This is a genomic window from Ruminococcus sp. RTP21204st1_B2_RTP21204_210225 (assembly GCF_040914135.1).
Classification (GTDB): Bacteria; Bacillota; Clostridia; order Oscillospirales; family Ruminococcaceae; genus Hominimerdicola; species Hominimerdicola aceti.
In genome coordinates this window covers 1-45,696 of the sequence record NZ_JBCPGA010000019.1, presented here as the reverse complement: position 1 = coordinate 45,696, position 45,696 = coordinate 1, and the positions used below count along the sequence as shown (strand labels likewise).

The 45,696-nt window shown below is 42.0% G+C and carries 43 protein-coding genes and 1 other RNA gene; 28 read left to right on the top strand and 16 right to left on the bottom strand.

Features of this window, described 5'->3' with window-relative positions:
• Positions 1-62: 62 nt before the first annotated feature.
• Positions 63-224 carry a helix-turn-helix domain-containing protein gene (locus AB5123_RS08420; protein ID WP_337812351.1) on the bottom strand — a complete coding sequence of 54 codons (162 nt, stop codon included), beginning with the start codon at positions 222-224 and terminating at the stop codon, positions 63-65.
• Positions 225-511: 287 nt separating this feature from the next.
• Here AB5123_RS08420 and AB5123_RS08415 point away from each other — a divergent pair, with 287 nt between their 5' ends.
• The 3 genes from AB5123_RS08415 to AB5123_RS08405 are packed head-to-tail and all read left to right on the top strand — an operon-like array spanning position 512 to position 2,896.
• On the top strand, positions 512-1,624 hold the full coding sequence (locus AB5123_RS08415) for an amidoligase family protein (RefSeq protein WP_368364695.1): 1,113 nt from the start codon (positions 512-514) through the stop codon (positions 1,622-1,624).
• A gap of 2 nt (positions 1,625-1,626) precedes the next feature.
• Positions 1,627-2,568, top strand: coding sequence for a glucosamine--fructose-6-phosphate aminotransferase (locus AB5123_RS08410; protein ID WP_368364694.1), 942 nt, complete (start codon positions 1,627-1,629; stop codon positions 2,566-2,568).
• A 10-nt stretch (positions 2,569-2,578) separates the two neighbouring features.
• Entirely contained in the window at positions 2,579-2,896 is a 318-nt protein-coding gene (locus tag AB5123_RS08405; RefSeq protein ID WP_117957112.1) for a DUF960 domain-containing protein, read from the top strand.
• A 144-nt stretch (positions 2,897-3,040) separates the two neighbouring features.
• Here AB5123_RS08405 and AB5123_RS08400 read toward each other — a convergent pair whose 3' ends face one another.
• On the bottom strand, positions 3,041-3,361 hold the full coding sequence (locus AB5123_RS08400; protein ID WP_186489976.1) for a helix-turn-helix domain-containing protein: 321 nt from the start codon (positions 3,359-3,361) through the stop codon (positions 3,041-3,043).
• 335 nt (positions 3,362-3,696) lie between these two features.
• Between AB5123_RS08400 and AB5123_RS08395 the strand changes: the two genes are divergently transcribed.
• The 10 genes from AB5123_RS08395 (at position 3,697) to AB5123_RS08350 (ending at position 14,065) form a co-directional block, all read left to right on the top strand.
• On the top strand, positions 3,697-4,950 hold the full coding sequence (locus AB5123_RS08395; RefSeq protein ID WP_038672135.1) for a GTPase: 1,254 nt from the start codon (positions 3,697-3,699) through the stop codon (positions 4,948-4,950).
• A complete protein-coding gene (locus tag AB5123_RS08390; protein ID WP_051706637.1) occupies positions 4,950-6,116 on the top strand; it encodes a GTPase in 1,167 nt (388 codons plus the stop codon). The genes AB5123_RS08395 and AB5123_RS08390 overlap by 1 nt, the downstream gene beginning before the upstream one ends.
• 13 nt (positions 6,117-6,129) lie before the next feature.
• Entirely contained in the window at positions 6,130-7,245 is a 1,116-nt protein-coding gene (locus AB5123_RS08385; protein ID WP_337812354.1) for a hypothetical protein, read from the top strand.
• A gap of 232 nt (positions 7,246-7,477) precedes the next feature.
• Positions 7,478-8,911 (top strand): ATP-binding protein, encoded by a 1,434-nt coding sequence (locus AB5123_RS08380; RefSeq protein ID WP_337812355.1) that lies wholly within the window; start codon positions 7,478-7,480, stop codon positions 8,909-8,911.
• Between the two features lie 66 nt (positions 8,912-8,977).
• A complete protein-coding gene (locus AB5123_RS08375; RefSeq protein WP_368364693.1) occupies positions 8,978-9,577 on the top strand; it encodes a cyclase family protein in 600 nt (199 codons plus the stop codon).
• A 219-nt stretch (positions 9,578-9,796) separates the two neighbouring features.
• On the top strand, positions 9,797-10,258 hold the full coding sequence (locus AB5123_RS08370; RefSeq protein WP_022287080.1) for a DUF4869 domain-containing protein: 462 nt from the start codon (positions 9,797-9,799) through the stop codon (positions 10,256-10,258).
• Positions 10,248-11,201 (top strand): hypothetical protein, encoded by a 954-nt coding sequence (locus AB5123_RS08365; RefSeq protein WP_337812357.1) that lies wholly within the window; start codon positions 10,248-10,250, stop codon positions 11,199-11,201. Before AB5123_RS08370 ends, AB5123_RS08365 begins: the two co-directional genes overlap by 11 nt.
• A gap of 304 nt (positions 11,202-11,505) precedes the next feature.
• On the top strand, positions 11,506-12,657 hold the full coding sequence (locus tag AB5123_RS08360; RefSeq protein WP_337812358.1) for an ATP-binding protein: 1,152 nt from the start codon (positions 11,506-11,508) through the stop codon (positions 12,655-12,657).
• Between the two features lie 8 nt (positions 12,658-12,665).
• A complete protein-coding gene (locus AB5123_RS08355) occupies positions 12,666-13,073 on the top strand; it encodes a hypothetical protein (protein ID WP_337812359.1) in 408 nt (135 codons plus the stop codon).
• Between the two features lie 386 nt (positions 13,074-13,459).
• Positions 13,460-14,065, top strand: a complete 606-nt coding sequence (locus AB5123_RS08350; protein WP_038672150.1) for a hypothetical protein — start codon at positions 13,460-13,462, stop codon at positions 14,063-14,065.
• Between the two features lie 165 nt (positions 14,066-14,230).
• On the opposite strand, the gene AB5123_RS08345 is transcribed toward AB5123_RS08350, so the two are convergent.
• Both AB5123_RS08345 and AB5123_RS08340 read right to left on the bottom strand, forming a co-directional pair.
• Complete coding sequence (locus AB5123_RS08345) at positions 14,231-15,022, bottom strand: alpha/beta hydrolase (protein WP_368364692.1); 792 nt, start codon at positions 15,020-15,022, stop codon at positions 14,231-14,233.
• A gap of 339 nt (positions 15,023-15,361) precedes the next feature.
• Positions 15,362-16,057 (bottom strand): YoaK family protein, encoded by a 696-nt coding sequence (locus tag AB5123_RS08340; protein ID WP_022288241.1) that lies wholly within the window; start codon positions 16,055-16,057, stop codon positions 15,362-15,364.
• Positions 16,058-16,210: 153 nt separating this feature from the next.
• On the opposite strand from AB5123_RS08340, the gene AB5123_RS08335 reads away from it, so the two are divergent.
• The 4 genes from AB5123_RS08335 to AB5123_RS08320 are packed head-to-tail and all read left to right on the top strand — an operon-like array spanning position 16,211 to position 19,525.
• The gene (locus tag AB5123_RS08335; protein ID WP_117891935.1) at positions 16,211-17,113 is read left to right on the top strand and encodes a LysR family transcriptional regulator; all 903 of its coding nucleotides are present in this window, start codon (positions 16,211-16,213) and stop codon (positions 17,111-17,113) included.
• A gap of 23 nt (positions 17,114-17,136) precedes the next feature.
• Positions 17,137-17,934 carry a DUF4866 domain-containing protein gene (locus AB5123_RS08330; protein ID WP_022288239.1) on the top strand — a complete coding sequence of 266 codons (798 nt, stop codon included), beginning with the start codon at positions 17,137-17,139 and terminating at the stop codon, positions 17,932-17,934.
• Positions 17,935-17,952: 18 nt separating this feature from the next.
• A complete protein-coding gene (locus tag AB5123_RS08325; protein WP_117859224.1) occupies positions 17,953-19,281 on the top strand; it encodes a threonine/serine exporter ThrE family protein in 1,329 nt (442 codons plus the stop codon).
• A gap of 49 nt (positions 19,282-19,330) precedes the next feature.
• A complete protein-coding gene (locus AB5123_RS08320) occupies positions 19,331-19,525 on the top strand; it encodes an AraC family transcriptional regulator (RefSeq protein WP_302682421.1) in 195 nt (64 codons plus the stop codon).
• Between the two features lie 162 nt (positions 19,526-19,687).
• Here the strand turns inward: AB5123_RS08320 and AB5123_RS08315 are convergent, their stop codons facing one another.
• Positions 19,688-20,173, bottom strand: a complete 486-nt coding sequence (locus tag AB5123_RS08315) for a hypothetical protein (protein WP_118054349.1) — start codon at positions 20,171-20,173, stop codon at positions 19,688-19,690.
• A gap of 253 nt (positions 20,174-20,426) precedes the next feature.
• Here AB5123_RS08315 and AB5123_RS08310 point away from each other — a divergent pair, with 253 nt between their 5' ends.
• The 4 genes from AB5123_RS08310 (at position 20,427) to AB5123_RS08295 (ending at position 23,969) form a co-directional block, all read left to right on the top strand.
• The gene (locus AB5123_RS08310) at positions 20,427-21,554 is read left to right on the top strand and encodes a helix-turn-helix transcriptional regulator (RefSeq protein WP_330043280.1); all 1,128 of its coding nucleotides are present in this window, start codon (positions 20,427-20,429) and stop codon (positions 21,552-21,554) included.
• A 350-nt stretch (positions 21,555-21,904) separates the two neighbouring features.
• Positions 21,905-22,633, top strand: coding sequence for a metallophosphoesterase (locus AB5123_RS08305; protein ID WP_117859218.1), 729 nt, complete (start codon positions 21,905-21,907; stop codon positions 22,631-22,633).
• A gap of 70 nt (positions 22,634-22,703) precedes the next feature.
• Positions 22,704-23,003, top strand: a complete 300-nt coding sequence (locus AB5123_RS08300; RefSeq protein WP_289148143.1) for a hypothetical protein — start codon at positions 22,704-22,706, stop codon at positions 23,001-23,003.
• Between the two features lie 174 nt (positions 23,004-23,177).
• Positions 23,178-23,969, top strand: coding sequence for a class I SAM-dependent methyltransferase (locus AB5123_RS08295; RefSeq protein WP_353889033.1), 792 nt, complete (start codon positions 23,178-23,180; stop codon positions 23,967-23,969).
• A 260-nt stretch (positions 23,970-24,229) separates the two neighbouring features.
• Here the strand turns inward: AB5123_RS08295 and AB5123_RS08290 are convergent, their stop codons facing one another.
• A complete protein-coding gene (locus tag AB5123_RS08290) occupies positions 24,230-24,535 on the bottom strand; it encodes a hypothetical protein (protein ID WP_117894007.1) in 306 nt (101 codons plus the stop codon).
• The gene (locus AB5123_RS08285; protein ID WP_117894004.1) at positions 24,514-25,140 is read right to left on the bottom strand and encodes an esterase; all 627 of its coding nucleotides are present in this window, start codon (positions 25,138-25,140) and stop codon (positions 24,514-24,516) included. The genes AB5123_RS08290 and AB5123_RS08285 overlap by 22 nt, the downstream gene beginning before the upstream one ends.
• A gap of 335 nt (positions 25,141-25,475) precedes the next feature.
• On the opposite strand from AB5123_RS08285, the gene AB5123_RS08280 reads away from it, so the two are divergent.
• From AB5123_RS08280 to AB5123_RS08270, 3 genes are all read left to right on the top strand, one after another.
• Complete coding sequence (locus AB5123_RS08280) at positions 25,476-26,501, top strand: NERD domain-containing protein (protein WP_117894000.1); 1,026 nt, start codon at positions 25,476-25,478, stop codon at positions 26,499-26,501.
• Positions 26,502-26,818: 317 nt separating this feature from the next.
• A complete protein-coding gene (locus AB5123_RS08275; protein ID WP_337811929.1) occupies positions 26,819-27,718 on the top strand; it encodes a hypothetical protein in 900 nt (299 codons plus the stop codon).
• 187 nt (positions 27,719-27,905) lie between these two features.
• Positions 27,906-28,532 carry a formate/nitrite transporter family protein gene (locus AB5123_RS08270; RefSeq protein ID WP_337811930.1) on the top strand — a complete coding sequence of 209 codons (627 nt, stop codon included), beginning with the start codon at positions 27,906-27,908 and terminating at the stop codon, positions 28,530-28,532.
• Between the two features lie 398 nt (positions 28,533-28,930).
• Here AB5123_RS08270 and AB5123_RS08265 read toward each other — a convergent pair whose 3' ends face one another.
• Entirely contained in the window at positions 28,931-30,298 is a 1,368-nt protein-coding gene (locus tag AB5123_RS08265) for an MATE family efflux transporter (RefSeq protein ID WP_337811931.1), read from the bottom strand.
• A gap of 216 nt (positions 30,299-30,514) precedes the next feature.
• Between AB5123_RS08265 and smpB the strand changes: the two genes are divergently transcribed.
• Positions 30,515-30,982 (top strand): SsrA-binding protein SmpB, encoded by a 468-nt coding sequence (gene smpB, locus AB5123_RS08260; protein WP_337811932.1) that lies wholly within the window; start codon positions 30,515-30,517, stop codon positions 30,980-30,982.
• Positions 30,983-30,985: 3 nt separating this feature from the next.
• Positions 30,986-31,345, top strand: a transfer-messenger RNA (tmRNA) gene (gene ssrA, locus AB5123_RS08255).
• A gap of 353 nt (positions 31,346-31,698) precedes the next feature.
• On the opposite strand, the gene AB5123_RS08250 is transcribed toward ssrA, so the two are convergent.
• From AB5123_RS08250 to AB5123_RS08240, 3 genes are all read right to left on the bottom strand, one after another.
• Positions 31,699-33,243 carry a sensor histidine kinase gene (locus AB5123_RS08250; RefSeq protein WP_368364691.1) on the bottom strand — a complete coding sequence of 515 codons (1,545 nt, stop codon included), beginning with the start codon at positions 33,241-33,243 and terminating at the stop codon, positions 31,699-31,701.
• Positions 33,227-33,901 (bottom strand): response regulator transcription factor, encoded by a 675-nt coding sequence (locus AB5123_RS08245; RefSeq protein WP_022286586.1) that lies wholly within the window; start codon positions 33,899-33,901, stop codon positions 33,227-33,229. Before AB5123_RS08245 ends, AB5123_RS08250 begins: the two co-directional genes overlap by 17 nt.
• A gap of 385 nt (positions 33,902-34,286) precedes the next feature.
• Positions 34,287-37,214 carry an ATP-binding cassette domain-containing protein gene (locus AB5123_RS08240; RefSeq protein ID WP_368364690.1) on the bottom strand — a complete coding sequence of 976 codons (2,928 nt, stop codon included), beginning with the start codon at positions 37,212-37,214 and terminating at the stop codon, positions 34,287-34,289.
• Positions 37,215-38,379: 1,165 nt separating this feature from the next.
• Between AB5123_RS08240 and AB5123_RS08235 the strand changes: the two genes are divergently transcribed.
• Both AB5123_RS08235 and AB5123_RS08230 read left to right on the top strand, forming a co-directional pair.
• A complete protein-coding gene (locus AB5123_RS08235; RefSeq protein ID WP_117859183.1) occupies positions 38,380-39,057 on the top strand; it encodes a response regulator transcription factor in 678 nt (225 codons plus the stop codon).
• A 4-nt stretch (positions 39,058-39,061) separates the two neighbouring features.
• A complete protein-coding gene (locus AB5123_RS08230; protein ID WP_329966662.1) occupies positions 39,062-40,132 on the top strand; it encodes a HAMP domain-containing sensor histidine kinase in 1,071 nt (356 codons plus the stop codon).
• A gap of 50 nt (positions 40,133-40,182) precedes the next feature.
• Here the strand turns inward: AB5123_RS08230 and fic are convergent, their stop codons facing one another.
• From fic to purB, 5 genes are all read right to left on the bottom strand, one after another.
• Positions 40,183-40,791, bottom strand: coding sequence for a protein adenylyltransferase Fic (fic, locus tag AB5123_RS08225; RefSeq protein WP_337812483.1), 609 nt, complete (start codon positions 40,789-40,791; stop codon positions 40,183-40,185).
• Positions 40,792-40,815: 24 nt separating this feature from the next.
• Positions 40,816-42,081 carry an O-acetylhomoserine aminocarboxypropyltransferase/cysteine synthase family protein gene (locus AB5123_RS08220; protein WP_038672257.1) on the bottom strand — a complete coding sequence of 422 codons (1,266 nt, stop codon included), beginning with the start codon at positions 42,079-42,081 and terminating at the stop codon, positions 40,816-40,818.
• A gap of 117 nt (positions 42,082-42,198) precedes the next feature.
• Positions 42,199-43,299 carry a hypothetical protein gene (locus AB5123_RS08215; protein WP_368364689.1) on the bottom strand — a complete coding sequence of 367 codons (1,101 nt, stop codon included), beginning with the start codon at positions 43,297-43,299 and terminating at the stop codon, positions 42,199-42,201.
• A gap of 35 nt (positions 43,300-43,334) precedes the next feature.
• The gene (locus tag AB5123_RS08210; RefSeq protein WP_022288726.1) at positions 43,335-43,952 is read right to left on the bottom strand and encodes a hypothetical protein; all 618 of its coding nucleotides are present in this window, start codon (positions 43,950-43,952) and stop codon (positions 43,335-43,337) included.
• A 128-nt stretch (positions 43,953-44,080) separates the two neighbouring features.
• A complete protein-coding gene (purB, locus tag AB5123_RS08205) occupies positions 44,081-45,517 on the bottom strand; it encodes an adenylosuccinate lyase (RefSeq protein ID WP_046441833.1) in 1,437 nt (478 codons plus the stop codon).
• Between the last annotated feature and the right edge of the window lie 179 nt (positions 45,518-45,696).

Here is a 45,696-nt window from a genome sequence, read left to right as displayed (position 1 = left end):
AATTAGACTTTTTTCTTACTTCTAGTTTAGTCTATTTGGTGTTCGTTGGGTAGGGTGGGAGATTATTTGGCGGGGACACTAAACTTGTATATCCTCCACCTGCTGCCGATCTTGAAACCCTCTATCTCCCCTGTTTTAAGATAACGAAGCATAGAGTTTTTGCCAATCTTTAAAAGCTGCTGACATTCTTTAGCGGTAAGGATGTCGGGTATATCGTCAAACATAATTTATCATTCCTTTCAAAAAATATCGGTTTATCTTAATGTTCGGCGGTTTAAATAGGCTTTTTACGGAAACTTGATCTTTACAAATATACATCATCTTTATGAAGTAACGCAAATGCAGAAAGGAGGGCGTTACGATGAACAAAGCTAAAGTCATACTCGTGCTTGTGGGCAGCGTGCTGGTGGAGATAGCGCAGGAGATCATCACCTACATCGCAGATAAGGACGAGTGAACACCATAGGCAGGCTTTCGGGTCTGCCTTTAATTTTTGTAAAGGAGTTTTAAAATGAGCGAACTTACCCATTGCAGCATTTGCGGCTGCGCTTTAGAGGACGAGGCGGAATGCTATGAAGTCGAAAACGAGATACTTTGTCAGGAGTGCTACGATAACGAAACAGTTATCTGCGACCATTGCGGCGACCGCTGTATCGAACAGAATACCGTGAGCGATGAGAATACTATCCTCTGTACAGATTGCTACGATAATCATTACTACCGCTGTTCAAACTGCGAAACTATCGTGCATTCAGACGATACTTACTGGCGCGGCGATAATGCCTATTGCCGTGAATGTTATGACGATTGCTGTGACAGCGGCGACTACATCAACGATTATTACTACAAGCCAAAGCCCGTGTTCTACAAACTGCCGAAAGAAGACAACGTACGTTTTTACGGCGTTGAACTGGAGATAGACGGTGCAGGAAGATATGATGATAATGCGGAGAAGATATATGATACAGCTAATGTTCAGAACGAAGTGCTTTACATAAAGTCAGACGGCTCGCTGGACGAGGGAATGGAACTTGTCAGCCACCCTTGTTCAATAGATTTTCATCGAAAGAAATTCCCGTGGGACGAGATAGTAAAAAAAGCCATTGCCCTTGGCTACCGTTCGCATAATACGTCTACCTGCGGACTTCACGTCCATATAGGCCGAAAGCAGCTTGGATATTCCTACGAGGAACAGGAAGAAGTCATAAGCAGAATAATGTTCTTTTTCGAGAGCCATTGGAACGAGCTTTTCAAGTTCTCACGGCGTACTGCATACAGCGTTGACCGCTGGGCAGCAAGACACGGTTACAATGACAAGCCGAAAGAGATACTTGAAAAGGCAAAGAAAAGCACTAAGGGCAGATATGCCTGTGTGAACATAACAAATGCTGATACTGTGGAGATAAGGCTGTTCAGGGGCACTCTAAAATTCAACAGCTTTATGGCGACGCTTGAACTTGTAGACAGCATATGCCAAAACGCAGTATGCCTTAATGATGATGATATGAACAAGCAATCCTGGGCGGATTTTGTTCTTAGCATAAAGCCTGAATATACAGAGCTTATCAGGTATCTGAAAGAGAAAAGGCTCTATGTTAACGAGCCTGTCAGCGAGGATGATTAACTATGTGTGCGATATTTGGATTTGTAAATTACAGACGTTCGCTCAGCAGGAGCGAGATGAAAGAACTTATCAACAGATTATCCGTCGAGTCAGAGGTGAGGGGTAAGGACGCAACGGGCATAGCGTATGTGAAACACGGCGAACTCAAAGTTTTCAAGAGAGCAAAGCCTGCTCACAAGGTAAAGCTTTATGTACCGGAGGACACGGTTATCCTCACAGGTCACACGAGAATGACTACGCAAGGCGACGCTAGGTACATTTACAATAACCACCCGTTCACAGGCAAAACTGCGGACGGGTCTTTTGCTTTATGTCACAACGGCGTGCTTTACAATGACAGTCAGCTTGCAAAGTCTGAACATCTGCCGAAAAGCAAGATAGAAACTGACAGCTACGTTGCCGCACAGCTTATTGAGAAATACGGCAGACTTGACTTCAAGACCATAGCAAAGATGTCAGAGGCGGTAGAAGGCTCTTTTGTATTCACGATACTTAGCGACAAGAACAAGCTTTTCATAGCAAAGGGCGACAATCCGCTTTGCCTTATCCATTACAAGCAATTAGGGCTGTATGTTTATACGTCCACCGAGGACATTATGAAGAACGTGCTGAAAGGCAGTTTCCTTGAAAAGCTGCCTTTTGAAGTGATAAAAGTCACAGAGGGGGAGATCATAAGCATTGACAAGCGTGGGCGTTTTGAGAAAAGCAGCTTTGTACCGAACGAATTTTGCTATGGTTGGAACTATTACGGATACAGAAAGCCCGCTTATGACGATGATGAACTTTTTGATATATGCGGAATGTTCGGGGTATCGCAGGAAGATCTTATGCTGCTTTACGATATGGGCTACACGGACGAGGAGATAGAGGGTATGCTTTGCGACAGGAGTATGTTGAGGGAGTGTATCGAGGAGGCTAGGGTGTTGGTGGGAGAATATTATTAGGAGGTATCTTATGGCATACACATTCAGCGGAAGCAGATATGTCACAAGCGGCGTGGCAGAAAACTTCCCTATTGAATTGCAAGTGGCGTTATTTTCAGCCGTAGAGCAAATGCGAGAAAAGGTCAGCGGACAGCTTGATTATCTGCAAGTTTTCGAGATAGTGACAGAGGTCAAAGGGCAGAAAAAATTCCTGCACATTTATCATATGCAGGAATGCCCCGAGGCTAAGCTTAAATATTTCATACCGACCGACGTGGAGGTAAACGGCAGGGCGTATATGATCGACGATGTGGATCATATTACGCTGCTGTTGGCGGAGGAGTATTGAGTTGAAAAGGAATCACAGCTTTCGAGGGGGCTGTGATTTTTTTTGCCCTGAACTCACCTCTCCTGTACCTATTTACCTTATAATCATGCTTCAAAGTGTCGGTCTTGTCTATGCGGCAGACGTACAAATTTACCTTTTCCCCTCTCACCGCCTATTCCCATTAGCAAGATCATTAACAATATCTGCAATGTTCTCCAGCTGCCTTTTGTTGAGCTTTTTCAGGTCAGAGATCAGCTTACTCAGCTCTTTTGGCTGCTCGGCGTCGGCGTCGAAAAACTCCTGCGGCGTAATGTCCAGATACTCGCAGATATAAAAGAAAGAGGTCATAGAGGGCAGGGCTTTTCCTGTTTCGATATTGTTTATATACCCTGCGTTCTGTCCAATAGATAAGCTCATATCCCTTGCGGAAACACCTTTCTGTGTGCGAAGTTTTGAGATCCTCAAAGCAAAATTATTGTCATACATGAATTTGTTCTCGTACATTATTTGCACCCCCATATATAATATTTTATCCTATATCATTATGCATTATGTCGGAATTTTTCCTATAAAGGGGTTGAAATATGTGAAATAATATGATATAATGATGTAAAGTATTTGAAATAATGCGATATTTGTATAAGAAGCGGATTGTGTCATGTTTTTTGTTAAAATAAAAAAATATCTTACGAAAACGTTATACTAAGCAGCCAGCTTAACAAAAGTGAAAAAGAATGTGTTATAATTAACATACAAAAACGTATTATTATGTCAGTTATAGTTGATAATTGACAAATTAATAAGGAAAAGGAGTTTTTGACATGAACGAAAACATCAACAAGAAATTTGACGTAAAAAACTTTGACTATGATAAGTGCTATGAAGAAGTAAAGGAAAATGCTTCAAAAAATATCAATATCATAGTGTGCGGAGCTACCGGCGTTGGCAAAAGCAGCCTTATAAACGACTTCTTCGAGTTTGATAAGGATAGTGCCGCTCCTGTCGGAAGCAGCGGAAAGCCGCAGACAAGGGGCATACACGAGTATCATTCAAAGAGCATTACCCTGTTCGACACTGAAGGCTACGAGGTAGAAAGCTCGTCTACGCCGGAAAACAGCGCTTTTTACAAAAATATAATAGATCTTATCGACGAACGCAAAAATACATATTCTGCGGATTTGGGTATGCACATCCACGAGGTTTGGTACTGCATAAATAACCGCTTCATGGATCTCGATGAAAGGCTGATAAAAGACATACAGGCGAGAAATATCCCCGTGTGCGTTATTATTACAAAGGTGGATAATCTTGACGAGAACGAAGTCGCTCAGATAAAGGACGCTGTCGGCGATGCCGGAAAACGCAATAGGATAAACGGCGTTGAGGTGTTTACCTATTCTACTAACAGCGATCTTGGCGACGAGTATGTGCAGAAATCTGAGATAAACAGCTGGGCACATCATAATCTTGACGATTACCTCAGAGAAAGCTTTATCCCGTCGCTCAAAAAAGCGCAGGGTCAAATGGCAGAAATGATGATAAAGCACAAGATACCGAAATACGCGGCTTTAGCCGCAGGTATTGTTACGGCTACATCATTTGTACCCGTGCCACTTTCCGATTCGGTACCGCTTATGGGCATACAGGTAAAAATGGCGATGGATATTTTAAGCTGCTACGGAATAGATAATGATATGAAGGGCGCTGTGAAAAATTTAGCCGGAGCGGGCTTCGTTTCTTATATAGGAAAAACGCTGGCTTCTCAGCTGCTTTCGGTGATCCCATTTGTCGGCGGCGCGGCGAAAGCCACGGTAAATGTTTCAGTGGCAACTACTGTTACGGCTACCCTCGGCGTTGCGATAACGAAGATCTGCGAGGAATACACTAAAGCCTGCATAGAGAACGGCGGCTCGAAAGACCTTATGATCACCAAAATTTCCGACTACTTTACTGTTGAAAATCTGAAAAAGGTAATGAAAGAGATCAGCAAGGGCAAGGATCAGAGAATTGTAGAGAGAATAGTAAAAGCTGTAGTTGATATGTTCAAGGATACGAAAAAAGGAGCAAGAAAATAATGGAAGGCGACAAGATAAAAACTAATATACTGATAGCCGGCAAATCGGGCGTTGGCAAAAGCAGTCTGCTGAATTACATATTTGGCGAAGAGGTCGCGGAGACGGGTGCGGGAAAGCCCGTAACGGCGGAGGGCCTGCACGAATATTCTTTCGAGCTGAAAGATAACGACCGAATATCTTTTTCGATATGCGACAGCTGGGGTCTTGAACCCGATAAAGCGGACGAATGGCACAAGCAGATAATCGACAAAGTAGCGGAGTACGACAAGCACTCTATCAACGAATGGTTCAGCACCATAATCTACTGCCTTAGCGCCGACTCTGACAGAGTGGAAGATTTTGAGATAAGCATAATAAACGACCTTATAGCTGAGAAAAACAACGTAAACGTTGTGATAACTCACTGCAAGTCTGAGAACGACGACAGAGCGGAGCGTATGAAAAAGCGCATAGTTGAAGACGGCGGCGTTTCGGCTGACTCGGTGATATTTGTAAACAACTATGAGAAAAAACTTATTTCTGGCGAGGTAAAAAAGTTTGGACGCGAAAAGGTAGTAAACTGCATTATCCGCAACTTGTGGAACAATTACAAGGTAAAAGTGCCGTATAAAATAAAAGAGCACGCCAACGAAATGTTTCGCAGCGAGCACGATAAGTTTCATGATATGGTGGCAAGTACAAGCTTTGTTCTGCGAAAGCATCATAAGCTCGATAAGTTTGAAGAGGAAATAAACAAAGAATTCACCGTGTTCGTTTATAATTCTGTAAGAAAACTAAATAGCGAGTTTAACGATGCGTATAATTATTATCAGCAGTTGTCAAAAGAGTATTACACGATCGTTTTTGGTATGGACGCGTTAAAGCTGCTGAACGACCCAATAATGTTTTTTGACGCAACAAAGGCTTTCAAAGAAGAAGTAAGTCAGCAGGTGGAAAGGATCGCCGAATCGACGGGAAAAATACTGAAATTCATGAATCAGGACGTTACCAAAGAGCTTATGAAAAAGCTTTTTGCAGAGATAAAGATAAACGTAAAGACGGCAAAAGCTATCAAAAACGACCTTCATGAAACGGTGGACAGGTACATTGTAAGAACGAAAGGCGTAGTTTTTGAAGAGATCGAGAAAACTGAGGAAAAGCTGCTTGCTATCGAGATCAAGATATAGGGGGTGCAACCAAATGACCATAAAAAAGCTAACAGCAATAGTCCTCACGGGTGCGCTGTTGCTGCTCACCGCTTGTTCTGACAGCGATTCAGGCAGCGACAAAAAAAGCAAGAAGAAAGACTACTACACCATTGGCGAAACTTGGACAGTTGATGGACAGTGGTCGCTTACCATCACGGGAGTCACGGAAACGGCTGAGCGCAATGAGTATGCGGACGAAAATCCTGCGGCGGTCTATATCGTGGACTACGAATATACAAACATCGGTTACGAGGACGAGGACGGCATAGCAAAGGGCATTTTCTTCGACATGGAGGACACCATAATAGACAGCAATGGCGTTATGGGTTACAGTTACCCGGGCGACGTTGCGAGAAACCCAAATGAAGCGCCTATCGGAAGCACCTGCAAGGCTCAGGCTTGCATTGGTGTGGACAATGCGGGCGATTTCAGGATCACTGAGAGCCATTATGATTCAGACGGTGACGAACATTCGGCGACTTTTCTTATCGAAGTCGGCGGAAGTTCGGCAGATGAAAAATCTGACAGCGCCGCTCAGCCGACGGAAACTACCACCACTACGACCGCCGAGGCGACTACAACTAAGCCCGTGACCACGCTTGCGCCGTATGACATTTACGACGACACGGTGTATGCGAACGACCTTATCTACGAAACGGCGGACGATATTTTTGCCGAGCTGGGTGACGATTTCAGCATGGATTTTATATCAGTGGGGCAGGAAAACATCATCGCCGTGGAGAACGACGACGTGTACCCGAACACGAAGATCGGCTTTTATACCACGGACATACAGAACATCGGCACGCTTGATTTTCCGTACGCGATACACGTCACGCCGGGCGGATACATCACCGAGGGCGTGCAGGTTGGAATGACGTACAACGAGCTGAAAGCCATTTGCCCGAGCCTGGAGGGCGCAACGCTTGACGGCGGAACGTTCGGCCCGACGGCGTGGATAAACATAGACGGCAACGCGTGGGGCATAGAGTTCGACGTATCGCAGGCAGACCGCGAGCGGCTAGGCATGGCGGTAGGCGTAGCTGTTGATCTTTCGGAGCTTAATCCTAAGAGTACACTAGGGTATTATATTAGTTCGCTGAGCTGAGGTAGGCTAAGCGGGCTTTTCGATCAAATGACTATGGGTAAAGAAAAATCACCGATACAAGCCTTTGTGCCTGTATCGGTGATTTTTTTGCACTTCCATATCAATTTATAAGCCATTGCCTCATTTTATACGGCTTTTATTAGACTTTTATAAGACCTATTACAATTTTATAAGAATTTAATCTTGACAAATTCTAATAAAATCAGTATAATTATATTATGGAGGCGATAAAATGCTTGATAATGAACTTGTAGATATGGTGAAACAAATACAGCTTGTTCGCAGCGAGAGCAACAAGATAGAGATAAAAGCGGCAACTAAGGGCTGCCCTAAGGTGCGTGATTCGCTGTCCTCTTTTTCAAATCAGTCGGGCGGAGGCGTTATTATTTTCGGCGTAGATGAAAATGACGGGTACGAGGTCTGCGGAGTTTATGATGCCGCTGACCTTATGAAAAAGGTCGAGGCGCAGTGTCAGGAAATGACGCCTGTGATAAGACCGCTGTTTTCCGTTGCATCTATCGACGGCAAAACTGTCGTATCTGCCGAGATACAGGAGATAGATAATGCTGACAAGCCCTGCTTTTACAGCGGTGTGGGCAGGCTGAAAGGCTCATATGTCAGGTCGGGCGACGCTGACAGACTTATGACGGAATATGAGGTTTACAGCTATGAGGCTTTCAAAAAAAGCATTCACGACGAGCTGAGAACTTGTGAAAGAGCCTTTACAAAGGACATTCAGACCAACGCATTCAAGCTTTATTTTGACCTGCTGAAAAGCAAAAAGCCTAATCTTGCCGAGCTTTCAAATGAGGAAATATGCCGCTTGCAAGGTTTTACGGACGAGGGCAAACCGACTTTGGCAGGGATAATGCTTTTCTCAAACTACCCGCAGGCGTTTTTTCCGCAGCTTTGCATAACGGCTGTGTCTGTGCCCGGAACTGAGATAAGCAGTACGGCAAGCGTCGGCGAACGTTTTATAGACAATCAGCGAATAGACGGAACACTTGTGCAGATGCTGAATGATGCTTTGGTGTTCGTGCGCAAAAATATGAAAACTGCGACTATCATAGACCCGAACACGGGCAAGCGAACGGACAAGACGGAATATCCTGTAATTGCTATAAGAGAGCTTATCCTGAACGCTCTTATCCACAGAGATTACAGTATCCACACGGACACGACGCCTATAACCATAAAGATGTTCAGCAACCGTTTTGAGATAGAAAATCCCGGCGGACTTTACGGCAGAATGACGCTTGACAGATTGGGAAAAGTGTCTGCCGACACAAGAAACCCTAAGATAGCAGGTGCTATGGAGATACTCGGTGAAACGGAGAACAGATACAGCGGCATACCTACGATAATAAATGCTATGGAACAAAGCGGTCTGCCTGCGCCGAAATTCGAGAGTGACAGAGGCGTATTCAAGGTGACGTTGTACAACAGCGCCGCCGAAAGCGTGCCGATAGATGACATTGAAACTGAGATACTTGAATTCTGTAAAACGCCGAGAAGCAGGAATGAGATAGCGGAGTTTTTCAATGGCAGAATGACGATCGCTTACGTTATGGAAAGGTACGTCAAGCCAATGATAGCAAGCGGCAGGCTTATTATGACGATACCTGAGAAGCCGAAGAGTAAGTATCAAAAGTTTTTGGCGAGGTGAGGATAAAGGTAGAGTGGACAATTACGAATGAAAATGCAAATCGGAATTTGTGGAGGAGAATATGAAATGAAAATCTATGATATTTCTCAAGAGGTTTTCGGCTGTCAGGTATATCCAGGCGACCCGACACTGAAAAAAAGGGTGATTTCTTCAATGGAAAAAGGCGATTTGTATAACCTGACGGCTTTTAGTATGTGCGCTCACAACGGCACGCATATAGATGCGCCATTTCATTTTATCAAAGACGGAAAAACTGTAGATTCCGTAAGTTTAAATACATTTATAGGAATGGCTTATGTTGAAGAATATAATGGAATCGTTTCTGCCGATGATGCCACGGAAATACTTGAAAAAGCGAAAAAACAGAATTCAGAAGCGGCAAAGAGAATTCTTATCAAAGGAGATGCAGAGGTCTCTGCGGAAGCAGCTAAAGTGTTTGCTGAATCAATCATTTTACTGCTTGGTAATGAATCTCAAACTGTCGGTCCTGAAAATGCTCCGATGGAAGTACACCTTATCCTATTAGGAGCTGGCGCTGTATTGCTTGAAGGGATACGTTTAGCAGAAGTTTCAGAGGGCGTTTATTTCTTAAACGCAGCACCATTAAATCTATCAGGTGCGGACGGTTCGCCTTGCAGAGCTATACTGATCGCTGCTGAAAGATAAATTCCAACTTATAGATGTACAACAAAATTATCATCAACATAACAGCCACACCTAGTGCCAATTTGACAGCACGGGTGTGGCTTGTTTTTTATGCGATCCTGCTTGCTTTCCCCGCAGAAAAATGGTATAATGAGAATAACAAAATTTTTCAAGAAGGCAGACTGTATGGGCGTATACGTCCGTTTTGCTTGTGAATAATAGCTATAAGGAGATGGTGTTGTGCTTAGAATATTTTTTGGAAAACACCCTAAAGAAATATACAATACTGAGGTCTATTATGCAAATCAGTATGATAAAATGTGGGTCATGGAACCATTTGCAAAAAAGATCATTAAGGATATTGATGACTCAACTGTAATTGGCCCTGATCTTATAGAAAACGATATTTTTGGCAAATTTAATTCAACGGAATTGTCAGCGGGCGTTAAGACTCTTTTGCTGATATATAATCAGCCTAAAAAGATCTTCAATATTTCAAATTGCGGAGATAACTGCTCAAAGTATCTGCTTGAAATGGCTGAAAACAAGGATATTACGGTATCATTGCATCATTTGATGGACTTTGGAAAGTCTTTTTCTGTGAAAATAATAAATGAAGGGAAAAGAAAAGTGATTACAGACCCAATTGAATATTTGATGCTTGCAGATAGATATCTGAGGGGTGAAGAAAATGAGGGGTAAAATAAAAATACAAATAAAAAACAGGCACATAACGTTTAATTTTACTCTTGAGAGAAATGTAACGATATTGACAGGGGACAGTGGCACTGGAAAAACGAAACTCATCAATATGGTGAGAAACTATTCCGAACTTGATGAACAAAGTGGTGTAATTTTAAAGTGCAGTAAACCTTGCCTTGTATTGTCAAATGCTAATTGGGAAACCATTCTTGAAAATACCCACGAGAGCATTGTTTTTGTTGAAGAAAGTACACCATTTCTATCTTCTTATGAGTTTGCAAAAGCGATTCAGGGTTCTGATAATTATTATGTTCTTGTAACAAGAGAGCCGTTGGCGCAAATTCCATACAGTATAGATGCTATCAGGAAGATCCATAAAAATGGTGCAAAACCGAAGTTCGAGAAGATATATAAGAACATTTCAAAAAATGATATATCAGCATTTCCGTATGATATTGTAATCGTTGAAGACAGCAGGTCGGGTCTTCAGTTTTTTAAGAAAGCAACTGAAGATCACGATCTCGAATGTATCAGTTCTAACGGAAAGAGCGGAATTGTAAAATTACTGGAACAGCATAAAGGTAAGCGTATTCTTGTAATAGCCGACGCTGCGGCACTTGGTTCAGAAATCAAAGAGCTTATGTATTTAAGGTCTGTATCAAATAATAAGATCGATCTCTTTTTGCCGGAGAGTTTTGAATGGCTTATTCTTCGCTCGGCGATTTTTGACCGTAATGATAATGTTCAAGAGATTTTGGCTGATCCGGCAGAACATATAGATTGTGAAAAGTATTTCAGTTGGGAGCGTTTTTTTACCGCATTGCTGGTGGCAGAAACTAATGGCAGAGCAAATCTTGAGTATCACGAGAACAAGAGCCATATCCCTTCCGGATATTTATCCGAACAAAATATTTATTCTATTTTAAATGCAATGAAAAAATAATAATAGACAAGCCATACACTATGCCGATTTGACAGCACGGGGTGTGGCTTGTTTTTATGATTTCTGAATTGACAAAACAAAGGTTTTGGTGATATAATTACTATGAGCGAATATGTAAATTTTATATAGTTTTACTTATATTAAAGGCACCAACATGAATAGAATAGAAGCACTGAAAAAACTTGTCAAACGTTTCGGTGATAACTACAAGGCATACAAGAAAGATAATTATAATTAGCATTTCTGCCGACAAATCTGGAAGAGAATGATTTTTCTGATAATGAGGAGATGAAAACAGGCAATCATGGAATATGGTGAATACGAATTAGAAGAGCGTATAGAGTCTTTTATAATGAAAAGATGTGAAACAGAACAATGCGATTTCAAGCAAGAATGGCATCAAAAAGCAGAAGATCTTATAAAAGACATTGTTTGTTTTGCTAATACCGTACATGATAAAGATTGTTATTTAGTGTTTGGAATATCAGATGATTACCAAATCGTAGGCATGACGAAACCTCGCAGAAAACAAGCAGATATAATCGATACCTTGAATAAACTGTATTTTGCAGGAGATATTGTTCCTAAAGTTGAATTGCATACCATATTTCTGGATGGGAAAGAAATAGATGTACTGATTATTAAGAATACTGATTTTACGCCGATTTATCTGAAAAAGCCGTATGGGAGAATGAAGGTAGGATGTATCTATACTCGTATTGGCGATAAAAATACCCCGAATGATGATAATGCGGAATACCATGAAATAGAAATGCTATGGAAGAAAAGGCTGGGCCTGACAAAATCTCCACTTGAATTCATATATGACAGTATGAACAACAAACTAAACTGGAATGAATATGAAGAATCTTGGTATCATATTTACAAACCAGAATATGTTATTCGTACATATTGGGATGATGATGAATGTTCAGACAATCGACGAAGAGATGAGTTCTATTCGTATTCTCAATTAAACGAATTAACCTCTTTTATGAGGCTTGATATTATGGCAAATCAAACCGTATTAGAAGGGTTTCAAATTGTCTGCCTTGATAGCGGAAGGTTGACCATACCAGTACCTGAATGGGGATATATCAAGCAGGAATTTAATCCATATGATATAATTTCCTATAAATACTATTCAAATGGTACAAAACGCTATACTCTTTTGAAATTCATGTATGATCATGAAAATAGGGAAGAACGATATGCTTATAGAAACTTAATGAAGGTGGTATTGATATTTGACTCCGAAAATGAGCGATTTGCTTTTGAAGACTTTATTACATATTATTTTGAAGAATTCAAAGATAGACTCGCTAAGGCGGACAAATATAATTACATAGAAACGGAAAGTAAAAAGAAAACAGAAGTATATAGAGAATATTTAAATACGGGCTTTATTCTTAATGAAATGCTTAGAGAGTATAGAAGTAAATATGAAGATGAATAAAAATCGTGATGCAAGAGATCAATACTACCCACACTTCCTTCATCATTGATCTACATTTTGATTACAACGTTACTTTTATCACAGGCGACTCTGGCGTTGGCAAATCCGCTCTGTATTCATTTATTGAAGAACTGTCTGCAAATGATAAAAGAATAAGATGCTTTAATTACCTTGACCAAAAAAAGAATTACAAAGCTTCGATAAAAAATTCGAAGGATAAGCTTTTTGTAATAGACAATGCAGATATTCTTCTCGACGATAAAATGAGGCAGTATATTGCTTTTGATGCGCAAAACCAATATATAATAATAGGACGAAACCCCACCGGCTTAATGCTTGAGTTAGATGAAATCTACGAGTTGTCGAGCGAGAATATCAATGGCAGAACACTATTATCATTAAAGAAAAGCTTTTAAACGATGAGTTGAAAGATAGATTCTAAAAAAACTGTTTAATTTTTTCAGCCCAATAAAATCTAAACTGTTTTATAGTAGGATCCCACCACTCCACCATATCCACCTACGCCAATTTTACGCCAAAATGGCGTAGGTTTTGTAAGAATATATAAACTTTCGTAAAAAGCAAAAACGTCGCAAACCCAGTAAAATCAAGGATTTGCGAGCTTTTGAAAAAATATTAAAAGGCGGTGTGGGTATTTCCCTACGATGAAGACGTTGGAATAAACATAGTAAGATAATTTGTAGAATTAATGGGCAATTCAGAATATGGGTCGCCCATTTTCTAAGCAGAAATATAATTAGGATTCATAGAAAAAATAAACTAAAATTTAAAGGAGAAGCACATGGGAAAGAAACAAGTTCCAACCGCATCTGAATTGCGTGAGTACCTCGCAAAAGAAAGAGCATATCTAGTTGATTGTGTCAAAAACAATAAAACATTTGTAATAACAGGTCCAAAGTTTCCGGGCGAAACAATTTGGAGATCTAAGATCACATTGCCTTTGCTGGAAGCTGCCGAAGAGGTCGGCACATCAAACGAGGAAATATGGGAACTGTGCAAAAAAAGAACTCAAACGACACACGCTCCTGTTACGCTTAAAGAATATCAGCGCATGCTTCCTTTTGCACAGAAAGAAAAAACGGTCGACGCTGTATTAAAACTTTTGGAAACGTATATCCCACCTTTTGATGACAAGTATTGGACGGGTTTTGATATTGCCGGATATTATTATTGCCTTGCTCTTATTTCATTGTCCGATTATAGAAAAGAAGATTGTGAAAAACAGCTATGGACGACCATTGACCAATTCTTTAAATACGATATTGGGCTGGAGAACATCCCAGTTTTGTTAAGAAACATGACTATATTAGGGTCTTCAAGACCTGTACTGAAAAAAATGGGGGCAATCATTGAAGCAGAGATCGAAAAAAGAGCGGTAAACAAGTGACGTTCTTACGAGTTGTTTCACAATAGTGGCTTACATTTTCGTTGAAAACTACCCTTTGAGAGAGGAGAAATCCCTTTCTCAAAGGGTATTTTTATATTGTGCAGTTTGTATGAGGTTTCTTGTGTTTCATATTATCACATAAAAACCGCAAAGACATCACCGCTCTTACTTCTCCTCAAACATCCACTCGACCGCCTTTTCAGCATACTCACTCCAAAACATCATATCGTGGTTGCCTTTGCTTTCAAAATACTCGTGAGAAACGTTTCTGCTTTCAAGAAATTTGTGAAGATCACGGTTGTTTTCAAGCAGGAAATCTTCTGTACCGCAGCACATAAATATATCTGGGATATTTTTGCCCTCTCGCTGAAGTTCGTCTATAAGAAATTCGGGATTGTTCCTGCTGTTCAGCACCTCAGACGTTTCGCCGAAACATTCTCTGTAATATTCATAATTCGCTATGGCATTGCCTTGCCCCTCTGACATTCCTGCGACTTCGTGTACGATAAGAGCCGAAGATAATGCAGCAACCTTGCCAAAGGTTTTTGGATATGCAAATGCTGTATGAAGTGCACCAAATCCACCCATTGAAAGTCCCATAATGTATGTTTCACTGCCGTCTTTCGCAAGTCTGAAAACTCGTCTTACATAGTCCACAAGCTCCTCGCCGACGAATTTGCAGAACTGATGACCAGTCGAGCGTCCGTCCAGCCAAAAAGAATTTTCGCCCGAGGGGATAACTACTGCAAAATTATACTTGTCCGCAAGATATTCAGGCACCCAGTTTTCTGCGTCGACTGTAAAACCATGCAGCAAGAAAAGCGTTTTGGTGCTGTTTTCCGAGTATTTCGTATCTGTCTGCCCCCAGTCCTGCCTTATGTCACATGGCAGGTACATTTTAAACGTGGTATATCTCCGCAGGCAATTTGAATAAAATCTGATCGTTAAGTTTGACATAGTTTTTCCTCCTGTTTTTTATATAATTATACTACATAAAATCAGGTTTGTCCAAGGGAGAAGCGAAAAAATTTTTCAATTTCCCTCACAAAATCATTTATCCCTATAAAAAAATCACATCTGTCAAAGCCTCGTCCCAACGTACCTTGCCGCTTTTTCATAATATTTTTTGTCGATCATAATTCTACGCTCCTCCGCATTTACAAGGTGTCTATCTACCCCGTCTGCAACTATTTTATTCATTATATCAAAATCAAAGCCGCAAAGTCAAACCAGCAAAAAAGCTGTCTGACCTTGCGGCTTTTGACCTTTATAATACAATGCTAACCGAAATGTGCCCTACATATCCTCCCTCATCATATCATTCTCACTCTTTATAAACATAAGCACAAAGCATATAAGCAGCAATGCACAAGATATCCATATAAACTCATTGCCTATGTATAATGAATATGCTCCGCCTATTCCTGCACCGCAGGCAAATACGAATATCGTAAGAAAATATTGCAGCGATTTCCTAAGCAGCGACTTGTCCCCTATCCTCATGTATGCACTTATGGATTCCATTGCACTTCTCATATTTCCTATGCACATAGTGCTTGCGTATGGATAACTATTTACTTTCCTGAACGATTGCACCTGCATTGCACAGGCACATGATGAAAGTGCATTCGCAACAAAATCGTATGAACCGCCAAGCGGTATAAACCCCACAATGCAAAGCAGCACCATTTCCGTGAAAACTATTATCTGCCGCCAATGTATAAATCCCACGTCCTTGAAACGTGCGTGCAGACGCTCGGCTATGAAAATCCCCATTGCAAACGCCAGCACAGGTATAAGATAGTGCAACGCCCTGTGCCAGTTGCCTTTTGCGACATATGTGCTCATAAGCACAATGTTTCCCGTCTGTGCATTTGAAAAAACTTCACCTCGCACAAAATACGAATATGCGTCCTGCAAGCCCCCTGATATGGTCAGAAGTATCATGAGCATATTGGTTTCAGACATTTGTTTTCTTGATCGTAACATCATTTTATCATATTCCTTCATAAAAAATTAACAAGAAAAATATTTTTATACACTTTAATTTTCTCCTTTTTCCATTATAATTATCTCAGATATATAAGTCAAATATATAATTTATATGCAAGATATAAAATATTGATATAGCAAGAAAGTGATAAAGTGAATATAAATTACGAATATTATAAGATATTTTATTATGCCGCAAAGAACCGCAGCTTTTCAAGAACGGCAAAAGTGCTGCTCACAAATCAGCCTAATATCACAAGGGTGATAAAAATACTCGAAGGAGAACTTGGCTGCACGCTTTTCAATCGAATGAAAAACGGCGTCACGCTTACCCCTGAGGGAGAGATACTTTACGAGCACATCTCAAAGGCGGTGGAACTTATTACAGAGGGCGAAGATGAGATCTCAAAAGCCAACGACCTGCAAAGCGGAACTGTCACCATAAGTGTGACGGAGACCGCACTTCACGGCGTTATGCTGCCACTTCTCAATGAGTTCCATGAAAGATATCCGGGAATAAAAATAAAGCTGCTGAACCATTCAACCCCTCAGGCACTGACTGCTCTCAAAAGCGGCATTGCAGACCTCGCTGTGGTAACAACGCCGATAAGCACAGAGGGCTCGCTGAATTTTCATAAGCTCAGAGAGTTCCGTGAACTTATCATATGCAGCACAAAGCTAAAGGATCTTGCAAAGCGAACGCTCACTCTTGAGGAACTTTGCAGCCACCCTATAATATCACTTAACCGAAACACAAGGACATATGATTTCTATTCCGATTTCTTTTTCCAGCATGGAATAGATTTTCAGCCGGATATAGAGGTCGCAACTGCCGATCAGATAATGCCGCTTGTGAAAAGCAACCTTGGCATAGGTCTTATACCTGAACCAATGGCTCAAAGCGGCGATGTTTATATTTTGAAAACTGATGAAGAGTTTCCAAAGAGGAGCATCGTTCTTGCAGAAAATGCAGACAAAAAACTCAATGCCGCCGCTACAGAGATACAAAAAATGATACTGAAAAAGTGTAATATGTTTGCAAATGCTGAGATATGACATACATGAAAGGAGATAATAATATGCCTACAGTTTTGCCAAAAGAAAATGAAGTCGAACAGTTTTTTTCAAGGATAATGGCATCGGAAGGAGCTTGCGAAAGGCTCAGCAGCGTGCTTTACGATCACCTTAGCGATGACGATATGCAGACCGATCCTGACCCAAAACATCTTGTGCAGGTGCTTTTGACCGCATATACGAACGGCGATATAAGTGCACTTCTGCTGGAGCTTTGCGGAAGAAGTCTTTTCGATCTGCTGAGAGAGGCATACCTTATACCAAAGCGTTTTCACGGAAAAGCCGGAAAAAATCCTGAACTCCTTACGACCCCTGAAGGCGATGTCATTGAAGAAAAGAAAAAGCTTGTCACAAAGCATGAGTTCGAGAAATTTCGTGATGTGTACAAAAACCACAGCTGTGCACCACGTTCAAAGCTTTATCTTGCAGACGGATATGACCTTATGAGGGTCTATACCGACGGAATGAACATTAAGGAAAAGCGTGTTGACAAAAGACGTGGCGTGCTTATACTTTACGCCCTGCCTGACACTGTAAAGCTTGGACTTTCCGAGGCTCAGACCTATGATGTTATATGGAATACTTTCCACAAGATACAGCAGACTGCCCCAACTGCAATGGTCTATTACGGACAAGAAACAGGCGAAAAGGCTGGAAAATCATTTGATGAGATCGGCGTTTTACTGCCTGTTCATCAGTTTGAAAAGAAAATGCTCATGCACCTCAGCGAGATAGACGGCATTGTGCTTGCCTGCCGTGAGGAAATGATGAAAAAAGCAGGCTCAGACAGCCTTGATCTTTAAAAACGGAAGTGATACTGAATGTCACAAACTATAGTTAAGAAAAATCACATGGATATCCCATGGCACGATTTCACAGACGCCGAAAAGGACGAGCCAGTATCAAAGGCGAGCCTAAAAGAAAAAGCCTCTGTTATAGGCAGGGTGGGAATGATGTTTCTCTCCTGCGGAACGGGAGCGTGGCGTGTGAGAAGTTCCATGAACACCATGTCGGAATGTATGGGACTGACCTGCACAGCAGATATCGGGCTCATGTCCATAAACTACACCTGTTTTGACGGCGAGGCTTGCTTTTCGCAGTCTCTTTGCCTTACTAACACGGGAGTAAACAATTCAAAGCTAACACGTCTTGAAATTTTCATCAACGATTTTGTCAGCCGCTGCGATAGTTTGACTTGCGAACAGGTCCACAATGAACTTGACGATATCGAAAAGATACACGGACTTTACTCGCCGCCTGTTTTGGGCCTTGCGGCGGCACTTGCCTGCGGAGCGTTCACATTCCTGCTTGGCGGTGGACTGACCGAGATGATATGTGCATTTTTCGGTGCAGGCATTGGCAATTATGTGCGGAGCAAATTCACAAAGCACCACCTTACCCTTGTGCTTGGAATAGTTGCCTCAGTATCGGCGGCGTGCCTATCATATGCAGGGCTGTTTGAACTTGCGAAAATACTTTTCAATATAAAAATGCAGCATGAGGCAGGCTACATATGTGCAATGCTTTTTATTATACCTGGTTTTCCGTTCATCACAAGCGGCATAGACCTTTCAAAGCTCGATATGCGTTCGGGCATCGAGCGGCTGACCTACGCCCTCATCATTATAATTGTAGCCACAATGACGGCGTGGTTAATGGCACTTATCCTGCACCTTACGCCAATGGACTTTTTGCCTCTGCACCTTACCTTATGGCAGTTCATACTGTTCAGACTTGCGGCAAGTTTCTGCGGGGTTTTCGGATTTTCCGTTATGTTCAACAGCCCTGTCAAGCTTGCAGCCTCTGCGGCAGTTATAGGTGCACTTGCAAACACTCTGAGATTGGAACTTGTTGACCTTGTTTCATTTCCTCCGGCAGCTGCTGCGTTTGTGGGGGCATTCACCGCAGGCATACTCGCCTCGCTGCTGAAAAAGTATGTGGGCTATCCGAGAATATCCATCACCGTTCCGTCCATAGTCATAATGGTTCCGGGATTATATCTTTACAAGGCTTTCTATAATTTGGGCGTCATGTCCCTTGAAACATCTGCGTCATGGCTTGCGTCTGCTCTGCTGATAATACTAGCTCTGCCTTTGGGGCTTATCTTCGCTAGGATAATTACGGACAGGTCATTTAGGTGTTGTACTTAAAATCTTAGCCATAGCCTAAAGCTATACCGAACCCACATAAAAAACTATATTGATATACACTTTCCTATTAAGACTATTTTCCATTACCTATAACTGGGGTCTGTGCAATGCGGCATATATGATAAAAAACACATCTGACTCGATAAATGCTATCTGTGGGCTTTGCGGCTTTGACGATCACAGCTATTTTTCAAAAGCCTTTAAAGAAGCCTACGGGTGCAGTCCCAGAGATTTTAGAAAGTAGAATATACGGGACAATATCTCACAGATTTATCCGTCTGCCGTGTAGACATTACATTTTCCTGTTTATAGGACTACGATAAAACTATTATCAAACAAAAGACGTTTCATTTTATCCAAATGGAACGTCTGTTGCATTTATGCTTTTTCTTGTATGAAAAAAGAGTCAATTATTCTCCTCCCAATAATCCTCTGCATCCTCGTAGTCATAGAAATCATCATAGTGATCCTCATAGAGATCCTCTGGGTCGTCATAATCATGACCATCATACTCAGCAGATTTACTGGTTGAGGTTTTATTGGTATTCTTACGGGTAGCTCTGTTAGCTGAACTACTTGCTGTAGTGGTTTTCGGACGTGATGTTGTAGCAGTTGTGAATACTGGAGTATAGCTGTTCTTATTATTGTAATACTTAGGGTCATGTATCAAACAGTAGCAACTGCCTTCTTCAGGAGTATTGTCACAGCCTGAGTGTGCGCATTTGGGGCGCAGGGCATCATAGATCATGGCTATCCCTATGATGATCAACACGGCGACAACGATTCCTTTGAGATTGAACGAACTATGCTGAGAGCTGTTTTCTGTTGTCAGCTTGTAGCCTATATAATCGTCAAGCATTTCCTTGTTTCTGTTGTATTTTTCAGATTCCATAATCACACCTCCAAACTGTATTTCTAATATTATACCATATTTTTTAAGATTTGTGGTAACAATTTTTGGACAGTTGCTTATTCTGTCCATTTTATCATTTTTTAGTGGCAAAGTCGGAAAATGTTGCCCACTTGGACGTTTTTATAAAGCAACGAATCATTGAGTACGAAACAACGAATTGATAATTGACCTGGGTTTATCTCTATGCTATAATTAGCGTACACCGGTGATAAAATAATTCGGAGGTATTTAAATGCAAGTAAAAATTGGTGAGAAAATAAAAGAACTGCGAAAGGTGACAGGAAGGAAGCAAGAGGACCTAGCCACCGCCTTAGGTGTTACGCCACAAGCCATTTCAAGGTGGGAGGCAAATGGCGGTTATCCGGACATGGAGATGATCCCATCGATAGCTAACTATTTCCATATATCGATCGATGAATTGTTTGGCTATAATAATGACAGAAACAGAATTATTCAGGAATATAATGATAAGGCTCAATGGCTGATAAATAATAACGATGATATGACAGAGTGTATTGCTCTAATGCGTAGAGGGCTTGAAGAGTTTCCAGACAGAATGGATTTTAAGACCAAGCTTGCTTGTGCTTTACATAAGCAAGGTTGGAAAAATAAAGGCAAAGAGCCAAATATCTTTTGGGAAGAAGCCGCTAAACTGTATGAGAAATTATTGCCTCATGACCAATCGTGTATCATTCCGTTATTATCCGTATATTCCTGCCTTGGTAAATATGAAAAAGCCGAGCAGAAAGCATCTGAACAGCCCGACCTTGAATTGTGCAGACAAGTTCTGTTAGGAAATTTAGGAAGTATCGGCAGTATAAATGATGAGAAAAGGGCTGAACAATATCGTGGAGACGCAGTGTTAGAGCTTCTTCATGCTTTTCAAAAATCACTTGATGAAGCGATAGTGTGTAATAATGAGCTGAATAATAGTCGAGAAGGATTGGAGCTTCTTTTATTGACTCGACAGTTGTTTGATAAAATAGTAGGTACTGAATGCCATGGATTTCACAGTGACTTATGTTTTATAGATATGAGATGCGTCAAAATCGCAAATAATATCGGAGATCATAAAGTTGCAATGGACTGTTTTGATTCAGCGTTTGAGCAATATATTAAATTTGAACAATGGAAAATTAAACAATCCAAAAGATCGGAAGAACGGAATAATAAGAGCATAAATGATGAGAATAACGATGAGCATTTTACTTCATCACTGTTGAAATCTGTAAATCCGTCAGGTCATAAAGTAATTGTATGTGAGCCAAGCTTTTTAGTAAAGACTGCGACTTCCTTTCCAGAGAAGGAAAAGAAGTTAATTACAGAAGATCCAAAGTACGCTTGCATATTTGAGCAATGATTTTACATGATCAGTAAACAACAAAAACCTTTCTTTCGTTCGACAAATTTCAGTTTATAAAGGTACAGTTAAATTATTATCAAAATAATGGTCACACAACACCACAGGCTCTCGCCACACTGAAAAGCAGCGTGGCAGACCTTGCGGTGGTGACAATGCCTATAAGCACCAAGGGTTCACTCAGATAACATAAGCCAAAAGAGTTCCATGAGCTTACCCCCATTATACAGCTTGAAGCGAACTCTATGCCAATGGGTAAAATTTTTTTTCAAACCTCCCCAATTTTACCCCTAAGTATGCTATAATAGAATAGACAAGAAACCCGACCCAAAACCCAGCGAGGTGCTTTTATGACATATGCAATATCTGATATCCACGGCTGTTATGAGGAGTATATTAAGCTTCTCGAAAAAATCAACTTTTCTGAGGACGATACCCTCTATATCATAGGTGACATTTGCGACAGAGGCGAAAAGCCTATGGAGATCTATAACGACATCATGGCTCGTGATAATGTTATCCCGCTGTTCGGCAACCACGAACACCTTGCCTATATCAATCTCCGCCACCTTATAAAAAATGATGTGAGCAATCTTACGAAAGACGAACGGCTAGACCTGATTGATTGGCTCACCAGCGGAGGCAAACCCACTTTCAGCGAATTTATTTCCCTCTCCAAAGCCGACCGTGTGGACTTTATGGAGTTTCTTAAAAGCTTCTCAATGTATGAGGATATCACCATAAACGGCAAACGTTTTGTCCTCACCCATGCAGGTCTTGGGGGCTTTAGCGAGGATAAGCCCCTTGATGAATACACCCTCCACCAGCTTATCTGGGAGCGTGCCGACTATTCAAAACGCTATTTCAGCGACCCGAATACTTTCCTTGTGACAGGTCACACCCCTACCGCCAATATTCCAAACCACGGCAGACCCGAAGCCTACAAAGCCAACGGACACATAGCCATAGACTGTGGCTGTGCCTCAGGTGGACGGCTGTGCGCCTACTGTTTTGAAACAGACAGTGAGTTTTATGTTGACAAAATAAACCAGCCCCTTGAAAATCACTTCAAAATGTGATATACTTGTCCTAATAACATAACCGACGAGGATAAAACAGTTTGTGTTACATTTGCAGGAGGTCTATTGTATGTTTGAAAAAATATCATTTCCCGAATATGAATATGGATCTATCCAAAAATACTTAAAGAAATTGGGATATTGTTATACCACAAGAGTATATAAAGAACTTGGAAAATATAAAGTCGGGGAATTATATGCTGCCCCTTGGGGAGATGTGTTGATAATAGATGAAGTTAGAATATATTGGAAAGTATCAGACCGACCATTCTATAACGAAATGAATGATGACGAAAAGGCAGAGATACGCAAATATTCCGAAGATATGGGATTGCCATATGAATTTATTAAATTTTCCGTTTATGAGTAATAAATTTCAGTTTACTCCTTTTACTCACACCCACCGATACAGACTTTCTGTATCGGTATTTTTCTGCCCCAACGCCCATATCCCCCCCTCTATTGACATTTCCCCCTCAATGTGCTATCATAAAAAAGGCAAGTTAGTTGCAACTATCTTAATAACACCGCAGGAGGAAGAAAAATGGATATGAATGAAAAACCAAAGCTCTCAGGCGTGCCTGAAACTATGCTTCAAACTGTTTACGCCCGTGCAAAGGAGACAAAAACAAGGGGCGCGATAAAAGATACAAAAGCCGTGGAGATAATAGATAAGATAAACTATGATTTTTCACTTGCCGACAAGGACTCAGCAATGCACAGTGGCGTTGTGGCAAGGACAATAGTCCTCGATAAGCTTGCGAACAAGTATCTTGCAAAAAACAAGGGCGCAGTGGTGGTGAATATCGCCTGCGGACTTGATACACGCTGTTACAGAATGAACGGCTACACCCATTGGTATAACCTTGACCTGCCCGAAACTATCGCCGTGAGAGAAAAGCTTCTCCCTGAATCAGGCGAGATATCCCAGATAGCAATGTCCGCAATGGACGATTGGAGTGGAGAAATAACCGAGCACGATGCCCCTGCTATCGTCATTATCGAGGGTCTGACTATGTACCTCTCAGAAAAGAACGTAAAGGAGATATTTGACGTCATAAACAAACGCTTTGAACACGTCACAGTATTGGTCGAGACAATGAGCCCCACTATGGTAAAGCGTATGAAAGAAAAGTCTATCGAGGGCAGCAAAGCCAAATTCACATGGGGCGTCAAGGACGGCAAAGAGCTTGCAAAGCTTATCCCAAACTTCCGCTTTATAGAAGAACATAGCCTTGCCGAGGGAATGGCGGAGTTTATCCCAATATTCAAGCTTCTTAAAAAGATAAAGCCTGTGAGCAATATCTCAAACAAGATAGTAGTAATGGAAAAATAACTTTGACTTCCCACCCCCGCCATGCTATAATCCCAAATTTAGAAGTTCCGCCACGCAAAAAGCCCGTCAAACAGCGTATCAGCGCCGCAATTCAGATATAATTTTTTATCTCCAACAATGTAAAATTCTTTTTTTGCACGGGTAGCGGCAACATTCAGTCAATGTCTGCGTTGATGCGGAATTTGATAAATATTTTTCAGTGACTCCAAAATGTTCTCTAAGCATATTCAGAATGTTTGAATCCATTGTGAGTACGGGCTTTATTTGAGAGCGATACTGCAAAAATAGTCAGCACCTTTAAGCTCCTCAACAAACTTTTGGTCGATTTGTTTCTTGGTAAGTGGAAGCTCATTTACGATATTCTGCACTGCACCATTATTGGAACTTGCAACAACAATGTTGTTTTCTGTAATGATCTCTGGAAGTACGCCAATAGATGCGTTGTCAAAATATTTTGTCTCTTTTGTTTCCTTGATCGACCTGTCTCTTAGTTTGGCAATATCATAAGCCTGTTTTACAATTTTTCTTATCCATTGCCATTCCCCTATCTTTCGTTCATCACCCAAGCAAACCCCTTAGCTGTCCGCCAAGCAGGCTCTTTAAAATGCCCGCCCTTGTTCCATTCAAGGGCGCATTCGATACCCTGCCCCGTCAGCAAATCATAACTCTCACGGATACAGTCGCCCACCTTTGACATGACCGCATTTTTCGTCCTTTCTTCCTTGTCACCAAGGCTGAGATAAACAGCGTCGCATTTTATCTTATTCTCTTTCATATACCCCACAAAATCAGGAAACCACACCGACGGAGAAGCCGCCGCAACGCCTGAAAATTTCTCCGTTTGAAACGCCGCCCACAAGGCAAAAAGCCCTGCCAGAGAATATCCGCCAATGTAATAATCCTTGCTCTTGTCCGAGCAAAGCGTTAATATCTCCGCCAGAGTGTCTTCCGCTCCATTGCCGAAGCCCTCATTGCCAAATACCGCAGGAGCGTTCCAAGGCGATAACTCATCGTTCCAATCATCGACCTTCACCGCAATAAGCTGAAAATCCACACTCGTGAGCTTTTTTATCTCTGCCACCTCGTTTTCTATCTCAGGCAGATCATGGTCGCCCACAGGCTGGATAAGAACAATATCAGCATTTTTGTCGCCATAATAATGGTATGTCATTTTGCCGTCACCTCTGTAATGTATCTCACTTCAAGTACCCCTTTACAACGCCAACAAATTCCCCTATATCCGCAAAATAATTAGGATAAGCCTCACTTAGCCTTGCGAAAGAAGAAACCCTGACAAGCACATTGTCCGTCCTATCGTTGCTGCGGTATTTCGTTTATTGACAGTATATCACATTATCCGCAATATTTCAACAGCCCTCAAAGTCAAGCCCTTTTAATCTGTGTAGTACTACAATAATTGTACCACATTGCAAAGTAAAATACTTGAAATGACATACGGAATATGGTATAATAACACTATCTAAAAAACTATCGGAGGAAAATTATATGGGATTATTTGATAAACTTCGTGAACCTGTGGTACTAAAAGAGGACAGCAGTGCGAAAAAACAACTTGAGCAGCTGGACTTTTATTCAAAGCTTGCACCTGAAAGTGTCAAGGAACAAATAGAACAGGACAAAAAACTTGTTTACTATGGCATAAAAGGCGAAGAGGCATTGATGTTTGAGCTGAAAAACAGTCATATGCCTATGTATATTCTTCACGATATTTTCTTTGAAGAAAATGGACTTACAACGCAGATAGACTATATAGTAATCACACGAAAAGTGATACTGATAATTGAGTGCAAAAACCTCTATGGAAATATTACTGTTAATAATCAGGGAGATTTCACTAGAACCATTCAATTTGGAAAACGCTATCATAAAGAAGGTATATATAGCCCTATAACTCAAAATCAGCGTCATTTGGATATGATAAAAGAAAAGCGTCGAAACACTAAAGGCTTACTCACCAAGGCTATTTTTGAACATTATTTTGACGATACATATAAGTCAGTAGTTGTTTTAGCTAATCCAAAAACCATAATTGACATGAAGTATGCACCTAAGGATATAAAATCCAAGATAGTTAAAGTTGACGGACTTAACAGCTATATAAAAAGACTGAATGACGAAAGCCGAAACGAAAATATGTCAGATAAGCAAATGAAAGAATTGGCTAATTTCTTTCTGCAAAGCAGCATTCCAAATACTACTGACTATACTGCCAAATATCAGCTTGAAGTCAATGAGGAAAAAACAGTTACTGTAAAGGAAGAGCCAATTCAAAACACATATTTTGACAGCATTGAAAATTCACCTGTATATAAAGCATTAAAAGACTATCGCTACAAACAAAGTGTTAAGGAAAAAATCAAGCCATATTTCATTTTTAATAATGCTCAGCTTGAAGAGATAATAAAAACTAATCCTCAAACTTTAGAAGAACTAAAATCAATAAAAGGCTTTGGTGATGCCAAATGCCTAAAATACGGTAAAGACATTCTAATGATATTGGGAGATTATTGATATAACAATAACTAACTTCAGATATATCCACCGATACAGCTCCCCTGTATCGGTATTTTTCTGCCCCAACTCCCCTATCCGCCCCACCTCTGTTGACATTTCCCCCCTCAATGTGCTATCATAAAAAAAAGACGAGTTAGTCACAACTAGCCAGATGGCACCACAGGAGAAAAAAATGGATATGAATGAAAAAACCAAAGCTTCTTAAAAAGATAAAGCCTGTGAGCAATATCTCAAACAAGATAGTAGTAATGGAAAAATAACTTTGACTTCCCACCCCCGCCATGCTATAATGATAAAAAAAGAGGTGACCCCACATGACCAATAAAGCATATTACCACCTGCCGGGGCTTTTCGAGTTTTATGACCTTTACACCGCTTTCCTGCCCATATTCCGTGAGCATAGAGATTATTTCTATGACTGGTGCGAAATAGGCTCTGTCTATGGCGCACCTGCCGACTGTATATGGGGCGGCGGACGAGCAGGCTTCGGCGAACATTCTCCACGAGAAGTCCTCGACCTTATGAAAGAATATAACATCTCCTCACGGCTGACCTTCAGCAATTCCCTGCTAAGAGAAGAACACCTTTCAGACAAAAAGTGCAACGACCTTTGCAGGCTGTTTTCCCAAAGCCCGCCTCCACAAAATGGCATGATAATATGCTCCGACCTGCTTCTTTCATATCTGAAAGAGAATTATCCCCACCTCTATTTTGTGTCCTCTACCACAAAAGTCCTTACCGAGTTTTCTCAGCTTGTAAACGAGCTTGATAATGACGATTTTTCCTATGTAGTCCCCGACTTTCGCCTAAACAAAGCCCTGGATAAACTCTCCGATCTCACCACTGAGCAGAAAAACAAGGTTGAGTTTCTTTGCAACGAGTGCTGTTATGTAGGCTGTGCAGACCGAAAAAACTGCTATGAAAACGTCAGCCGCAAAAATCTCGGTGAAAACTGCCCCGACCATGTTTGCAAAGCACCCAATGCCTCAGAGGGCTACCGCTTTTCAAAAGCCATGGAAAGCCCCGCCTTTATCGGCATAGAAGATATCCAAAATACCTATCTCCCAATGGGCTTTTCAAACTTCAAAATAGAGGGCAGAAGCCTTGGAAGCGCCCTGATACTTGAATTTCTGCTCTACTATATGACAAGACCCGAACATCAGCTAAAGGTCAGAGAGCAAATTTATCTTGACAGTATGCTGGATCTGTTCTGACTATTCTTCACATCGCATATCTCCTATGTCGCAAGAAATATGTCGCAAAACTCATGTTGCCCATGGCTTACTTGGAAACAAAAATCAAAATAAGTGTAAACAATGCCACTTTTTTTGTTGAAACAGCCATTATAATATAGTATAATAACACAGTGCTTTGTCACAAAAAAGTTATAGGAGAATTTACATGAAGAAAATTATCGACATATTTCTGCGTTCTTTGCTCACAGGCGTGGCGATAGCCATAGGCGGAACAGTCTATCTTTCCTGCCCTAACAAATATTTGGGAGCGCTTCTTTTCGGCATAGGACTTTTCGTGATACTGTCTTTCGGCTTTAATCTCTTCACAGGAAAAGTCGGCTACGCAGTTGAAAACAAACCCTCTTATCTCGGTGAGCTTGGCATAATATGGATCGGCAATTTTGCAGGAGCCGTCCTCTCCGTCCTGCTTATTACCCAAACACGCATATCCATCATAAGCGACAAAGCCACAGAGCTTTGCAATATAAAGCTTGGGGATAATATCACAAGCGTTTTTATCCTATCATTTTTCTGCGGAATACTTATGTTCGTTGCCGCAGACGGCTATAAAACTATCCAAAACCCTGTGGGACAGATACTTGCAATATTTCTCCCCGTTGTGGTCTTTATCCTCAGCGGCTTTGAACACTGCGTCGCTAATATGTATTTCTTTACCATAGCAGATTTATGGAGCATTAAAGCCTTTGGCTACCTTATTATAATGTCCCTTGGCAACTCCATTGGCGGAATACTTATCCCACTTCTGCGAAAAGGCTTTGTATCAAAAGCATGACGCCAATTTTTATAAGCTTATGTAACACATAAAAAAAGATACCGCAGTTCAAAAAGAACTGCGGTAAAAAAATGACTTCTGCTCTCAGGAACACAGTAAAGGGGGTATTATGAAAAAAACAAATAAAACAAAGGAGTCAATAGTAAACATAAGATAACAAATAAAACACAATTTAAACAACTTAGAAGGAGTGTGCAGAAGTCTTTGTTCGTTCCTGATGTATGTATTATATCACACTAAAAACCATTTGTGGTAACTTTTTTTGGACAGTTGCGACTTTTTTCAAAAAAATCTGCACTCCGAAAATCCTAAAGCTTTCAGAGTGCAGATTTATCTTTTTTTGTAGAGGCGAACAGCGTTTGCCCCTTCCCACGTCTATCCGAATTGTCGCCTGTCTATCAAATAATATCCGCCCTGCGTTTACCTATCTGTGCAAACTCTTTGCGCCTTGTGATAAAGTAAGCCACTGTTACCGCAGTGCCTGTTATCACCCAGGAAACAGGGTAAACTATCATAAGCATAAGATAGCTTCTGTGAGCCGCATAAATCGTGTTCACCCACACAAGCCTGAACACGCAGGTGCCAAGCACAGTTATGACCGCAGGTGTCATAGAGTGACCCATTCCCCTAAGACAGCCGCCCGATATTTCGTAAACGCCCGTAAGAAGCTCCAACAGGCAAACTGACCACATTCTTATCATTGCGTAGTGTATAACGTTCTCGTCCGTTGAGAAGATCTGTATAAAAAGGTGTCTGCCAATAAGGAATATCATACTCAGCCCAAGACAGCTTGCAAGCCCGATAAAGGTGCAAAGCCTGTATATCTTTTTACAGCGTTCCTTATCCTGAGCCGCAAAATTCTGACTTGTAAAGGTGGTCGCAGTCTGAGCGAAAGCGTTTATCACAAAATATGCCATGAACTCAAAATTCTGTTCCGCTGTGCTTCCAGCGATACCGTCTGAACCGAAGCTGTTTATCGCCGCCTGTATCACAACGTTTGACAGTGAGAAAACCATGCTCTGCAAACCAGCCGGCAAGCCTATCTTTATGATACCGAGGAGATATTTCCAGCGTATCCTGAGCTTTCTGAAATCAAGTCTTAGCATCTCCTCCTCGTGGGTAAGAAAGTAAAGTATCATGCAGGCACTGAAAAAGTTTGATATAACAGTTGCCGTTGCAACGCCTGCCACACCCATTTTGAACACGATCACAAACACAAGGTTCAGAATAACATTTATAACGCCTGCGGTGATAAGAGCGTAAAGAGGTCGGGTGCTGTCGCCCTTGCTCCTAAGCACTGCCGAACCAAAGTCATATATCTCTATAAAAGGCATTGCAAAGAAGAATATCCTGAGATACAGCGTTGCAAGCTTTAAAACATCGTCAGGCACATTCATCATACCAAGGAGTATCGGTGCAAGTATCTCGCCTACACCCAGTATGATAAATCCGCTTATGACCGCCAAAAGCACCACCGTATGTACAGCCTCGTTTGCCTTATCTTTTTTTCCCTGACCTATAAGCCTGGCCACCACAACGTTTGCACCGACAGAAAGCCCCAGAAAAAGGCTTACAATAAGGTTCACCAATGAAGAATTGCTTCCAACCGCCGCCATGGCTTTGTCGCTGTCAAATCTGCCCACCACCGCAAGGTCAGCGGAGTTAAAAAGCTGCTGCAAAATACTTGACAATGCAAGGGGCAGTGCAAAAATAACGATCTTGCCCACAAGCGGGCCGTTTAACATATCTATTTTCTTATTTTTCATACCAGATCTTCTCTCATCTTTAAAATAACTATTTCTCACACCTAATATTATATCACACCATCAAAGCTATTTCAATACTAGAATTTGCACATAAGCACACACAGAGATGTGTAAAAATCTAAACATTACGACCATTTGTACAATTTTTTGAACTCTTTGCCTGTTGACAAAGGCATGAAATGGTGTTATAATAATATTCCACGGGAGGTGAGCAGTATGGCGATAGACAAAAAAGGCACAAAGCAGATTGCCGACAACCGAAAGGCACGTCACGATTATTTCGTGCTTGAGCAGATAGAGTGTGGTATCGAGCTTGTGGGAACAGAGGTCAAGTCTATAAGGAATGGCGGCGTCAATCTGAAAGACAGTTGGTGTTCTATCGAGGACGGAGAGATGTGGGTCAAGGGTATGCACATATCCCCTTATGAACACGGCAATATTTTCAACCGTGATCCACGCCGGGAGAGAAAGCTGCTGCTCCACAAACGTGAGATACTGAGGCTGTTCGGAAAGGTACAGCAGGAGGGTCTTACGCTTATCCCGATGTCGCTATATTTCAAAGGCAGCAAAGTCAAGCTTGCACTTGGGCTTTGCAAGGGTAAAAAGCTTTATGACAAGCGTGACGACATGGCAAAGAAAGCCGCACAGCGTGACATAGAGCGTGCCATGAAAGAGCGAAACTAACCTGGGGGTGTAAAGGTTTCGACGGGGGTTTTGAAGCACGATAAGCGAGTAGAGGAGCGCACACTCTTTAAACGGCGTACGTTTTAAAATTAGACGACAACGATAATTTTGAATTAGCTGCTGCTTAAGTCAGCGCTCGTCTTGCCTTAGAGTACCACGGCTTTGGTAAAGGCGTCGATCAGTGGTGAACGTTACAAAGCGATGGCTGTAGCCTTGTGATGTATCACAGCCTACCAAACACACAGGCGTGTCTGTTTGCCTTTGTGCAAGGGAACGGGAGTTTTCCGCAATAACAGAATACACTCGTAGAAGTTCGTGGGGATAGGCTTTCGGACAGGAGTTCGATTCTCCTCACCTCCACCAGCAGGGGCGTGCCCCTGCACCCAATCCGCTTTACTTTATGTAAGGCGGATTTTTTATTGCCGCTCATCAATTTTATCTAAAACCCAACCATTGTTTCGCCGTGGCGGGCATTTCCCATCAAGTGTTTTTGTAAACACACAAAGTCACCGCTGTGATAATTTGTGTGTCACTTTTACAAATTCAGGGGCGTGCCCCTGCACCCGATCCGCTTTACTTTATGTAAGGCGGTTTTTTTATTGCCGCTCATGGATCATTATTTATAAACCCAACTTTGTTATTTCACCATGGCAGACGCTGATATAATAAAAAAAGAGTGCATTACCACCTCAGATAATGCACTCTTATATTTTACTCTATTTTTCCTCCAGCCCGCTGAGCGAAAGCCTGCTCTCCATTTTCTGAACAGTCTTGCTCTCCTGCTTTGCGATCTTTGCTTCAAACCAGAAGGTCGAGCCTTTGCCCTCCTCCGATTGAACGCCGTATGCAAAGCCGTGGGCTTTGAGTATCTCCTGACAAATGGAAAGTCCAAGTCCTGTGCCTACCACGTCACGCTTTACCTTTGCGTCACGGTAGTATCTGTCAAATATCTTCGGCAGAAGTTCCTTAGAAATGCCCTTTCCGTTGTCTGTTACTTCAATACGAACCACATCAGCCTTGTTTATCTGCTTGATACGAATGACCTTATTGTCACCCGTGTAGTTTATAGCGTTGTTTATAAAGTTGTAAATTACCTGATCAAGCTTTGCAATATCCGCCGTTATCACTCTGTCCTCATCTGGGATATACTTGATATCATAACCATTTTGCTCTATGAGTATCTGATATCGAGTCATGCAGTCATTGAGCTTGTCAACAATAGAGAAGTCCGTGAGTTTAAGCTCCGCATTGCCCGACTCCAGCTTTGAAAGCTCCAGCAGATTATTTACCAGACTTGAAAGCCTGTCAGCCTCGTCGATAATGACTTGGATATGCTCCTGCCTCTTCACAGGATTATCCCCCGACAAGTCCCTTATCATTTCCGCATAAGCCTTTACCATAGTGAGCGGTGTTCTCAGGTCGTGAGATATGTTCGCAATAAGGTCTTTCCTAAGCTCCGATACCTTTTGTATCTCGTCCTTGGCATTGTTAAGCACCGTGGAAAGCTCCTCTATCTCACAATAGCCATGACCATTGAACTCCACCGTATAATCCCCTTCACCGAATTTCTTCGCCGTGTTCGTAATGTCAACGATAGGCTTTGAAAGTCGCTTTGAGATATACATGGTCACAATAAAAGCAAGCTCAAAAAGTATGATAGTGATATAAATGAGCTGTTCTCTTATAATGCTTACAGTGGAATCTATCGGCTCTATTGAGCTTTCAATGAAAAGATACGCCTGCTTATCCGAATCATCAGTGTAGATAGACGTGCAGTAAAATATCTCCTTGCTCTTGAAATTCTCATTCTGAGCAATTTTCGTGATGTAGTTATCGTCCGACTGCTTTAGCTTAGATATCATCTTGAAAAGTCCGATGCCATAGCCCTTGTTTATGACCTTGTTAAGATGCGAATATGCTCCCATGTTGTTTTCCATCACAAGAGGATTGCCCATTTCGTCCGTTATAACAATGCAAAGGCTGTTGTCAAAAGCCAGCGAGCGGTTCGTTACCTCCTGCTGGTCAGTGCCATATGCTTGGATTATCTGATTTGCAGCGTCTGTGATATCTCTTATCTTCGCCGACTGATAATATCTTTCCAAGAAAAAATACTGAAAAAGCCAAATAAGAATAAGAATAAAAGCCGTGAAGAAGATAAAATACATCCACACATATGACCGCAGACTTCTTTTCGCCTTTATCTCCGCTGTCTTATTGCTGACTTTTTCCTTGACTTCTGCAAGCTTACTGGATCTTTTCAAACTTATATCCCATTCCTCTCAGAGTAACAATAAGATTGCGGTATTTTCCAAGGCTGTTTCTCAGCATTTTTATGTGAGTGTCCACAGTTCTGTCGTCACCGTAAAAATCAAAGCCCCATACCTCTTCAAGAAGCTTCTCTCTTGAAAGCGCAATGTTCATGTTCTTCACCAGATAGAAAAGCAGGTCATACTCTTTCGGAGTCATGGAAACCTTCTCCCCGTCTATCTTTACCTCACGGGCTGTAAAGTTTATCTCTAATCCCTCGTATCTTATAACGTCCTCAGTGCGCTGAGAAGCTGACGCGCGGTTAAGCACCGCCCTTATCCTTGCCATAAGCTCCTTTGGCGAGAACGGTTTTACTACATAATCGTCAACGCCTATCTCAAAGCCGAAAAGCTTGTCATACTCCTCGCCCCTTGCGGAAAGCATTATAACAGGTATCTGCTTTATTTTTCTTATCTCCTTGCAAGCTGAATAGCCGTCAAGCTTCGGCATCATAACGTCCATTATGATGATATCGAAATCCTGATTTTTCACCATTTCCACAGCCTGCATACCGTCCTCAGCCTGAGCTACTTCATATCCCTCAAACTCGGCATACTCTTTGATTATCTCTCTTATTTTAATTTCGTCATCGACTACAAGAATTTTTGCCATAGTCATTCCCTCCTATTCAGGCAACACCGCACAAAGAACACCTATTTGCTTTGCATACAATGCTTGTGTGTTGCTGCCTTAATTCATATTCTTTGCTTATATAATAACCTATTATTGTGTAAAATTTGTGACGGTTTATAGAATATTCTAAGCCATACCGCACCAATTCACAAGAAAACTACTGCCCGCCAACCAAAATGGTATGACGGGCAGAGCTTATATAGGAATTTGTTGTGGAAATGTCAGGAAATCAGCAATGTCCCATCATAATGAGAGCCATAAGACAAAAACCTGTTACGATACAACTCATTGCACCCATGATGTTGTCAATTTTTTCTGCTGTAAGCTTTTTCATAGTGATTACCTCCTTGAGATCTAAAATAAACTATTCTGTTCTCAGTGCGATAACAGGGTCTTTCTTTGCCGCCACTCTTGACGGGAACAGACCTGCGATAAGCGTCAGGCAAACGCTTATCGCAATGAGTATAACTGCCGCACTGACAGGTATTGAAGCTCTTATCGGCACGTCTGTAAGATGTGCGATTATCATGTTTATCGGTATTGTGAGCAGATAGGAGATAATTATTCCCAATGCACCTGCCACAAATCCCACGATAACTGTTTCGGCATTGAACACTCTTGATATATCCCTCTTTGAAGCACCTATACTTCTCAGAATACCTATCTCCTTTGTTCTTTCCAAAACTGAGATGTAGGTTATAATGCCTATCATGATAGATGATACGACAAGTGAAATTGCAACAAATGCGATAAGAACGTAGCTGATAGCGTTTATGATAGAGGTGATAGAACTCATCATAAGACCAACATAATCTGTGTATTCTATCTTGTCCTCTTCGCCAACACTGTCGTTATAATCGTCGATAATATCTATTATCTTTTCCTTTGAAGCAAAGTCCACAGGATAGATATTTATGCTGTCAGGGTCTTCAACAACTGAATAACCAAGAGTTTTCATGTTGTTGTCATAGTTTGAAGTGGAATATTTTCCGCTGTTTGCAAGCTGATCCGCATTTGTGTCGGACTGTTCTTTGAGCATTTGCTTCATAAGCTCCAGTTGCTCGTCAGAAAGTGAAGCTATATACTTCTTCTGAGTTTCGGTAAGCGATGACATATCACCGCCCTGAATTGCTGACATATCCATTGAACCCATGGCATTCATGCCCATATCTGCAAGCTCGCCTGTATCGGAAGCACCGCTCTGCTCCATAAGAGCCTTATACTGCTCCTCGGTCATTCCCTCAGGTATCTCCATAGAGCTGTCGCCTGCAACCAAACCAGCCTTCTTATCTGTGTCGGAGCTGTCTGCTGTTTCGTCAGCCTTGCTTTCTGTATCGGCTGTGCTGTCGGAAACGGTTTCTGAACTGCTGTCTGTATCTGCCGCATTCTCGTCCGTTTTGAACTTAAGTCCTGTGAAAACATCTATGTCAGGGTTTGCTATCTGCTCTTTTACTATCTCGCTGTTATCTACTTCGTCGATAAGATATGTCATAAGGTCATGACGATAGCCTATCGCACCGCTTATGGAAGCAGAGGAAGCGTCCTCATCAGGTCGCAGGATACCGACTACACTTATTTCTGTGCCGTTTGCAACAGCCTTTTTCATGTAGCTCTCATCGCCTGTCATATCTTCCCACACACCGTCTTTTTTCTTATAGAAATCAGGTGTAGGAACGACCTTGAATTTCAGGTCAAGAAGCTCATTATAGGTGTAAACGTGCTGTTCGCTGTCAACGGATATATCCTCTCCTGCCATGGCACGTCTTACTATGCCGTTAAGTGAGCTTGGGTCGAGAAGTCCGAGAGAATAAAGCACATAGTCGTTTATCTCGTTGTTCTTATCGACTACAAGCACAACTTCGTTATACTTTTCAGGCAAACGTCCTGCGATAACGTCATACTGCTTGTCGATAAGCTCCTCATTATCTATCATTTCGCTCCATACGTCAGTACCCATGCCCATCATGCCACCCATTGAGCCACTCATGGACATTGCTTCCATCTGAGTTGAGGACATATATCCCATATCTTCAAGAAGCGTTGACGGATTGACCTGCATTACACCGCTGTCGCTCTCCGTAAAAACGTTAAGTGTAGTGGCGTATGTGTACTGAACGTCGCTTGTAAGGTCCTTCAGGTCGCTGTTATCGTCAAGATATTTCTTGAACTTCTCCAGATTGTTGACCTTTGTTTCTTCCATGAGAGTGTTTATCATCTCGCCCATGGCATTCTGAGAATAGACCTTGTCCATGTCATGCTTTCCCGACCCCTCATGGTTTTTCGCCATGGTGTTCATTATCTCGCCTATACTTGCGGTGGTCTTTGTTATCTGAAGCGGATAGCTTGAAAGGGTATCAGACTGCACCTGATCTATATAAAGCTGAACGCCGTTTGAGATAGAAAGAATAAGTGCGATACCGATTATACCAATAGAGCCTGCAAAAGAGGTAAGAAGCGTTCTTGCCTTTTTTGTCATAAGATTGTTTCGGCTCAAAGACAGCGCAGTAAGGAAGTTCATGGAAGTTTTAAGCTTTTTGCGTTCTTTCTTCGCCGCCTTTTTGTCAGCCTTTGTAGGCTCTTTTTCAGGCTTTTTGATAGGCTCCACAACATTCTTGTCAAGAGGGTCGGAATCGTCTATGACCTTTCCGTCAAGAAGTTTGATTATCCTTGAAGAATATTTCATTGCAAGCTCAGGATTGTGCGTTACCATTATAATAAGCTTGTCCTTTGAAATGCTCTTCAAAAGCTCCATTATCTGCACGCTTGTTTCAGTATCAAGCGCACCTGTAGGTTCGTCTGCAAGCAGAATATCAGGCTCATTCACCAAGGCTCTCGCAATGGCAACTCTCTGCATCTGACCGCCTGACATCTGATTAGGCTTTTTGTGGAGCTGGTCGCCAAGACCCACCTGCTCGAGAGCCTTGACGGCTCTTTCACGTCTTTCTGACTTTGAAACACCTGAGAGGGTCAAAGCAAGCTCAACGTTTGAAAGCACTGTCTGGTGCGGTATAAGGTTATAGCTCTGGAACACAAAACCTATAGAATGGTTTCTGTAGGAATCCCAGTCGCAATCCTTGAAATCCTTGGTAGATTTGCCGTTAATGTTAAGGTCACCGCTGGTATATCTGTCAAGGCCGCCGATAATGTTCAAAAGAGTGGTTTTACCGCAGCCTGACGGGCCGAGGATAGAAACGAACTCATTCTCACGAAAATCAATGCTAACGCCTTTAAGGGCAGAAACAGTGGAATCACCAACGACATAATCTTTTTTTATGTCCTTTAAACTAAGCATATATTTTCTCCTATTTTTGTTATTGTAAAGATATTATAATAGGGTTTTATAAACTCAGTTTAAACATAACACAGTTTTGGGTAAAAAAATTGTCGGAGGGGGGATTTAAGTGAGGAGTGAGGAATGAGGAATGAGCATAGCAGACCAAAGTAAATTGCAAGCATAAAGTAAAAATAAAGTACCGAGCGAAGCAAGAGATAAAGCGCACGCTCAAGCCCGGCGCTAGAGGGCTTGTGGGTACAGGGCAAAGCCCTGTCGGAGTATGAGGCAGAGCCTCATTCGGCGCAAGCCGACAAGGTGCAGATTGTAGTATCAAAAGCATATAGAAGTCAAATATCAGATAAAAGTGATATCGGAGAATTAAATCTGCACCGCCTTTCTAGCCCTAAGCGCAATGTAGATACGCAAAGAGCGGAGCGATTTTGCGGAGGTAGGACTTGCCCAAATAACTGTAGGGGCGAACAGCGTTCGCCCGTGTTCAGAATTTGTTATAATTTCAGAATTGTAGGGGAACGGCACAATTTCTGCTTTGCAGAAATCCGACGTCCCGACCCCCTCGCACGTCTTTGTACATCTTCATGACTTTATGGTAAATTCAAACCTCGTCACTTCGAGCGGGCTGTCGCATTTCTGTGAGCTTGCGAACAGAAATTTCGCCAAGCCCCTACAAGCGTGATAGGATAGTTTTTTTGTTCTGTCCTACAATGGTTGTAATCGTGAACTTGTTTCTTCGACGGGCGAACGCTGTTCGCCCCTACAGATTTGTTGCCGTAATTTTGTGGTTTTGTACGATTTTTATTCAGTTTTCAAGCTTCAAACAAGGTGCAGGAAGTGCTTTTCTGTGCGATCAGAACCTCTCATCGTGTTCACCTAACTCACGTTGACAAAATGTTTCCTCATACACTGCTACCTTGCAGGATATTCAATTTGGGATAATACCCCTATACTTATCCCGAAAATGGGGTGCTTTGTTGCATAAAAAATGCAACAATTGCAGAAATGTTGCCAAATTAAAATATAAATCATTTGTTTGCACAAGGCAATACCCCTTAAATTGTGCAGGATCAACATGAAATTTTGAACTAAATGTGTCTTGACATCGTTAATATCACGTTAATAAAACGGTGATATAATAAAAAAATGCAAAGTGAACGGAGGAGTAAAAATGTTTCACATACTTGTGGTGGAGGACGACACTAACACTCGCAAACTGACCTGTGATGTGCTTAGCGACAACGGCTACACACCTATCGAGGCTCGTGACGGTATAGAGGCTCTCGAAATAATGGACGAAAAACACGTTGACCTTATTATAATGGACGTTATGATGCCTCGTATGGACGGTTTGGAGCTTTGCGAAACTATCCGCAAGGCTGGGTTTCAGACGCCTATATTAATGGTGACGGCTAAGGAAACGGCTTTTGACAAAAAGCAGGGCTTTATAAAAGGTACGGACGATTACATGGTAAAGCCTGTGGACGAGGAGGAAATGCTTCTGCGCATTCAGGCACTTTTGCGACGTTCACAGATAGTGAGCGACCACAAGATAACGGTGGGCGACACCACTCTCGACTATGACGCACTGACTATCAAGACCCCTGAGGGCATAAGGGAGCTTCCACCGAAAGAGTTCATGCTTCTTTACAAGCTTCTTTCCTATCCCGACAAGATATTCACCCGCCGTCAGCTTATGGACGAGCTTTGGGATATGACCTCAGACACTGACGAGCGCACTGTGGACGTACACATAAACCGCATAAGAGAGCATTTGAAGAATAACCACGATTTTGAGATAATGACAGTGAGAGGGCTTGGCTACAAGGCAGTCAAGCTGAAAGGATAGGCTCATGAAAAAACATCTTATCTCTGCTCTTCGCTCAGAGCGCAGGCGAAATTACACCATGAACGCCAGCATAGTTTCGGCGGTATTTATGATAATGATATGGGCAGGGCTTCTTACGGGATTTATAATGATAGGCATAAAAAGATGCCTGCATTTTCTATCTCCTTTGCAAATGCCTTTTGTTTTCCTTATTGTGGGACTTGTGGTATCTGTAATAATCGGCACTTGCATTTCTGCCGCTGTAGCAAGCAAGATAGTAAGACCTGTGCGTGAGGTAAAAAAGGCAATGCACAGGGTAGAAAAGGGAGATTTCTCTCAAAGGTTAGAGGTAACAGGTTTTAACGGCGAGATAGACGAGCTTATAGAAAGCTACAACAAAATGGCGCAGGAGCTTGGGGGTATCGAGATGTTCAGGGAGAATTTTATCAACAGCTTCTCCCACGAGTTCAAAACGCCTATCGTTTCTATCCAAGGCTTTGCGAAACAGCTAAAAAAAGAAAATCTGTCAGAAGAGAAAAAGCAGGAATACATTGACATTATCATCAGCGAATCAAAGCGTTTGACCAATCTTTCATCGAACATTCTTATGCTTTCAAAGCTTGAAAATCAGCAGATCATCACTGACAAGACAAGCTTTTCCCTTGACGAGCAGATAAGAAACTGCATACTTCTTCTGGAAAAGCAATGGACGGCTAAGGACATAAGCTTTGACATTGATATGCAGGAGATACAATACACCACCAATGCGGAAATGCTTTCGCAGGTATGGGTGAACATAATAGGCAACGCCATAAAATTCTCCCCGGAGGGAAGCTCTATCAGAGTAAAGCTTTTCAAAGAGGGTGATGTGATAACGGCTGAGATAACTGACCGTGGCATTGGCATGGATCAGCAGACCATATCACACATTTTCGAGCGTTTTTATCAAGGGGACAGGGCGCACGCTTCAGATGGAAACGGACTTGGTTTGCCCCTTGTTAAGCGTATCGTGGAGCTGTGCAATGGCAATATCCGTGTAGAATCACAATACGGAAAGGGTACAAATTTTATTGTTACGCTCCCTGAGAATGGATAGGCATATAAAAAGGACGGGTATTTCGCAGGAAATATCCGTCCTTGATTTTTTTATCTCAGGTCATCAATGCTGTAGCTGTTATAACCCTCATAATAATAGCTTTGGTCTATGCCCTTCATAAACAGCTCTCGGTCATTTATATCCGCTGTGAGGGCGTTTTTAAGCAGGTGCTTTATTTCGATATCACGAATGGGGCTTCGTTCCATGGCAAGGAGATAATCCTCCTTGTCTATCCTGCTCCAATCTACCGCCATAGAAAGCTCTTTTCTGAACATTATATCCAGCCATATGCGCATTGACCTGCCATTGCCCTCTCTGAATGGGTGGGCGATATTCATTTCAACATACTTTTCAACTATGCTGTCAAAGTCGCCTTGTGGCATTTTTTCGATATTTTCAAGGGAGCTTTCAAGATACATAACAGGGGCAAATCGAAAGCCGCCTTTGGCAATATTCACAGTTCTTATTTTCCCTGCGAAATCATAGATATCCTCAAAAAGATATTTGTGTATCTCTGCGAGAGCCTGAAAACTGCCTGCTTCCTGATTATCTAAAATGCCATGTTCAAACAGCTTAACAGCCTTTTCCTTGCTTAGCTTTTCTTCTGTTCTGGCAAGGGTCGCAGAGTCGGTTATACCAAGTTTGTTTTCCAAAGCCATAAGCTGTTCTCCTTTCGGTGGATTTTAGATAGCCGCAAAGCCCTGCTTCAGATCGTCTATGATATCCTCGACATTTTCAAGACCTACGGAAAGTCTTATCATTCCGCCGTTTATGCCTGCGGCAACGAGCTGTTCGTCTGAAAGCTGTCTGTGTGTTGCGGAGGCTGGGTGGAGGATACAAGTACGGATATCGGCAACGTGAACTTCGTTGGAAGCAAGCTTAAGGCTGTCCATGAACTTTGCCGCTGTATCTCTTCCGCCCTTGATAACGAACGAGATAACGCCTGCTGTGCCAAGAGGGAGATACTTTTCAGCAAGCTTATGGTACTTATCGCTTTCAAGTCCAGGATATGCAACGGACTCTACCTTGTCATTGCTTTCGAGGAATTTTGCCACTGTGAGCGCATTCTCGCAATACTGCTTCATTCTTACAGGGAGAGTTTCAAGTCCCAGATTGAGCAGGAACGAGGAATTTGCAGCAGGATAGCAGCCGAAATCTCTCATAAGCTGCATTCTTGCTTTTACGATATAAGGTGCAAAAGAATATTTCTCGGTGTAGATAGTGCCGTGATAGCTTTCGTCAGGCTCGGTCATGCAAGGGAACTTTCCGCCCGTCCAATCGAACTTGCCGCTGTCAACGATAACGCCGCCAACCTGAACTGCGTGGCCGTCCATATACTTTGATGTAGAATGGATAACGATATCTGCGCCCCACTCGATAGGTCTGCAAAGGTATGGAGTAGCAAAAGTATTATCAACGATAAGAGGAACGCCATTCTTATGGGCGATATTTGCAAAACGCTCGATATCGAAAACTGTCAGCGCAGGGTTTGCGATAGTTTCTCCGAAAACAAGCTTTGTATTATCCTTGAATGCCGCCTGTATCTCATCATCTGTAGCGTCTGGGTCAACATAGATACACTCTATGCCAAGTCTTTTCATTGTTATGCTGAAAAGGTTTATGGTGCCGCCATAGATAGAAGTGGAAGCTATAAAGCTGTCCCCTGCCTGACAGATGTTCAGGATAGAGCAAAGTGTGGCAGCCTGTCCGCTTGATGTACACATTGCGGCTGCACCACCCTCGAGAGCGGCAATTTTCTTTTCAACTGCGTCTGTGGTAGGGTTTTCAAAGCGTGAGTAGATAAGGCTCTTGGTAGGGTCGTCAAAGACCTCGGCTATCTCTCTTGAGGAGTCATAGACATAGGTTGTACTTTGTACGATAGGCACTACTCTCGGCTCTCCGTTTTTAGGCGTATAGCCCTCGTGTAAACATTGTGTTTCGATCTTCAATCAAATCAAATCCTTTCAATGCGGTAACGACCGCAAAATTTTTACCAATATAAAAAGCTTTTCAAAAAGCGTTTAAAACAGCAGCCTCCTAAGACCGCCTCAACATTATAAATGCGTTTATTCTGCATAGCGAAAACTCATAGCTGAATCGAAAATATCTTCTCCCATTGAAACATACTTTAGTGGTATCACCACATTATATTGTATATATTCACTGTCAGAAAACTCATATATGCCCTGAACGTTCACACTTTGATCCTCACCCAGAGCCGCAATAACACAGCCACGCTTGCCATTGCCAAGGTCAAGTCCCCGATAATCAAGCCAAACATTATCATCAGAGCTGATATCAGCCGACTTTGCATACATATCTAGCATATCATCGACCGTGGTCTTGTCAAGCCGCTGATAATAAGACAATGACAGATTTAACCCGTCATATTTTTCGTCCACTTTGCCGTCAATAAGATTTGCATAGACAATCTTCACATCTCTCGTGCCGTCAAAATCATCTGTGGTTATCTCATGCTTTTCCAACTTTGCGGCAGAAAATCCACCTATCTCAGGCAACTCTAAAGCGGCAGAAAAATCCGAAAGTTCTATGGTCAAACCGTTTTCAATATCATAACGGTCTATATCCACCGACTCTCCGTTAAACATATCATAAACATAGCTGTCTATGACCATGTAAACGCCACCCGTGGTGATATTCGCAGAAATGCCATTTTCGTCAACGAAACTTTCAAGTTTCGTGAACGTGCTATCCTCGTCAAACTGCATTATAACTGCACTGGCTTTCTGCTCGTCGCTTATTTTGTCGCTAAACTCAAAACGAATGACCCCACCCCCGAAATCAGCATCAGTATACTTGACAGGTATACTAAGGAGCGGCTCGTCAGAATTTATCATTGCGTTTATACCATAATAATCAGAAAGCATTGCCTCTGCACCAAAATTGCCCTCTATGGTGCATTTGGCTGTATATGGTATTTCGCTAAGGTCACAAACAAGCTCAGGGTCACGAATTATTTCCACCTGCGAACTGTCATCCGTCTGCGAACTTTCCTCCACACTGTCGGGCGTATCTGACACCGCTTCCGCAGTAGTATCTTTCGTTTCTGAAACGCTATCTGCGGCTTCCTCAACAGGTCCGCAGGCGCAAAGTGACACTGACAGCAATGCCGCCAGCAATACGGCTGTTTTTCTGCTATTTTTCATATTAAGTTTCTCCCTATTTTTTTATTTTGTTTACCTTACAAGTCCTTGAAGTCCACCCTTGCCCCTGTCAAGGCGCTTTCCATTATTATCCTTGCGCACTCTGAAAGCGAAACTGCGCTTTTGCAGGTCATCATGGCTTTTTGTATGCAAAGTCCGAAAACTATGTGAAGCTCTCCCCTGCCTGCTGACTTCTGCGCTATAGGCAGAAGCGGTTGCCAAAGAAGCTTTATATAGCTTTGGACAGTTTCGCCTGTGGTACAATTTCTTATTTTGCCAAAGCTTGCGCCCCCTGCGTTTGCGGCAGTGTAGCGTAGCATTTCCCCAACGTCCGTAAAAGGCTCGTTATATTTTTTTAGCACTCCTGCGGTAAAAGACCACACTGAGTAGTTATTGCCCACAAGCTTTTCGTCAATGATATCGCCGTAGAAATACTTTCTGCCCGACTTATCAGTGAACACTGTGAAAACGTCCTCCTCTTGAACTCCCTCTGTCATGAAAAGCTTTCTCACGTCCTGCTGACAGGAATAGCCTGCAAGAGAACCTATACAGCACAAAAGGGATTGTGGGTGGACATAGCCCTCGGGGCTTCTCATGGCTCTGAGAAGTCTGTCGAATATTTCAAAGGCACTGCTTTTATATTGTTCAAGTTCCATTTTTATCACCGTTTCTCACGTTTTCTCCCCTTTTTGGCTTTTCTTCATAATGTTTATCAGATAAAATTCAGGGGCTTGACGATCTGAAAAGACCTATCAGCCCGCTGAAAAATTTTTATCCTTTGATATTATACGTTTATTTCTGCAACATCGTCAGACACGCCGTTTGCTTCAACAACAGGCTTTACGCAATTTTCGATAAACTCGTCCACCTGCTGTGGGCATCTGCCGATAAAGTTTTCAGGCTTCATTATCTTATCCATTTCTTCCTTTGTTATCATGAACATAGGGTCGTTAAGGATAAGCTCGCATAGGTTATTGTCAAGTCCCTCTTTCTTAACTCTTGCGCCTGCTACCATTGAATATTCTCTTATTCTTTCGTGAAGTTCCTGTCTGTTTCCGCCCTTTTCTACAGCGTCCATCATAATGTTCTCGGTAGCCATGAAAGGAAGCTCTGCCATAACTCTTCTTCTGATGATCTTGTCATATACTACCAAGCCGTTGTCAGGATCTGTAACATTGAGCATGATATTAAGTATAGCGTCAACACCCAGGAAAGCTTCGGCAACGGAAATTCTCTTGTTTGCAGAGTCGTCGAGAGTTCTCTCAAACCACTGTGTACCTGCTGTGAATGCAGGGTTGAGAACGTCGCAGATAACGTATCTGGCAAGTGATGTTATTCTCTCATCTCTCATTGGATTTCTCTTATATGCCATAGCGGAAGAGCCTATCTGATTTTTCTCGAACGGCTCTTCGATCTCCTTGAATGACTGCAAAATTCTTATATCGTTTGAGAACTTCATAGCAGACTGAGCGATACCTGCAAGAACTGAGCATACCTGATAGTCCATTTTTCTTGAATAGGTCTGACCTGAAACCGGAACGACAGCGTCAAAGCCCATTTCCTCGGCTATCATTTTTTCAAGCTCTTTTACCTTATCAGTATCACCGTGGAAAAGCTCCATAAATGAAGCCTGAGTGCCTGTAGTTCCCTTTGAGCCGAGGAGCTTGAGGTTAGCAAGTCTGAAATCCAGATCTTCAAGATCCATAAGAAGCTCATTGCACCAAAGAGTAGCTCTTTTGCCCACTGTTGTGAGCTGTGCAGGCTGGAGGTGAGTATAAGCAAGGCAAGGCATAGCCTTATACTTATCGGCAAACTTTGCAAGCTGGTCGATAACCTTGACAAGCTTTCTCTTTACGACCTTAAGTGCATCTCTCATAATGATAACGTCTGTGTTATCGCCTACATAGCATGAAGTTGCGCCAAGGTGAATGATACCTGCTGCCTTTGGACAAACAAGGCCATAAGCATAAACGTGTGACATAACGTCATGACGAACAAGCTTTTCACGCTCAGCGGCAGCGGCATAATCTATATTATCAATGTTAGCTTCAAGCTCGTCTACCTGCTCCTGAGTAACATTAAGACCGAGCTTCATTTCAGCACGGGCAAGGGCTACCCACAGCTTTCTCCAAGTAGTAAACTTCTTGTCAGCAGAGAAAATAAACTGCATTTCCTTGCTTGCATATCTGGTACAAAACGGGCTTTCATAAGAATTTGTCATTGTTCTTCGACCTCTTTCGTAATATTATATAATGTATACACACTTATTATAGCATATTTTTTGCGGGTTTACAATAGGTTTAAGGAGAAATGTTTACATATCAGTGTAGTGCTACAATAGATATTGGACAAAATTAAGAAAAAAGAAAAGAGAGATAGGCAAAAATCTGATAAAATAAA

Excerpts from the sequence above, each read along its gene's own strand:
- AB5123_RS08420 (WP_337812351.1), bottom strand. The coding sequence starts at position 224 with ATGTTTGACGATATACCCGACATCCTTACCGCTAAAGAATGTCAGCAG.
- AB5123_RS08415 (WP_368364695.1), top strand. The coding sequence starts at position 512 with ATGAGCGAACTTACCCATTGCAGCATTTGCGGCTGCGCTTTAGAGGAC.
- AB5123_RS08410 (WP_368364694.1), top strand. The coding sequence starts at position 1,627 with ATGTGTGCGATATTTGGATTTGTAAATTACAGACGTTCGCTCAGCAGG.
- AB5123_RS08405 (WP_117957112.1), top strand. The coding sequence starts at position 2,579 with ATGGCATACACATTCAGCGGAAGCAGATATGTCACAAGCGGCGTGGCA.
- AB5123_RS08400 (WP_186489976.1), bottom strand. The coding sequence starts at position 3,361 with ATGTATGACAATAATTTTGCTTTGAGGATCTCAAAACTTCGCACACAG.
- AB5123_RS08395 (WP_038672135.1), top strand. The coding sequence starts at position 3,697 with ATGAACGAAAACATCAACAAGAAATTTGACGTAAAAAACTTTGACTAT.
- AB5123_RS08390 (WP_051706637.1), top strand. The coding sequence starts at position 4,950 with ATGGAAGGCGACAAGATAAAAACTAATATACTGATAGCCGGCAAATCG.
- AB5123_RS08385 (WP_337812354.1), top strand. The coding sequence starts at position 6,130 with ATGACCATAAAAAAGCTAACAGCAATAGTCCTCACGGGTGCGCTGTTG.
- AB5123_RS08380 (WP_337812355.1), top strand. The coding sequence starts at position 7,478 with ATGCTTGATAATGAACTTGTAGATATGGTGAAACAAATACAGCTTGTT.
- AB5123_RS08375 (WP_368364693.1), top strand. The coding sequence starts at position 8,978 with ATGAAAATCTATGATATTTCTCAAGAGGTTTTCGGCTGTCAGGTATAT.
- AB5123_RS08365 (WP_337812357.1), top strand. The coding sequence starts at position 10,248 with ATGAGGGGTAAAATAAAAATACAAATAAAAAACAGGCACATAACGTTT.
- AB5123_RS08360 (WP_337812358.1), top strand. The coding sequence starts at position 11,506 with ATGGAATATGGTGAATACGAATTAGAAGAGCGTATAGAGTCTTTTATA.
- AB5123_RS08355 (WP_337812359.1), top strand. The coding sequence starts at position 12,666 with ATGCAAGAGATCAATACTACCCACACTTCCTTCATCATTGATCTACAT.
- AB5123_RS08350 (WP_038672150.1), top strand. The coding sequence starts at position 13,460 with ATGGGAAAGAAACAAGTTCCAACCGCATCTGAATTGCGTGAGTACCTC.
- AB5123_RS08345 (WP_368364692.1), bottom strand. The coding sequence starts at position 15,022 with ATGTCAAACTTAACGATCAGATTTTATTCAAATTGCCTGCGGAGATAT.
- AB5123_RS08340 (WP_022288241.1), bottom strand. The coding sequence starts at position 16,057 with ATGATGTTACGATCAAGAAAACAAATGTCTGAAACCAATATGCTCATG.
- AB5123_RS08330 (WP_022288239.1), top strand. The coding sequence starts at position 17,137 with ATGCCTACAGTTTTGCCAAAAGAAAATGAAGTCGAACAGTTTTTTTCA.
- AB5123_RS08325 (WP_117859224.1), top strand. The coding sequence starts at position 17,953 with ATGTCACAAACTATAGTTAAGAAAAATCACATGGATATCCCATGGCAC.
- AB5123_RS08315 (WP_118054349.1), bottom strand. The coding sequence starts at position 20,173 with ATGGAATCTGAAAAATACAACAGAAACAAGGAAATGCTTGACGATTAT.
- AB5123_RS08310 (WP_330043280.1), top strand. The coding sequence starts at position 20,427 with ATGCAAGTAAAAATTGGTGAGAAAATAAAAGAACTGCGAAAGGTGACA.
- AB5123_RS08305 (WP_117859218.1), top strand. The coding sequence starts at position 21,905 with ATGACATATGCAATATCTGATATCCACGGCTGTTATGAGGAGTATATT.
- AB5123_RS08300 (WP_289148143.1), top strand. The coding sequence starts at position 22,704 with ATGTTTGAAAAAATATCATTTCCCGAATATGAATATGGATCTATCCAA.
- AB5123_RS08295 (WP_353889033.1), top strand. The coding sequence starts at position 23,178 with ATGGATATGAATGAAAAACCAAAGCTCTCAGGCGTGCCTGAAACTATG.
- AB5123_RS08285 (WP_117894004.1), bottom strand. The coding sequence starts at position 25,140 with ATGACATACCATTATTATGGCGACAAAAATGCTGATATTGTTCTTATC.
- AB5123_RS08280 (WP_117894000.1), top strand. The coding sequence starts at position 25,476 with ATGGGATTATTTGATAAACTTCGTGAACCTGTGGTACTAAAAGAGGAC.
- AB5123_RS08275 (WP_337811929.1), top strand. The coding sequence starts at position 26,819 with ATGACCAATAAAGCATATTACCACCTGCCGGGGCTTTTCGAGTTTTAT.
- AB5123_RS08270 (WP_337811930.1), top strand. The coding sequence starts at position 27,906 with ATGAAGAAAATTATCGACATATTTCTGCGTTCTTTGCTCACAGGCGTG.
- AB5123_RS08265 (WP_337811931.1), bottom strand. The coding sequence starts at position 30,298 with ATGAAAAATAAGAAAATAGATATGTTAAACGGCCCGCTTGTGGGCAAG.
- smpB (WP_337811932.1), top strand. The coding sequence starts at position 30,515 with ATGGCGATAGACAAAAAAGGCACAAAGCAGATTGCCGACAACCGAAAG.
- AB5123_RS08245 (WP_022286586.1), bottom strand. The coding sequence starts at position 33,901 with ATGGCAAAAATTCTTGTAGTCGATGACGAAATTAAAATAAGAGAGATA.
- AB5123_RS08240 (WP_368364690.1), bottom strand. The coding sequence starts at position 37,214 with ATGCTTAGTTTAAAGGACATAAAAAAAGATTATGTCGTTGGTGATTCC.
- AB5123_RS08235 (WP_117859183.1), top strand. The coding sequence starts at position 38,380 with ATGTTTCACATACTTGTGGTGGAGGACGACACTAACACTCGCAAACTG.
- AB5123_RS08230 (WP_329966662.1), top strand. The coding sequence starts at position 39,062 with ATGAAAAAACATCTTATCTCTGCTCTTCGCTCAGAGCGCAGGCGAAAT.
- fic (WP_337812483.1), bottom strand. The coding sequence starts at position 40,791 with ATGGCTTTGGAAAACAAACTTGGTATAACCGACTCTGCGACCCTTGCC.
- AB5123_RS08215 (WP_368364689.1), bottom strand. The coding sequence starts at position 43,299 with ATGAAAAATAGCAGAAAAACAGCCGTATTGCTGGCGGCATTGCTGTCA.
- AB5123_RS08210 (WP_022288726.1), bottom strand. The coding sequence starts at position 43,952 with ATGGAACTTGAACAATATAAAAGCAGTGCCTTTGAAATATTCGACAGA.
- purB (WP_046441833.1), bottom strand. The coding sequence starts at position 45,517 with ATGACAAATTCTTATGAAAGCCCGTTTTGTACCAGATATGCAAGCAAG.